The organism is Fodinibius salipaludis (assembly GCF_002287075.1).
GTDB lineage: Bacteria > Bacteroidota > Rhodothermia > Balneolales > Balneolaceae > Fodinibius > Fodinibius salipaludis.
Genome location: NZ_NSKE01000013.1, coordinates 1 through 57671 on the forward strand (window position 1 = coordinate 1; position 57671 = coordinate 57671).

The window sequence follows — 57671 nt, forward strand, 5'->3', positions numbered from 1 at the left end:
TCGGGGCTTGGGACCGTATGGGTGAGCGATATTACCTACCTGCCCAGTAGCGGGGGATGGTTATACCTTACCACGGTGATGGATTTGGGAGACCGACAAATTATAGGTTGGAATCTTAGCCGAACCCTTTCGGCCAAAGCCACCTCTGTTGCAGCCTTGACACAGGCGCTGGCAAGACGCCGACCGACGGATTCGCTGTTGTTCCACTCCGATCGTGGTATCCAGTATGCTTGTGGGGAGTTTACCAGGTTGCTGGCAACAAACCGGATGACCCAAAGCATGAGCCGCAAAGGTAACTGCTGGGATAACGCTCCCGCTGAAAGTTTCTTCAAGACGCTCAAAGCAGAGCTGCGAATGGATGGCACTTTTGCCAGTTACCGGGATGCCCGAAGTGCTATCTTTGGATTTATAGAGCTGTGGTATAACAGAAAACGCTTGCATTCGGCCCTGGGCTACCAGACACCAGCCCAGACCGAACAACTATTAACAAAAAACCAAGCTGCGTAAATGACTTAACTCACTGTCCACTTTTTTGTTGCAATTCCAGAATGATACTAACCAAAATAGAATTTTGGATTGGGGTGGTTTTCCAGGACGGTGGTGTAAGCTTCCCTGAAAGTTGACCGTTTGAAAGTAGAGAAAATTCACTACTTTCTATCATGAAAAAATCACGTTTTTGCGAATCCCAAATCATCTCGATCCTCAACAAACAAGAACAAGGGCTAAAAGTGGGAGCCATTTGCCGGGAGCATGGGATCAGTAGCGCCACCTTTTATAACTGGAAAGCCAAATATGGCGGTCTTAGCGTAAGTGAGTTGGCTCGAATTAAAGAACTGGAGACCGAAAACCTGCTCTTGGCTACGAACGCTTTTTCCGGCGTTTTCACAAGTTAGTAACTGAGGAAGGAGTTAGTTTGCCTCCTAGTAATTTCAAATCTTTTGTACTTATGGGCATGCTATTTGCGGATCACGAGCAGGAGATTCTCTCAGTAAAACCACCACAGTTTGTTATGAAAACATTGGCAACAGTAGGTAAAATACTGGGTTATCAACTTCCTGACTAAGTGTAACATATAACCCGCGCTATCAGCGGACAGGCCTCGCCATCTCCTTGCCTCCCTTACATTTATTAGATAACCTTTCATTTGTAAACAATTTCAACACTGTTGCGCCTGCCGGTTATGCGGAATGTCGTTATACCGCTAAGTTTAACTTTAATCATCCTAAAATCTTACATAAGCTCATTTTGATAACTTATGAGAGGCTTTATTCAATGAGATTGCCATCATATCAAGAGTAAATTTTAAAAATTACATCAATTAACTATGAAGAAACTAATTACACTTTCATCACTAATCCTCATCTTTTTAATTGGAAATTTTGCTTTTACATCAAGTGATGATCATTCTAATCGTTACACGATTATTACAGTAAACTCCTCTATAGAAGGTGAAAAGTTCATTTTGAAGGCAAATATTTTAATTGGGGCCTTAAACTCGATGAACAAATAGAACCTCAGACAACACCCTTTAAAATTAAAATTGAAGAAGATAATTTTAATGCTTTATTCAAAAAGATTGAAGGAGAAGGAGATTTAATAATTAATATACGGATGTATGAAAACGGAAAACTTACCTCATCAGGTAAATCATCAAAAGATGTCGGCATGTTTTTAAAATGTGGAAAAGAAATCATGGTCTCAGGATTATAACTGTGGCATAATTATCAATTGTTAATTCTCTCTTATTCAAAGCGTTAGCGGTATAATCCCTTTAAAAAGAGAAATGTCAAGCAGATAGTCCTCACCGAGCAGTTAAACCTGTAAGTCATTAATAATTCTGAGAACTATTGTATCAGAGTAATGTTAGTATTAACTTTGAAATAAAAAGTACTTTTCATGAAAGAAGAACAGGATTACATTCAAGATTTATCCGAGATACGTTCCATGATGGAGCGATCTTCCAAATTTTTGTCACTCTCAGGCTTGGCAGGCGTAATGGCCGGCACTTATGCCTTGACAGGAGCTTATATTGCTTATAGCATACTTGACTTTAACCCCGATAAAATCAGTTATAGTTCCCTTGATTCTTCAAGCTTGCCAATGATTATTTTGTTAGCTATTGCTGTACTGATAATAGCAATAGGTACAGCAATTTTTCTTTCCTGGAAAAAAGCTGATAAAAGGGATGAAAATATTTGGAATGTACCATCTCGACAAATGTTAACTAACATGGCAGTTCCCCTTACAACGGGTGGAATTTTTGTATTGATATTACTTTCACAAGATCTCATAGGATTAATTGCACCATCAACCCTCTTATTTTATGGACTTGCCCTATTTACTGCCAGTAAATTCACCTACGATGACCTGAAGTATTTAGGCCTAATTCAGATAGGATTAGGATTGATGGGGGCTTGGCTTGTTGAGTATGGGTTACTCCTCTGGGCTCTGGGATTCGGAGTTTCCCATATAGTCTATGGTATTTATATGCATTTGAAGTACGAAAGGTGAAGATATTCTGCTAATGAAAATATCAATCGATGATTTACATAAAGCATTTGAGAGCCGTGTCCGACTTGGAATTATGTCGGCATTAGCGGTTAATGATGGGCTCGATTTTACATCATTGAAAGATTTTTTAGATGTAACTGACGGAAATTTGGCAACGCATATTAAAAAGTTAGAAAAAGAAGGTTTCATAGAGGTAGAAAAATCCTTTATCAACAATAAACCCAACACTACATACTACATGACCACAGAGGGGAAAAAGGCGTTTGAGGAACATCTCAATGTCTTGGAAGAGATCATTAAATCACAGAAATAATAAATCTAAATGAAGATGGAAAAAGGTAATACTAAGAAACTGAAAATGCACTCCCTGCTATCTATACTGACCATTGTACTTGGGACAGTACTTTTAATATTCATGATAGTTGTAGAAGGTGAGCCGGGCGCCATTCCACTAATGCTACTTGTGGTCGGTATCGTATGGTACTTTATTACTCGATATAAACTTCATTTACAGCACAGATAGTTTATCTATAAAGAAAGAGTAAAAAAATTTACGCCTGAACTTTGTAATTGAAAGTACTTTTAAATAACAAATAAATAGAGACAATACCCATGAACACAAATCACAAATTTTACCAATCCATAACCTTGTTAGCACTTACAACAGGATTTTTATTAATGATACCACTGATAGCAATGCAATTCACCGACGAAGTAGTATGGACTCTCTCTGATTTTATTTTAGCAGGAACCCTTCTGTTTGGTACCGGACTCACATATAAATTGGCAACAAGAAATACCGGAGAAATTATCTACCGGATCGCTATCGGCTTTGCACTCTTCACAGGATTATTCCTCATCTGGGTAAACCTGGCCGTTGGTATCATTGGCTCGGAAGATAATCCCGTCAATTTATTATACTTTGGAGTATTTTTTCTTGGAATCATTGGTGCACTTATAGCCCGTTTTCAGTCACAGGGTATGGAACTAACAATGTTCGCAATGGCGCTTACTCAGGCTTTGGTGACTGTTATTGTGTTAATAGGTGGATTTTACCAGTCCCCTCCCAGCACAGTATTCCACATCATAAGCGTAAATGGATTTTTTATTACGCTATATATTCTATCGGCTCTACTCTTTCGATATGATGCAAAAGGTAATAAGTCAACTTCCACTATTTAAATAGAATATTAAAACAACAGTCCCCCCTATTTTTAGGCTTTTTAACAAGCATTTGACAAGACTAATCAATAAGGGTATCCCGCTGTTTACTCAGTTCGGCATAATAGGTATCACATCCAGCTAAAAGCCAAGATATCTTTGTAATCGGATGTAGATTTATCACCTATTGAAAGATGACAAATCTCCTCTAATTGCAGATTCAAACGAAATGTCGTATCTATATTAATAATATTAATAAAATAGATTGAGGGAGATATGCATATTTCAAGACTATTAAAACGCCCGGCAGCATTTACAATAATAATAGCTTTAGTGCTATCGGGTATCATATCAATAACAGCTTGTAATAAGACCAACACAGGGAATGAAGGTACAGTAAAGGTAACTGCTACTCACGACGCCGAGGACAATAAGCACGTATTTGAACTAAGCTCAAATGAAATCTCATCAGGTTGGACGACATTTCAGTTTAAAAACGCCTCAGGATATGACCACTTCTTCTTGATTTGGCAGATTCCTGAAGAAGGAATAAAATCTGCAAAATCCGCAGGTGAATCAATCCTTGACCATTGGTTCCGGGGGATTACTCAACCATTCCAGAAGGAATTTAATCCATATATAAATGGAGAACTGGAATTTAATGAATTTACAGATAGTTTAGTCGCTATCATTTCGGAAAAAGCTCCCTGGTTTTTTGAGCCGGGTGCCCAAACAATGGGTGGCCCCGGATTTACTGCGGCCGGAGCAACATCCATAACTACTGTTCATCTGGAACCGGGGGAATATATTGTGGAATGCTACGTGAAGAATGAAGAAGAGATATTCCATTCGTATATCGGTATGCTTGAACATATCAGCGTTAATAATGAAACCTCCGATACTGAAGAACCGAACTCTACAAAAACTTTGACGATTTCTTCCACTAATGGAATTGAGCTCAATCAACCGTTGACCGAAGGAAGTCATACCATTGAAATACTTTTTAAAGACCAGAAAACGTACGCTCACCTTCAAGGTCATAATGTGCAGTTAGTAAAATTAACCAATAAAGAAGATGAAGAACTGCTTGCCAATCTCTCAACCTGGATGGACTGGAGACAAGCCGGAAGCCTTGTAAACCGGGCTCCGGAAGATGCCACGTTTATGGGAGGTACGATGGAGATGACTGAGGGTGGAAAAGCCTATTTCCATGTTGATATAACCCCCGGAGATTATGCCTGGATTGCCGAAATACCTGATCCAGCTGAATATAATATGCTTAAAACGTTTACCATAACAGAAGAAAAAAGTAATCCTGAAAATTAAAATATCAGTACCGCTTATATAGATAAGGGTTGTCACAATCTAATATATGAGATCTTTCAAATTTGCAAGATGTGGCTCCTTAAATTTATAGATAGGGTTAAAATTCTTCACGAGGAATTTAAAATGTTATAGAAATAAAAAAGGCAGCCTGTAAAACAGGCCGCCTTTCTATATATAGAACTTTTAAACCACTCCCGATTCAACAAAAGAACCTTTAGTAGCTATAAGTTTTACTTCAAATCAAAACGATCCAGTTGCATTACTTTGATCCACGCATCAACGAAGTCCTTAACGAACTTCTCTTCTGCGTCATCAGCCGCATAGACTTCAGCTAAAGCACGCAACTCAGAATGGGAACCAAAGATTAAGTCAACCCGAGTAGCAATCCATTTAACATCTCCAGAGTCACGATCTCGAACTTCAAAAAGCATTTTGTCATCCGAAGTCGCCTCCGCAGTGTAATCCATATCAAGTAGATTCACGAAGAAATCGTTGGTCAACGTTTCCGGCTTATCAGTTAAAACTCCGTGATCGGAATCATCGTAATTGGCATTCAACGCACGCATACCGCCTACGAGCACCGTCATTTCAGGGGGAGTTAGCGAAAGCAACTGAGCTTTATCAATCAGCATTTCTTCAGGTTTCGCTTTACTCTCAGAACTATAATAATTACGGAAACCGTCAGCCGCAGGATTAAGCCATTCGAATGACTCCTCATCCGTCTGCTCTGCAGTGGCATCATTACGTCCCGGAGTAAAGGGTACTTCAATATCATGACCGGCATCTTTAGCTGCTTTTTCAATAGCAGCAGCACCACCGAGAACAATCAGGTCTGCAAGAGAGACCCGTTTATCACCCGATTGGGCACTATTAAATTCCTGCTGAATACCTTCAAGCACGTCAAGCGCCTTCGCTAATTGTTCAGGATTATTTACTTCCCAATCTTTCTGAGGAGCAAGGCGAACACGAGCACCGTTGGCACCCCCTCGCTTATCAGAATCGCGGAAAGTTGAAGCCGAAGCCCAAGCCGTTTTAACAAGCTCGGATACAGTCAGATCGGTATTCAGAACTTTTCCTTTCAGCTCTTCGATATCCTTATCATCGATTAACTCGTAATCAATTTCAGGAATAGGATCTTGCCATAGCAGGTCTTCTTCAGGTACTTCAGGTCCGAGATAGCGTTCTTTTGGTCCCATGTCACGGTGAATAAGCTTAAACCATGCACGTGCATAGGCATCCGCAAATTCATCGGGATTTTCATAAAATCGCTTTGAAATCTTTCGGTACTCAGGATCTACTTTCAGAGCGAGATCCGTAGTCAACATCATTGGAGGATTTTTCTTATCCGGATCGTGGGCATCGGGTACCGTACCGTCTCCTGCTCCGTCTTTTGGTTGCCATTGATAAGATCCGGCAGGACTCTTCGTTAACTCCCACTCATACTCAAAGAGATTTTCGAAGAAACCCATGTCCCATTGAGTAGGATTATTAGTCCATGCCCCTTCTTCACCATCGGTAATGGTATCTCCTGCTTTTCCTGATCCGTAGTCGCTGGTCCAACCGAAGCCTTGTTCTTCAATATCAGCAGCTTCAGGTTCTGGCCCTTTATGATCTAATGGTCCGGCCCCGTGAGTCTTACCAAATGTGTGTCCACCAGCAATAAGGGCAACTGTTTCTTCATCGTTCATGGCCATTCTTTTGAATGACTGTCGAATAAAGTGTGCTGATTTTTCCGGATTCGGTTCTCCATTTGGACCCTCTGGATTAACATAAATCAATCCCATGTGATCAGCGGCAAGTGGTCCTTTAAGGTTACCTTCTTCGTCATGACGTTCATCATCTAACCACTCTTCTTCGGAGCCCCAGTTGACAGAGGTATCGGGCTCCCAGTCATCTTCACGTCCACCTGCAAAACCAAAAGTTTCAAAACCCATAGATTCCATCGCAACATTACCGGCCAGCACTAATAAATCTGCCCATGACAACTTCCGGCCATACTTCTGCTTTATAGGCCAAAGCAAGCGACGAGCCTTGTCAAGATTGGCGTTGTCTGGCCAGCTATTGAGAGGTGCAAAACGTTGTTGCCCACCTGCCGTACCGCCACGACCATCAGCAACACGGTACGTACCTGCAGCATGCCAGGACATTCTGATAAAGAGACCACCGTAATGTCCCCAATCTGCAGGCCACCAGTCCTTCGAATCGGTCATCAGGTCATGAAGATCCTGTTTTACGGCCCCGAAATCGAGCTTTCGAAATTCTTCTGCATAATCAAAATCCTCATCCATTGGATTGCCCTTGGATGAATGCTTGCGTAACAGATCTACATTTAATCTTTCAGGCCACCATTTTTCGAGTTTTGTACCACCGGTAGCAGTTTCATTTGAATCCCCATTATGAAATGGGCACTTACTTATATCCTTTCCAGTATTTTTTTCGTTAGCCATAGAATATGATGATTTATTAATTTCATTTATCAGGCATTAAAGTAACTAATTCATCTGTTCATATAAATTCTTTTCCGATAGAAAAATACTATAACCGATATTAGGTATAGCTATAAGGTCTGCTTTTTAGTTGATACATAACCAACTTTTTATAGGGGATGCAAGCATAGTTAAAAATCAGGTAATTCCTCATTATTCAGAACTATTTTCCTTTTCCCTTCTCAAAATTCGATTCTTAGTCACCTCACCGTTCTATTCATAATTAATAACGAAGCCAAACAGCCTGGACAATTTACTGCTATACCCAAATTGTCGTAACCTGAAACCATAGGTCTGTATTCATTCTTTTGATCCACCGACACTAAGTGGCTTTTGGAACTTACTTCTCATACTAAAGAAGTACACCCGATTAAAATTTAAACACAAGGGAATTTCAAGCCGGATCATTCACCCTTTTGGCTAAAAGGATCCATTCTTGATGGTCTACAATAACAGGTTAACACTCTATATACGACCGTATTCAACTTTTCATCCTACCCGACCTCTTGTAAATAGTTTGTATTACGCTAATACAAACTATTTGGTGAAAATTTATTTAAGAATAATATAAAGCCCCCGATAACCCCTACTAAATAACTTTAGGTGAACAAATGGCTTTTGGGCGGACAAATATATTGGATAGATAAAAATTTCATCCAATAACCTCTCCCATGTACTAAATACTGTATAAACAGTAAAGCTGTTTGTCAGCTGAATAACCCTTAATTCATATTTCTCATGACAAACTTTAAGATACCAATCATCACATTACTACTGCTCTTTGTTGGTACCAATATTTCCTTTTCACAAAGCAGTTGGGAGCCACAAACAAATATAACCGGATATATATCAACCGAAATTAACTATTTCGACGAACTCGAAGGATATGATTTAAATTATTCTGCCGCAGTATCAGAGGCCGGAATTTTAATGTCTTATCAACCCAAATCTAATTTCAGAATAAAAGGGGTATTCGTTTATCGCCCTAAGTTCGATATTGATCAAATGCTAAATGAGGCTTTTGGCGAGCTCACTATATCAGAAGAAATCAATTTTAAAGCTGGTCGGTTTCTTTTGCCACTAAGTCCTACAAACACCTATTATTACGCCCCTGTAAATACCAGCGCAACACTTCCTATCTTGGTAACAAATCACGAGTTTTATCCCGTTACTATCGATGGAGGCTCTTTTAACGGATCAATTGGATCAGAATTTAAAGTCAATTATGACTTTTTTGCCGGTGGGTTTATGAACTCTACTTGGTTAAGAACCGGGGCCGTTAGATTCTTCGGAGATGAAGTTAACTACTTTAAAGATCAAATTGGTAGCAGCGCTACATTAGATCCATCCTATAGCAATACCTATAACTTTGGTTTTGGTGGTAGAGTAGGCTTTTCGTATAAATCAAATATTGATGTTGGTTTTAGTACTTTCAAGCCTAATGATCAGGATGTTCCATTACTTATTGACGTCCCTGCCGGAGCCCTTGGACCAAATTCCCCTGCTACTCAAATAGTTCAGGAAAGCCTGTTTGAGAAGTTCAGTTATGGGGTTAACGTAAAATTTCAGTATAACAACACTAAATTAGTAGGCGAATATTGGTACTCTGACCTCAAAATAGACGGCAGTGCTACCGACTTGGAAGGAGGGTTTGTAGAACTCAATCACCGTATCAATAAGGTTACTCCTTATGTTAGATATGAAGATCAAAAAACTGCTGATGTTGATTACAAACGCTATACCGCAGGTGTCAACTACAAACCAAGTTTTACAAAAACATTTAAGCTTGAGTACATGCGGTACGAGCACTCCAGTGGTGACATCAATGGCTTTGTTGGTACATTAATTTACTCATTCTAATATCTAAAGCTACAGAAAGATGAAAAATATTATAACAACATTATTGGCCATTATCTTGATTGCCTTTGCTACTGAAGCTACAGCACAGTCATTTGAAGTGATTGTAAATGAAGCAAATAAAACAGAAACAATTTCCAAAAAAGATTTATCTGAAATTTTTCTGAAAAATAAAACCAAATGGGACGATGGATCATCCATCACTCCCGTAGATTTGAAAGCTAGTTCTGAAACACGGAAAGCATTTTCAAATGAAATTCTTGAACGGAATGTTGGTGCCATAAGAAGTTATTGGCAACAAGCAGCTTTTTCTGGTGCCGGTACGGCCCCCGTAGAGCGCTCAAGTGAAGCTGAAGTCATCACTTTTGTAAAAAACAACCCCGGAGCTGTTGGTTATATATCTGAATCAACTGATGCTTCAGGTGTAAAAGTATTAACCATCAACTAAATTCTAACTTCGGAGTGTACGGATCACAAGCACAATTCATTTTATAATATGAATTTGTGCTGTGATCCACACTCTATTTATCATCGTAAGACAAAAGAAACGAAACAATTTGCCTGAAACAGGTTAAGGATACACCATAAAAGATTTTTTAAGCAACTTTAGGTCTATAGCACCATGAATATTTTCAACAGTATAAAACTCAGGTACAAAATTCTTGTCTTCCCCGCCATATTCATAATGGTAGTTGGAGTAATTTATTACACTACGCAATGGAGTAATGAATCTATTGGCAAAGAATTGAATACGGTACAGTACTCATACATTCCCTATAACGATCTGACCAATCGTATGGAGTCTACGCAATCCGAAATCCAGAAAAAATTTCAGGATGCAGTAGCTGCCCAAGATATAAGTATGATTGAAAGTACAGACGTATTAGAGGAAAAATTCCTGGAGCTGGCTGACAGTGCTAAAACAATAAAGGCCGATAATAATTATGTATTGCTGGATAGTACTATTCAGTCATTTAAGAAATACTACAGTACAGGTGCAAACGCATCTAAAATGATGATACAGCAGGATTACTCTGAAGAGGTTAGCAATAACGTCCAGGCGATGATCGATGAACAGAAAGTTCTTAAAGGCCTTTTAGGAAAGATTTCAAACCAAGAAGTAGATCAAGCGTTCGAAAACGCACGTGCCCAGTTGGCTGAGTTAAAAAAGACTATTAACCTCGTGTTATCCATTAGCCTCGGCTTGTTTATTGCCATATCCTTATTACTTTCACAAGCTATTTCTGGTGCTTTACGAAAAACAGTTAACAAGATTCGATCACTTTCAGAAGGTAATCTTGATATTGATATTCCTGAAAAATATCTGCGACGAAGAGATGAGATTGGTGATATCTCCCGAGCTTTAGAAAATCTTGTTTCTCAGTTCAGGGAGGTTATAATGGGGGTACAAAGAGAGTCGAATCAAATATCTGAAATCAGCCAAAATCTGGAAGCAACCTCAAATCAGATGGCCCAGGGTTCTAATGAACAGGCAGAATTTGTTGAGGAAATTTCAAGCACCATGGAACAGGTATCCGCAACTATCAACCAAAATGCTGAAAACGCCCAACAAACAAATAAAATTTCGCGAGAGGCCAATACCCGGCTAAATGAGGTAAGCGAAAAGTCAAGAGAAGTAATTGAAGCCAATAAAACCATCACCGATAGAATTAATCAAATCAATGAAATTGCATTGCAAACCAATATTCTTGCACTGAATGCAGCCATTGAAGCCGCTCGCGCGGGTGATGCGGGCAAAGGATTTGCGGTTGTTGCTACTGAGGTTCAAATGCTTGCTGAAAAAAGTAAAACGGTAGGTAACGAAATTGTAGAACTTACACAAAGCGCCTATAAAAGAGCCTCAAATGCAGGAGAAGTGATGTCTGAAACTATTCCCAAAATGGAAAAGACATCAAACTTGGTTAGTGAGATATCTATTTCCAGCGAGGAACAAAGCAAAGGCGCTAATCAGGTCAATGACTCTATTCAACAGCTGAATACACTGGCACAGCAAAGTGCGGCCTCAAGTGAAGAACTGGCTGCTTCGGCTACCGAACTGAAGAGTCAATCTGAGCGTTTAAAAAAATCAATCGCCTACTATAAACTGAATGACCATGATTCGGCTTCCAGCCCGGGGTCACAGGATTCTCAGCAAAACTCACGTCCATTCGATAAAAAAAGGAGAAATGGTAGTAGTCCAAAAAAAGGAATACTCTCTTCAGGAATGAATGGTACCGGTAAATAATGAGAGTTTAGAATGAAAAATTTTAAAGAGCGTAACTCAATCGAATAATCTATCCATTTTATCTCAGTTCAGGTGGATTCGGGGTGTTTCCTGCCATCCACGCATTCACCTGTTCAAGAGTTTCCCGATGAGGACGAACCGTCGGTCAATCCATTTTAGTTGGCTCAATATAAAGCTCCTTTTTCTGGTTACGTATCTCATTAAACGTCCTAATCAACTTTACTTTTTGTTGATCTGAATAAAATTCATTTGCTCTTATTTCAGCCACTTCTTCTGCATGCTCAGCTTGGCTCTCTTGCAAATCATCGGCAATATCCATAACAGACTGAATACGCTCTTTTACTTCGTCAAACCCTTCAATAGTCCAATCCAACGATTCCAACAATACTTTCCTCTCTTTAAAGAAGGCTTGGGCAACGTTATCATAGTCAGAAGCATTCGCCTTCATTTTCTTTTGTAACTTTGCAACTTCTATGCGGGTTCTAATCCAATCCTCAACCTTTTGATTAGTCAATTGAAGCGAATCAGATAAGGAAACTACATTTCCGAAATAAAATGAATGGTCTACAGAAATAGCAGATAAAAACTCCTCGTTATTGGCTTCAAAAGCATTTAAACCGGATGAAAATGCGAAACGATTTACTGCCAAGCAAAAATAAAGTCCCCATAAAACTCTTAAAACAGTGCTCTACATTCAGCATTGCGTATTTAATTTTCATGTTAGTTTTAATCAATGATCACTATAATAATCGGAACTTGCGTATAAGGATTTAAAGAGTAGAGTATAAACGATTTTTGTTGATAATCCCTTATAATAACTTTAAGACTTGTTATTGATACTGAATAAAATACAGAAATTTATATGAAGAAAATCGCTGGCTTACTGGTTTGGATTATAGTGTGTAGCTTAGCAGGGGTATTTGGGGCTCAGTTTGAACCCGGCACATGGTACGAATTATTACAAAAACCAAGATGGACACCCCCGAACTGGGTTTTTCCTGTCGTTTGGCCTATACTGTATATTATGATGGGCACTTCAGCCTGGCTCGTTTGGCGGATGGAATCGATCACCTTATCTGATTACGAATTCAAATGGTTTTTTGTGCAGTTGGGACTCAACGCAATATGGTCATGGCTATTTTTTGGAAAACATTATATTTCAACCGGCTTGGCTGAAATTCTACTCTTATGGGTTGCCATTGCCTTTACCCTTCTTCTATTCTGGAAGAAAAATTGGATAGCCGGACTGCTTCTCGTCCCCTATCTGCTTTGGATTAGCTATGCTTCGGCACTGAACTTTGCGATCTGGCAACTTAATTAACCATCATTTTTTATGCAGCAGTACGATTATATCATAGCAGGTGCCGGTGCATCGGGACTTTCCCTGGCCTGGAAAATGCTGCACTCCCCCCTATCAAAAAAAAAGGTTCTCATCCTCGATCAGTCTCTAAGCCCATCACATGATAAAACATGGTGTTTTTGGGATGCTGAAGCCCCTCCTTTTGCAGATCTGATTTATCGTAAATGGACAAAAGCAGAAATAAGTATTTTTGGAACTCGATCCATCGAACACCTAAACAATTATACCTACTACTGTCTGCGAAGCGTCGACTTTCAGAACCACATTCTAAATCAACTTACGGATCACTCTCATTTCGATCTGCTTGAAGCCCCTGTCAAGGAGCTATCATTTGACGGTAGTAATCCCACATTGCATACTGATACAAACACCTTTAAAGCAGACTATATTTTCCAGAGTTGCTTTAATCCCTGGGATAATACTAACAGTCAGCCTCGATATCCACTCTTGCAACACTTCTTGGGATGGGAGATTACCACATCAAAACCGGTTTTTGATGATAGTTTTTTCACCTTAATGGATTTTGATAAAACATTTGAAAGTGGAATAGCTTTCATCTACCTGCTTCCCTGGTCTAAAAATTCCGCCCTTATTGAATACACTATTTTTTCAAATACCCTACTTGAAAAAAAGAAATACGAGGAAAAAGTATCCCTATATTTAAGTAACCGATTTAAATTAAAGCCGGTTGATTATAGCATTAAACGGAAGGAGTTTGGCAAAATACCGATGGAAGATCGTCCCCATAAACCATGGTATAAACCCGGGATACTCAATCTCGGTACGGTTGGGGGAGTCACAAAACCATCTACCGGCTACACGTTCAAACGCATCCAAAAGCAGACCGATCAAATCGTAGAAAATTTACTTTCGGGGAGGGATTTACAACCGCAACCTCCATCTAAAAAACGATTTAAAGCATATGACCTTTGGCTGCTACATATTATAGATCGGCATCCCAAAGATGCCCTTCAAATTTTTAATCATCTTTTCAAAAATAACTCTCTGGATGATGTTTTTCGATTTCTTGCGGAGGAATCATCTATTCAAGATGATCTGAAAATTATGAGCAGCGTCCCCCATGCTCCCTTCCTGAGAGCCATTTGGAAGACGCGCAGCCGACTACGAGAGATCTAATCCCCTTCACTTTTTGCTGTTGATTCAGCGACTTGATACTCCGTACGATTTCCCAGCAGGTAACCGTATGGCTTAAGTCCGTCAACCTGATCAAATACACATTTCAAAATACCCAACAGAGGCACAAATAATATCATCCCCGAAATACCCCACATTTGACCACCAATTACCAGTGCAACTAATGCCATAAAAGGATTAATACTTACTTGTGATCCAATAACATTTGGAGTAATAAAGTTTCCTTCAAGAAATTGGACAATCGCAAATACGACAACCACACCAATGGGATTCAATAGTGAATCGGTAAACAAAAGTGCAAAAATGATTGCAGGCAGACTTCCAAGAATGATTCCTATGTAAGGAATAACCGCAAGGATAGCCGCAAATGCTGCAAAAAATAATACATGGTCAATACCAACAATCCATAAACCAATTGCATTTAAAACACCCAATATTGTAATGACCGTCATCATCCCCACAATATATTTCTGTGTCACCGTTTGCACACTGTCTATCACAGAATCAATGGCCTCATTTCTTCCATCCACGGCAGTATGCAAAAATGTGCGGTACATTTTTTTGTAATACATCATAAAAAACACGAAAAATGGTAGCAGCCCTAAGGTTGTAAAGACACTGGTTGTGGCTCCCAATACCGTACTTACATATTCCCCGCTTTTATTAATAGCCGTTTCAAGTCCCCGTTCTAAAAACTGCACTTGTCGGTCGGGAGAAAGATTAAATGTAGACTCAAAAAACTGTATCAGATCACTGCTCATCGTCTGGATCTTGGCGTTGGCCTCGGGCAGGCGATCTGCAAACTGGATAAACTGTATCGAAAGCAACGACATAATACCACCCAAGATTACAGCAATTAATATAATACTGGTCAAAATTGCCAGAATCCTGTTAAACTTATATCGTTGTAACCATGAGCTGATCGGATCCAGTAACATGGCGATAAGAGCAGCAAATGCAAGAGGCATTAAGATAAACTTCCCATACGATAAAATGATGAACAACAATATAGTCCCAAATAATATTATTGTTCCTTTCAACCAGATTGGAAAATCTTTTTTCATCAATTACTCTCTATTAATGATTAGATATTACGTATCTAATTGATCTCCTAAATCAGTCAACGCTGGATCAAAATCCTCCTGAAATATTTCAAATGGCACCCTATATCCTACCTCTTCCTTAACATTACTATCCTCGATCACCTCTTGATACGTTTCATAACAATCGAGTGCGGATAAGAATTTTTGATAGTCGTCTTCATTAGCTTCAATCCAACAGTCAATATCGCCTTGTTTAGATGAGCTCAGATTAAACTTTCCTTCTCCCTCCTTTTCGCTGTAGTGGGTAAAAAATGCCAGTCGTTTAGGGTAATCAATTCCTTCTCGTTTTAAATCACAATACACACTTTTAACCACCGCGTGACTTACCAGGTGATCCTCAAACCCACTGATACCATGAACGGCATAGGTTACTAATACATCCGGTTTTATGTACTGAACTTGTTCACGGATCACTTTTTCAATATCCGTGGGATCCATCTCCTTCAATCCGCTATCGGGAAGTTCCAATACCGTCATTCCATTCAAATCAAGGACTTTTTCGACGCACTGCATCTCTTTATAACGAATCTCCCCCATCTCCTTTTTATTGATTCCCAAGCGAAATCGCTGCTTGGTAGCCTCTCCTTTTGTAAGAGTAAGAAGATATACTTCATGACCTTTTCTGCGTTGGGCAGCTATTGCCGGTGCAGGACCGAATGATTCGTCATCGGGATGGGGAAAAACGTAAAGAATTTTCATGACACGGGGTTTTTAATTAAACCATTTACATGATGTTAATCATAATTTTACTATCAGAAAACCCGAATATCAGTCCAAAGAAATTATTCCAAAAGTCGAAGCAATGGAAACTTATGTAGTAGCTGCTTCTATTTGGATCTCCTCATTTTCTAAGACGGGATTCCCAACGTTCTCATCACTTTCAATTTTGCCGTCACGAAGGCGAATAATACGACGGGCATGCTCGGCAATTTCCGGCTCATGCGTAACAACAATAATCGTATTACCCGATCGGTACAGCTCCTCAAACAGCATCATAATCTCTTCCCCTGTTTGAGTATCGAGGTTACCTGTAGGTTCATCAGCCAATAAAATAGAGGGATTATTAACCAAAGCCCGAGCAATAGCTACACGTTGACGCTGTCCACCTGAAAGCTCGTTCGGTTTGTGATCAATACGATCTCCCAATCCAACCCGCTCTAACGTTCTCGCGGATCGCTCATGCCGTTCAGCTGTTTTTATTCCCGAATAGATTAGTGGCAGTTCCACATTTGAAAGGCAATCAGTCCGTGGCAACAAATTGAAGGTTTGAAATACAAATCCGATCTCCCGATTACGAACTTCAGCGAGATCAGCATCATCAAACTGACTGACATCCTCTCCGTTTAAAATATAGGAGCCCGAAGTGGGCGTATCCAAGCATCCAATAAGATTCATCAACGTAGACTTTCCCGATCCGGATGGACCCATAATTGCAATATACTCATTCTCCAATACATCAAAGGTAACACCATCAAGAGCACGCACCTCCTGGGTCCCCATCTGATAAATTTTCGTTAAGTCCGCTACCTGAATTATTGGTTTTGCCATTCTACTCTTAATTTGAAGCCATTCCGCTAAACTTGTTGTTATTTATCTCCACCTTATCGCCATCCGAGAGCTCCCGGGATAGCATTCGGTAACTGCCGGTAACGATCTGCTCACCGGCCTCAACCCCTGATAACACCTGAATGTGCGTATTATCACTGATGCCTGTTTTTACTTCCTTACGTCGTGCTTCGCCATCCTCTACAACAAACACCACTTTTCGCATATCTTCTTCAGGGATGATTAGATCTTCGTCAACATTGGTTGTATCACTTTCCGTAGTATCATTTTGTGCAGATCTGTTTTCATCCGCAAAATCACGCACCGTTACAGCTTGTATAGGTACCGAAACGACATTACGGACCGTCTGTGTTTGCACATCGACCGTGGCAGACATTCCCGGCTTAAACGATGGAATAAATTCATCCTCCGGCATCTCTTCGGAAGCTTGCTGAACCAATTGTTTATCCCCAACCATATCAAGGTTGTGAGGTGTTGCTACCCGAATTTTTACTTCATAGTTGGTAACCTGCTCGTTCGTTCCCTCTCCGCTAATTTCTGCAGAGTTGGCTATTTCTGTAACAACACCGTTAAATGATCGTTCAGGATAGGCATCGACCTCAATATTTGCAGTATCTCCAACCGAAACATTTACAATATCATTCTCATTAACCTGTACCTGAACTTCCATCTGATCCATATTGGCTATCCTAAGAAGTTCTGTTCCAATGGATTGGGTATTGCCCAATACACGTTCCCCAACCTCAACAGCTAATTTACTGATGGTCCCATCACGAGGTGATCGGATAATGGTTTTTTGCAACTCTTCTTTCGCCTGCTCAAGCTGGGCTTCACTGCTTTGTACCTGGTATTTTGCAGCATTAAAATTCGCCTTTTGAGCCTCATAATTTGTTTTCGATTGTACGTATTCTGTTTTCGAAATAGCTCCTTTTTCAAAAAGCTGCTTGTTCTGCTCATAAACCGATTCAGCTTCTAACAACGATGCACGGGCCTGTTCCATGCGCGCTTTTTGCGTGAGTAGCATGGCATTGGTTTCATCAATTCTGGCCTGATAAATATCAGGTTTTATTCGCACCAAAAGCTCTCCCTGCTTTACATAGTCTCCTTCCTTAATGGGGAGTTCTATAATCTCTCCGGATACTTCCGGACGTAAAATCACCTCTACTTCCGGCTGCATCTTTCCGGAAGCCGATACAATCTGTGTTATAGTTTTTAGTTTGGCTTCGGTAGCTTCAACATTCTTTGCTGCCGGTTCGCCCCCTATCCATCCCATCGTCTTACCTAATATAGCGCCTACTCCCAATAAAACGACGAGACTAATACCTACATACAATAGCTTTTTTGTAGCTGACTTTTTCTTTTTTGACATTTTTTTTAATTCTATTCTCTTAATTTAATGACATTTCTTTATCTAATTTACCTATATAATAATCCAAAAGCTTTTCTTGAAATATCAGATTATATAACGCCCGTGCATTATCTGACTGTGCCTGGATATAATTTGCATTAGCATCACTGAGTTCTATTAACGTACTTGCACCAACATTATAGCGCTCTTGCTGTGTTTCATATGTTCTTTCAGCAGCCCGCAATGCTTTTTTTGTTGACTCCAACTCTTTTTGATACGACAAATAATCATTATAGGCCTGTGTGACTTCCTGAATTATTTGTAATCTCGTATTTTCTAATCCCAGCTTAGCATTTTTCAAATTTATCTTTGCTGTCTGTATCTGGTTCATACGATTCCAATTGTTGAATATTGGAATATTTAACGATAACCCTATTGACGTTGTAAAATTTTGATCATAAAACTGATCACTGAAAGGAATTCCTCCGCCAAAATATTGATCGTTATATGAAGATGACAATCTCGCACTGGCACTTAAAGTAGGGAGTAGGTTATACCTTGCCTGTTTTAACTGAAGTTCAAGAGCCGTTAGATCTGCCATTTCACTTTTGAGATCAGAACGATTATCCAAGGCATTGGATATTAATTGGTCTACATTAAATTCTTGTCCTCCAACTTCAATGTTACTATCAGCTTCAAATTCGGGGCTTACAAATTCATAATTACCACGGGGATCAATCTGCAACTGCCGGACCAGCGCAAGCCTGCTCATCTTTAAATTGTTCTCGCGCTGTGTCAGAGTTAACTCATTACTGGCTACTGTTGACTCCTGATTATACAAATCTACCGTAGGTCGAGAACCGACTTCTACTTGTGCCTTTACCTGCTCCAACTGTTTTTGAGAAGCTTTAAGGTTTTCTTTGGCTATCTCCACCAGTTGCTCGTCCAAAAGGACCTGCAAAAAATTAGATGCCGCATTGAAAATCACATTTTCTTTGGCTCTTTGCAGACTCTCCTCAGAAGATAGCTTATCGGCCTTGCTTCTCCTCAGACTTAAAATATTTTCAAAACCATTAAATAAGGATACGTCAGCACTTAAGCTCCCGCTTAGTCCATTTGTTACATTATCTTCAAATACTTGTGTATCTCCCTGTCGAACCAACTGTTGTCCCCTTCTACTTGAGCCACTTAGATTCCCTGAAATTGAAGGGGCAAAATCAGCATATTCACTGAAAATTCCTTTTTCGGCAAGCTCTAAATTATTTGACGCCTGCTTAAGCTGATAATTATTTTCCAAAGCTATATCAATGGCCTCTTGCAACGAAATTTTTTGAGGCTGCGAATCCTGAGCATGGGTAACAACACTCAACATTAATACACTAAATAATAAACAGATACCTTTACGCATGTCGATAATTTGATTTTTTTAGGTTACAACTCGGGAGGTTACACGTTGAATGGTACAAATTGTTACAAATAGGAAAGGTTATTTTACGTTAAAAAATAAAACCCTTTTTTAACTATCCTTTTTGCCGTTGCTGGAAGAAAGATGCTCTTCGGCCTTGTCTTCAAGAATGTTCTCGACATATTCGGTAGCAAAATTTATAGCTTTACGGGTCGCAAGTCTCTTTAATTCAGATAAGAGTGCTCCGCTAAATTCTCCGACCTTTTCAGTTGATGATGTAGATGATTTTCTATTCTTATGCCCCAACAAAAATCCTAATAACGCCGAGGCTCCCACAATAGGCAGAGGATGTTTTCGGATGATATTTTTAGGATCCAAACTATTACTTACATCTTCTCGAACCCGGTCAATAGAATTATCCAGCTCTCCCTGAATGTTATTTAATTCTTCTTCCAGCTCCTGCTTCTTTTTCTCCAGTTCATCAACTTTTTTCTGTGCCATAATAATATTCTATCCTTCGTTGGATTTTGAATGTGCTTTTTCCTCAATCTTCAAAGACTCTTCTTCGGTCTTCCCATTCTGCTCAATTGATTTCATTAATTCGCTTTCAAATTGGTGCTGAATTTGCTTAAAAACGCTATCAGGTTTTAAGTACATAAACAATCCTCCAACCAGCAGTAATGGTATCGATACCACCACATATCCCAGGCTTTGGCTTTCCAACAGATCCCCAAGATAGATAGCCAGGGCAAATAACAGGAAACAGATCCCACCCAAAAGCAGAAAAATACCAATACCGCGCTGCACCGATGCAGCCATAATTCCGGATACAGCTTCTCCTATATTGAGCATAGTGAGCTCAATACGCTTTTCGAGATATGATTTTAAGTCAGAGGTAATAGCTCGCAACCGCTTTCCCAACTCATCTTTCTGTTTGTGGCTACTCATTACTTTAGTCTTCTGAACTGAACAACTTACCTATTACATAACCAATCAATAATCCACCTGCTACACTTTTAACAGGATGTTTCCGGATTAGCTTTTCGGCTCGCAATTTTAGCTCCTCAACACGTTCCGCCAGCTCTTCATCTTCCACCATTTGACGACCGCGATCGAGGGCACTATCCAACTCTTCATTTAAATTTTCTAAAATTTCTTCATCCATGGCTTTAGTAATCTTGTTAACGTAATAAGCTACTTCAGCTTAATTATAAGGAAATATGTGGACTTTAAATATTACATATTCTGATTTTTAGCCTCAATCCAGCGTCCCATATACTTTGTGCTTTCAGCGGTATGGTGCCTAAGCATTTGACCGATAAAGTTTTGGGTACGATGCTCTTGGAGGTTTTTCTGAAGTTTGTTGATTTCCTCAATTAACTGTTGATCGAAATCCGGTTCTACAAACTTATCCTTAAGGATTGAGAACCCATTTTCCTGTGCTTCATGCCACGCTTTTTCATCGGAATAAAGATTTCGTGCCGCAGCGGCAAATTCTTCTGGATGATCAGCAATGGTCCCGGCCCGATTATCTGTATCCCCAACCATGCCCTCTGCTCCCATGCTTGTTGTAACACTCGGCGTTCCGCACTGCATAGCTTCTACTAACTTCCCTTTAAGTCCCGCCCCAAACCGAAGAGGTGCTAACAACACTTTGGCACTGGCTACAACCTGTTTCGCATCCTCTGCCCTACCTTTCACTAAGAATCCTTCTTCGGGGTTGTGCATCTGTTCTGCTTCCTGCGTAATATATGATCCATATATATGCAAGCATGCATCAGGCAATTCCTTTCTAATCAACGGCCAAATCTTCTTTTTCAAATATCTGACCGCATCCATATTCGGAGAATGCCTGAAATTACCAATAGTTACAAAATCTTTTCGGTCACTGAAATCCGGCAATCCATTCTTTTCATTCTCGGTCATTGGATCAAGCAGAAAAGGAACATATTGCAGTAAACTTCTATCTACATCGAATACGTTTTGGAGAAGATCCATTTCGGCTTCAGAAATAATCAAGGACAAATCTGACCGAAAAATACTGGCTATCTCCCGTTTGGCATCTTTTGACGATAATAGATCTTTGTTGGTACAGGGTTGGTTTTCTTTATGTGCTTTTTTTCGTGCTCTTCGCAAAAAATGCAAGTCTTCGGTATCCAGAATTTGTAGGGCATCCGGGCACTGCTCAGCAACACGCCATCCGAACTGCTCTTCGATCACAAATCGATCAAAAAGAACAGTAGAGGGATTAAGTTCTCTGACAAATTGATCAAAAGTTGAGCTATTCATCTTGATAGAAACCTGATCGACACCGATATCCTCCAAGTCACTCATATGTTCTGTTTCAGCAGCAGAACTTGCAAACGTTACTTCCCATCCCTGATCTTTAAATAAATGGATCAACTCAAGCATACGTTTGCCTGCGGCCGAGGAGTTGGGCTCGGGCCATACAAAACCAATTATCAGAACATGCTGTTGATCAGCTTTCATTATACAATAAAGAAAATTATTCGTAGCGAAGGCTATCGATAGGATCTAAGCGGGCAGCTTTATAGGCAGGATATACTCCAAATAAAAGGGCAATGATAAACATACCAAAAAAGCCGGTCAATACCGCCCAGATCGGGATAACGGGTTCGGTTTCAATCCATATGGCCATACCATTACCGGCCAATATTCCAAGCACAATTCCAATTAATCCGCCCAGCTGACAAATAAAAATCGTTTCGGTAAGAAACTGTGATACAATTGCTTTTTTCGTTGCCCCTACTGCTTTACGAAGCCCAATTTCACGAGTACGTTCGCTTACAGATACGAGCATAATATTCATTACTCCGATGCCGGCTCCAAACAACGTAATACCTCCAATCACAAAACCGACGGCATACAATATAAATGTAAATTGATCGAAGGTACCCGAAAGTGAATCATTGGTTTCAATTTCAAAATCATTTTCAGCACCAGGAGCCACTTTTCGAATAACCCGCATTACTCCGGTAATTTCATCCATAGCCGTTTCTATAAAATCCATAGCCGGAGCCTTAACCTGAATATCAATGTTGCGATTACCACCATAAATCATAAGACCTGCGGTATAAGGAATCAGTAAAAACTCATCCTGCGACTGACCAAATACACTCCCCTTCTCATCTAAGGTCCCAATAATTCGGTATTGTTGTCCCGCTACTCGTATATTTTTACCAATTGGATTAACATTTTGAAACAGTTCCTGTTGGATATCATGGCCAATAATCGCTAATAATCTTCCATACTGTATGTCTTCAGAACTAAAATTACGACCATCACGCAGTTCATAAGCATTATTATCAAGGTAATACTGATTGCTCCCAACCACTCTCACTGTAGGATCGGTTTCTTCATCACCATAAATAACTTTTGTTCTGTCAAACGTCTCATCGGGACTCACATTCTCAGCCAACCGTAACATTTCTTGTAATCGTTCGGCTGTTTCAAACGTAATATCCTGGCGATTTCGCACATTATCTGCCCTACCTCCCATCTGAACAGACGGCGTTTTAGATACGTTAATCACATCCCCTCCCATCACGCTCATTGTATTCTGAAAAAAGTTGTCCAAAACCGCTACCGCTGTAGTAGAAACAATCACCGAAAATACTCCCACAACAAGAGCTAATAGGGTTAGCGATGACCGTAACTTATTGGCCCAAAGAGAATCAAAAGCCTGTTTAAAAACTTCTTTAATATTCATCTTATTCGTACCTCAATGATTCTATGGGATCTGATTTTGCCGCACGATAAGCCGGGATGAACCCAAAAACAAGGCCTACAATAGAACAGAGTACAATCGCTGCAATAACAACGCTGATATCAATGCTGGCCACAAATATCTGATTCAATAACATACTCAGTGGATAGGAAATCAAGAGTCCTATCAATCCACCTATGAGACACATGATTACTGCCTCAATTAAAAACTGGTATAATATCTCCCACGCTTTGGCCCCCACGGCCTTTCGGATTCCAATCTCTTTGGTGCGCTCTCGAACTGATACAAACATGATATTCATTACTCCAATACCACCAATAATTAATGATAGCGCCGTAAGACCTCCACCCACCATATAAAGACCGGCTTTAAATGAGGAAAGCTGGGCTTCAAAAGCTTGAGATTTATTCAATGCAAAATCATTATCCTCGGTGGCATCGAGACCGCGAAGCCGGCGCATTATGCCCTCTATCTCATACTCTCCCTCTTCCATAATCTCTTCATTCGGAAATTTTACGGCAATCTGGATATTGCCACGCAAACTAAAAAGTTGTCCATAGGCTTTAATCGGAGTTATAGCGCGCCGATCCATATCAGCCAATCCCAAAAACTTACCCTGTTTTTCTAATAACCCAATCACCCTAAACCGCTGTCCGCCAATACGAATCTCTTCATTTAACGGATTTTCACGATCGAATAAATTTTCCGCCAACGTCGCTCCCAATATCGTTACCTTCGCTCCCCGTTGGATTTCTTCGGGGGTAAAAGCACGTCCCATTTCGATGTCCAGTCCTGCCGTATCAAAATATTTATCCGTAACTCCCGAAATAAAAACACCATCTGCACTAACATCTTTGTATCGGATCGAGGTCCCCCGCGATGCCGATGCCGAAACAGCTGTTGCAAGACGACTCGACGCCCGGATATCCTCCACATAATCCAGCTTAATATCTCTGCGACTGCGATATTTCCACCATTCATAATTAGGGCCTCGATTCCACGGATGCTTTTCGACGTATACCACATCCTGCCCCATCATAGCCATGCTCTTATCAAATTCAGCATCCATACCATTACTCACAGCATTCATCAGCGTTACCATTACAATACCAATGATAATACATAACGTCGTCAGAAAGGACCGTGTTTTATTTATTCCCAAAGCACTTAAAGAAATCTTGAGCCCTTCCCAGCTGCTATTGATAAATCGACTTATCTTAGACATGCCCTAATATCAGGTTTATATTTATAACGTCTCTCTTACGAGCTAAAATTAAAATCGTTACAAGAAAATTAAGAATTTCATTTTTTTAGTGATCCCTCAAAATTCAGCTATATTATACGGTAAAATTGGAAGAAACTACATGATATGAAACTGGATATTTTGGCACTGTCTTCTCATCCCGATGATACTGAACTCTGCTGTGGAGGTACCTTGGCAGCACTCGCTAACAAGGGTAAAAAAGTAGGCGTTATTGATTTTACACAGGGAGAAATGGGCAGTCGTGGCACTCCCGAACAACGTTTGCAGGAAGCTCAAGATGCTTCCGATATTATTGGACTCAAAGTTCGAGAGAATTTAGGGTTGCCCGATACCAAGCTTAAAAGTACACGTGAATATCAGAAAGAAATAATCCAAAAAATTCGAAAGTACCGGCCGCATGTCTGTTTGGTGGGAGCTCCCTCCGATCGTCATCCCGATCACGGCAATGGAACCCAGCTGGCTTTAGATGCGATTTTCTTTAGCGGATTGACAAAAATTAAAACTTTTAACGATCAGGATGATCCACAAGAGCGTTGGCGCCCTTCGCATGTGCTTCATTTCATGCAGGATCGTCCCTTTGAACCAGATATCGTCTTTGATATTACTGATACCTTTAAAACCAAAAAAGAAGCTATTCTGGCTTTTGAATCACAATTTAACGTGCAAGATCCCGGCGACGAGCCTGAGACATATATCTCCAATGAGCAGTTTTTCGAGGGAATTGAAGCCCGTGCTCGACATTATGGTCATTTGATTGGAGCAACCTATGGGGAGCCGTTTAAATATCACAATGGACCGGTACCAATGGCATCCTTTGATGCTCTTTTTGAGACTGAACCAAGACGGTAAAAGCAAGGAGTGAAAAGCGAGAAGAAAACATAATTCACTTCTCGCTTCGTGCTTTTATCTCCCCCTCACCAAAGTAGTTCGCTATTTCATCTAACAGAAATGTATGTACAGCAGAATTTCCCGCTACAATTCGTTTACCAAAAAGCCAGTCATCGCCCCCCAACCAATCGGTGACTTCTCCGCCAGCTTCCTGAATAATTAAAGCTCCCGCTCCCACATCCCATGGATTAAGAGCATACTCATAAAATCCCTCAAAACGTCCACAAGCCACACAGCATAAATCATAGGATGCTGCCCCTGCACGACGAACACCCTGCGTGTTCGTCATCAGCATACGAAAAAACTGCAAATAATTATCCACAAGACTTAAATCGTTATAGGGAAATCCCGTACCCACCAGCGCGTTAGCAGGATTATCGAGCTTAGATACCGAGATCGGATTGCCATTCAAATAGGCTCCCTTATTCTTAATAGCGGTAAAACATTCATTCCCAGAAACTTCGAGCACCAATCCCATTTTAGGTTCGCGATTTTCCCAAAGTCCGATCGACACGCAGTAAACCGGAAAACCATGCGCAAAATTTGTAGTCCCGTCAATGGGATCAATCAGCCAGGTTCGTCCCTCAGGCATTGTCTGTTCTGTGGATGACTCTTCAGCAAGGATATGATCGTCTGGAAACTCCTTTTTGATCACAGAAATTATTTCTTCTTCCGCCCTTACATCAGCTTCGGTAACGAGATCATTCTTACCTTTAAAATCAACCGAGAAGTTACTCTCCTTCTGATATTTTTTAATAATCCGAGCTGCCGATTCCGCAGCTTTCTTAGCAACGTTTAATTCTATAGTAAAATCAGACATTCAGTAAAATTTAATCCGTATTTATCACTCCTCACGTTCGTGCTTCATTTTATATTCAAATACCTTCTCTGAGACCTTTTTGGCAGCATCAGAATCCGGATCGGGAAACAGTTCATCAATCGGGGATTCCTGCAGCAATGTACGCTGACGTCCCGCCTCTTTCATCGCCTTCATCACTTTCTTGCGTTCGTCCTCTTCTTCGGATGAATTATAACGCTCGTATAAATCAACCTGCAGGCGATCCAGGTAATGAATTTTAAGCGCCTTTAGAGCACCTTTAGCCGTCCGATATTGGTTCTTATCTTTCTTGTACTGTACACCAATTTTCTCGTGGTGACGCTCACTGACGGAATGCTCTTCGAGCACAATTTCTCCCACCAGCTCAGGATAGGGATGCTCGCGCTCTGCATAGGCCTCGACCGAAACTTCTTTTTCATCTTTATAACGCTCTATGATATCCCTATAAAACTCACGAAGCTGTTTATCCTCAAATTGCTGCTCGTTACATTGCGATCCGATATACCCAATCATATCCCGGTCATACATTAACATCAGGCGAATCAACTCCTTTTCATAATTGGGACGCTTCTTCGGTGGTTCGGGCTGGTTCTTTTTTTGAGGTTCGGTTGCAGGTTGGTCATTAAACCCAACCGAATGAGGTACCGGGGCCTGTGGCCGCTGGTCTCCGGCATCTTGTTGCTCCTCCTGCTGACGTCGCACTTCCCGCTCTTTTCTTCGTTTCTCGCGCTGACGAGCTTTCTTTCGTTCATCCTTCAGCTGTTTGCGGATTTTTCCCAGTTCATCAAAAAGCGCACGGTCACCAATTTTTGCTTTACTGTTCAAATGCTGCACATAGGTTTCGCGGGATACCTGATCGGGCATATGGGCAATACTTTCCAGGATCTCAGATATTACTTTCTTTTTCTCTGCCGGCGCCTCCCATCGTCCCTCATCTTTTGCTTTATGGATCTGATAGCTCAGAAAATCTTCTGACTCCTCGCGTTTCAATTCCAGGAATGAATCTTTCCCAAACTGACGCACAAACGAGTCCGGATCTTCCGCTTCGGGCAGATCCAGCAGTTTTACATCCATTCCCTCGCGCAGTGCTATATTGATGCCCCGTTTCATCGCACGCTGCCCGGCGGAGTCCGAATCATAAATCATCGTAATAGTATCACCGTAGCGGTGCAGCAACTTCATTTGATCGGGCGTAAGAGATGTACCGCTGGATGCCGCCACGTTATTGATGCCGTATTGCTGCAGTGAAATTACATCCGTATATCCCTCAACCAGAATGACCTCGTCAGTCTTGCGAATATCATTCTTCGCAAAATTAATGCCGTAGAGCACCTTACTTTTATTATAGACTTTGGTCTGCGGGGAGTTGATATACTTGGCCGTTTTCTCTTTCCCAAGTACACGTCCCGCATAGGCAATAACTTTACCCGACGGATTGAAAATCGGGAACATTAATCGACCGCGAAAAGCATCATAATATCCATCCCCTCTGTTACTTGGCTTTATAAGTCCAGCTTCGAGCAGATATTCTTCATTAAGCCCGGAATCAAGCGCTGTTTTATACAATTTCTCGCCATCCGAGGGCGCATAGCCAAGACCATACTTTTGAATAATTTTCCGATCATATCCCCGTTCCTGAAGGTAATCCCGAGCTTTTTGCGCCTCCTTCGTTTCCATCAAATGACGGTAGAAAAATACCCCGGCATATTTAAGTGCGTGATAAATTCCCTCGCGCAAATTGTGCTCTTCATCAAATTCTTCGGCATCCTCTTCGGGTAGCGAAACGCCGTACCGATCGGCAAGTGAACGCATCGCTTCCACAAAACCCACGCCTTCCATCTCCATCACAAAATTAAAGACATCGCCCGATTCCCCGCAGCCAAAACACTTATAGATTCCCAGATCGGGCGTGACGTGAAAGGAAGGTGTTTTCTCATCATGAAATGGACATAGACCTTTCCAGCTGCGTCCCGATCGCTTCAATTTCACATAGTCCTCCACCACCTCGACGATATCCGCCGCACCGCGTACCTCTTCTTTTTTTTCATCGGGAATCATGGTAGCCATAGCAGGGAAATAATAACAGAAATGCTGATGATAATCATCCTTTTTAATTAGAAATTTACAACTACGAATTAAGAATTAAAGTAATAAACATATTCAGGGATGATAGTCCATACTGCTTCTTGCCCGGTTAAAACTGGTAATTCCCAATTCTAAATTTCTAATTCTTAATTCCCCCTTAACTTTTGCCAAATCATGATGATGTCGGTATATTCCGAACGACTTAAGGAAATTATTTTAACTTAATTTAGGAAAGTTCATGAGCGTACTTGTAGGTAATGATACTCGATTAGTTGTACAAGGAATTACCGGCAGCGAAGGAAGCTTCCACGCCGAGCAGATGATTGAATACGGTACCAATCTGGTGGCAGGGGTCACACCTGGGAAGGGTGGACAAGAGCACCACGGGCTCCCCGTTTATAATACGGTGGCCGATGCGGTAGAAAAAGAAGATGCCAATACATCGGTTATCTTCGTACCCCCCGCTTTTGCTGGTGATGCGATTTCTGAAGCTGCTTTTGCAGGAATAGAAACCATTATCTGTATTACGGAAGGTATTCCGGTTAAGGATATGGTTACCGCCAAGCAGATTGTTAACAGTCATGGAGCAACGCTCATCGGACCCAATTGCCCTGGTGTGATTACCCCGGGTGAAGCCAAAATTGGAATTATGCCCGGCAATATTTTTACACCTGGTAAAGTGGGACTCATCTCCCGATCTGGAACACTCACGTACGAAGCTGTTGACCAGTTAACCAAGGCCGGTCTCGGCCAAAGCACGGCAATCGGTATTGGCGGCGACCCGGTTATCGGAACCACACACACCGATGCCGTAAAACTTTTTGAAGCTGATGATGATACTGAAGCTATCGTACTAATTGGAGAAATTGGCGGTACGGCCGAAGAGGAAGCGGCGGCTTATATCCAGGAAAATGTAGATAAACCGGTCGTAGCATTTATTGCAGGTAGCACAGCACCTCCGGGCCGACGCATGGGCCATGCCGGTGCCATTATTTCTGGCGGTGAAGGCGGCGCTGATGCCAAGAAAAAAGCGCTTCGTGATGCCGGTGTTACGGTTGTTGACAGTCCTGCTGAAATAGGCATTACCCTTAAAAATCTTTTAGAAACAGCCTAACGATCCAACTCGTCCGATCATAACATCTGGTCGGACGAGTTTTTCTTTATTACTATTTTCAGATTTATGACCTACTTTATTTTTGGATTCGCAGTTGGGGTATTTGTCAGCGGATTAATTGAAAAGTATCACAAAAATGAAGCAACAAACTGGATAAATTCGTCATACCTTTTCCTGCTAAGTGGTATTACTTTTGTGATTTATATATACCTGGATTGGTCTACCCTGCAAATAGTTTTTGAGAACCTATTCTCCTGATAAGTCCCTGCCTTTCAATATTTGCCCTGTTCTTTTTTTATTAAATTCTCCCTCTTTCCGAACGAGGGTCCCATTTACCATAATCCAGTTAAATCCCTCAGATAATTTATGAGGATTTTCAAATGTTGCCCGATCCTGAATTTCTTGGGGATTAAATATTAGCAAATCAGCTTTCATTCCTGTTTGTATCAACCCACGTTCTTCTAACCCAAGTGTTTTAGCAGGCAACCCGCTCATTTTATAAACAGCTTCTTCAAGGCTCAGCAATTCCTTTTCGTTTACATAGTACCGGATCATTTTAGCAAAACTCCCGTATCCGCGCGGATGACGCATCGTCGGACTCCCATCTGAGCTTACCATCACGCCTTCCCCCAACATCAGCCAATCCTGCAATCCTTGATCCATCACAAAATGAGCCGCGGAAGCTGCCTCGGGCCCCATCTCCATGAGCAAGTCAATCGCGGATTTGCTTTCTTGATCTGCAGCTTCTTTGAGTGTCAGTCCCGCAAATTTCCCGGACCCGAATAAAATAGCATCAGGGCCATTGCGCTGCTTTACTTTATTTTTCAAAAATTGACGAAGTACTTCGGGACGCTCCTGCAAAGCATTTTGCCACTCACTTTCGGTTTTTGCCCAATCGGGAAATACAATGCCAATTCCGGTAAAACTTGCCGAATATGGATATACATCAGCAGTCATAGTAATTCCCAGGTCACGAAAACTATCAATATGATCCAGAACTTCCTCAGCCCGACCTTTCCCTTCTCCGTACACAACCTTCAAATGTGAAGCATGAACCGAGGCATATTCCCCCTGTTCAGCCAGCTCGTTTAGTGAAGCTTCAATCTTTGAATCATCTTCACTACGCATGTGACTCATGATAATTCCATTCGCATCGCCAACAACTTTGGCAAGTTGTTCCAACTCATTCTCAGCAGCATACATACCCGGTACATACTCCAAGCCCGTACTCATTCCAAATGTCCCAGCATCCAAATCAGACTGCAATAGGTTTTGCATTCGTTTTAACTCCTTTTGTGTGGGATCTTGTTTACCGACATTAACCTTAGAACGAATGCTTCCATGTCCCGATAACAGTGCTATATTTACCGCTGGATTTACTCCCTCAACTTTTGCAAACCAACTATTCAGCGCTCCAACATCCGGAGAAGAACCATCCTGTCCCAATACAATACTGGTTACGCCCATCGCCAAAAAGTTATGAAACTCGGGTGTTTCCAACGGATCGCCATGCGCATGCGGATCAATAAAGCCAGGAGTAACAATTCTACCACTGGCATCAACCATATTTTCAGCTCGAATAGTATCCGCATTTACATCTCCGATATAGCCGATAGAATCACCGCGAACCAGTATATCAGCTTTGTAAGAGGGCTCTCCCGTACCATCCACAATAGTAGCCCCCGAAATATGCCAATCCCACTGCTGCTGTGCACAGACAGAATCAATTCCCAATACCCCAAATGCAAAAAGTAATACCGAAAGTTTTACGAATTTCTTCAAAATCATACAATACTCTTTACTGAGATTAGCTTTAATGAATAAAACAAAATTTTACAAATAGTATAAATACACAGCCTCAAAATGCTGATCTTTTTACGTACTTTTATTTGGTTCACACTCGTTATAATCATAATTTTTGCTTCTAATTATGATCAAACGTAGAATTAACATATCGACCGGGCTTTTGCTGATAATGCTTATGGGCATCAGCCTCTCATTTTCTACGTTACACTCCCACCACAACCTGGAGCTTCATAACTCTTCAGAATTTGCTGATACAGGGCATTGCATCACCTCTGATGATATCCTTTGTCCTATTTGTGCCAATATCATTGAGCCCGATCTCCCCTCAATAAACGAAGCGGGCACTACATTTTTCAATACTGGAGCACAAATAATACTTACTGATGATAACAAGCGATCAGGCTCTGTCACTACTACTCGTGGTCGCTCCCCTCCCGTTCTTGGTTAAAAATCAGTCTTATTGAAAACATGGTTGAAGCATGATACTCGTGTTATAACCATATCCAACTTTCAGATATAAAACCAAGAACAATGAATATATATACAAATTTTTCGACCAAACTGATTGCTATAACTTTTTCCGCTGTATTACTTTTTGCAGGATGTAGTAACCCCGCCAGCAATGACGACCACGAAGAACATTCCGAACCGCACAGTATCGAATTTGTCACGGATGGTAAAACCATCGTTACGTATGGTAGTGAGGTAAGTGGTCATTTTGATGTTGAGGAGCAAGATGATACCTCTTTAATTACTGCTAAATTCTTTGACGAAGATGGAAATGAAATCCATGGTGACGACCTTGACGATGAGTACTCTTTAGCATGGGAAATTGCCGATACCGACCATGCAGACATCGAACAGCATGACGATGATGGCCGCTGGAGTTTTCATATTGCAGGTAAAGCAGCTGGAGAAACGGTGGTACAATTCCTTTTACAACACGGAGATGATCATGCTGATTTTTATACCCCCGCTATTAACGAAAGTAACGCTATTAAAATTCACGTTGAAGAATCAAGCAATTAAGGGCAGATAATAAATTTAGGCCGGAGCATTTAAACCCTCCGGCCTTTCAGCTCATTTTCCTCACTTTTCTACAACGTTAAAGAATCTTATGACATCATCTAATAAATTATTCTGCCTATTATCGTTTTTAGGATTCTTACTGATTCTCCCCCCATTATCAAATGCATCCTATTCTCAAAATAGTACCATAGAAGGAGTTGTAATTGATAAAGAAACAGGTGATCCCATCAGCTATGCCTATTTATTTTTAGAAGGCATTAATCGCGGGCAAACCACACACAGCGATGGCACCTTTACGTTTAAAAATATTCCCAGCGGAACTTATACCATTAAAATGCAGCGGATCGGCTACAAAACCCAATCCCAGACCATTGAGGTTCCAGCGAGCGATACGCTTAAAATCACACTGGAAATGACACCTACTATCTTAGACAATGAGGGCGTTGAAGTTTTTGGGCAACATGATCGCGGCAGTAGTAATCACTTGGAAAATGCGACTCAGAATATATCTGGCCAAAATCTGCGACAAAATCTCTCGTCCACCCTGGCCAATACGCTTGAAGATATTCCCGGGTTAAGTACCCGATCGATGGGCACAGCCCCCGGACGTCCCGTTATGCGTGGGCTGGGTGGCGAACGCCTGATGATCCTGGAAGATGGCGAACGTACCGGCGATGTATCATCACAATCCTCGGATCATGCAGTATCGGTTGACCCTATGTCGGCCGAAGAAATTAAAATTGCCCGGGGGCCCTCTGCTTTAGAGTATGGCTCCAATGCCATTGGCGGAGTTATAAATGTCGTAAGAAATCAAGTTCCCTCAAGTATACCCGACCACCTCCATGGTACCGCAAGTCTACAGGGCGAAACCGTAAACACAGGATCAGCAGCAGGTATAGAATTTGGATTACCCCTGGGAAGTAATTTTTCTTTAAAAGCAGATGGTAATCTGCGATCTACCTTGGATACCAACACTCCTGCCGGTACGCTCGAAAACTCCGGGCTCTTCTCCTCGAATAATTCTATTGGCTTAGGATACATCAAACCCTGGGGACACGCAGGAATTTCTTCTAACATTTATTTGAATAACTACGGTATTCCACCTGATTCACTGGGCGGCCATCCCAATGGCGTGGATATTGAAATGGAGAAATTTCAGTTTAAAGGAACTTCCGAAATTATTTTAGATCGCCCCTTTTTACAAAAGCTGGAAGTCAACCTCTCGCACAAAAGCTACTTCCATCAGGAAATAGAATCCAGTGGTATAGTAGGAACAGAGTTTGGCGTTCTTACAACTAATGCTTCCATAAAAGCCGATCACAATACGTTCGCCTTCTTTGGTAAAGGCAAAATGGGTATTTGGGCTGAACAAAAAAACTACGCTGTGAATGGTACAAATACCCCTGATTCCGATTCGTACAGTTTATCGGCTTTCCTTATCGAAGAAAAAGATATCGGTCCCCTCCACCTTGAAGTTGGTGCTCGGTTAGATCACACCACTGCAATGCCAGACGAAACAGAACATGAGTCGATTCAAGGTCGTCAAATCCGAGATCGAAGCTTTACAGCCCTGGCCACTTCGGCCAATGCGGTATATGATTTTGGAGACGGATTTTTTACCGGAGCCAGCGTCATTCATTCCTTTCGTGCTCCCTCCCAGGAAGAACTCTTTTCGCAAGGACCACACTTGGCATCCTATTCGTATGAAGTGGGCAATCCCGATTTAGATCCCGAACGCGGGTTAGGTAAAGAAATCTATTTTCGGTACCGGAAGTCTAACGCTCGCGCAGAAATCACATTCTTCCACAATAGATTCTTGAATTATAACTATGCGACAAATACCGGAAAACGCCGGCCCGAATTTTTAGGAGGTTATCCCATTTACCAGTTTACCGGAACCGAAGCAGTACTTTCCGGGATTGAATTTAACTCACAGCTTAAGCTAACTAACCATTGGGCCCTGTCAGCTTCAGCAAGCTACACCCACGGCAAGCGTAAGCTTTTCGAAAATGAGCAAACTAATTCCAGCGAAGAATGGAAACCGTTACCTATGATTCCACCATTTAAAGGAAATGTTGAGTTGTCTTATACCTATGAGAAGTTGAAAGTAGGAACGAAAACTAAAATTGCCGCCGCCCAAAAACGTACCGGAGAATTTGAAACTCCCACGGACAGCTACGCTATTTTTAGCTTTTTCAGCCAGTATCGATTTGAAAAATGGGCCCTGCTCCATACCGTATCGTTAAACGCAAACAACATTTTTAATACTACTTATCGCGATCATCTCTCGCGCATAAAAGAGATTTATCCCCAGCCGGGACGTAATATCTCAATGCTTTACCGGGTGTATTTTTGATCTAAAGAATGACCATAGATCGACTTTTGTTGTTCAACTTCAAAATCAAGCAATTTCTGTTTCAGTATTTTTAAATACTCAACTACACTACGCCCAACCATAACGAACCGTCTATTCCTGCTTGTGGTTGGGCTATGTCTTATCGGGACTTCATTCCACCTTCATAATAATATTTCCGGTTTCTCTGAGCAACACCAGCTTGAACACCATATCAGTCTCGACCAGCCGGATTGCCTGGCTTGCCTTCACTTGATTCAAAGCCTTCCTTCTCAATCTCAAACAGGAAGCACCCTAAGCTTTCCAAGTCATACTTTTTTTTGACAGCCAGCGTTTTGCAACCAGCAATCAATATATTCGCACCTCGAATAAGTCGCCACCAACCAACACATAACAATTAATACGCCATTCATTTACCAACTTATTTGAAACCAAATAATTTGTTATGCTGCATCGATTTAAAACGAAGACTCTACTATTTTTAGCTTTTTTATTAGCTACAGGCTTATTTACCTCATCTCTGTACGCTCAAAACCAATCCAATAATTCGGCCATTATTACGGGTACTGTAACAGGCTCCGATAGTACGCCTCTACCCGGTGTTAATATCGCATTTGCAGAACTGGGAGAAGGAACGTCAACAAAAAAAGATGGAAATACCGGATAGAAAATCTCCCCTCCGGTATCTATTCTATTACTTTTTCTTTTGTGGGATACAATTCACAAATCCGGGAGGTTTCACTTCAGGATGGAGAAATCACTACCCTTAATGTCGCCCTTCAAAAACAAACCCTGCAATCAGAGACGATTACTGTAACCGGCACACCTATACGAGTCGGTTCCCCTTACAACACCCGCCGATGTGGATGTATTAACCGGCGGTACCAAATTTTCTCGTCAACAAACTTCGCTGGGAGCCTCACTCGAAGAACTGGCCGGGATTTCCACGATCTCAACAGGAAGCCAAACGGGCAAACCTGTTATTCGGGGACTCAGCGGTAGTCGTGTACGGGTCTTGGATGACGGAGCTGCCATGGACTACCAACAGTATGGTGTTCGCCACGGCCCCAATGTTGACCCATTCCCCTCGGAACGTATCGAAGTGGTACGCGGAGCCGCAAGCGTACAATATGGGTCGGACGCTCTGGGCGGAGCTGTCAATGTAATCCCCAACTCACTTCCAGACGCGGTCAATTCCGATCCCTTTCTGCAGGGGGAAACACTCGGTGAGTTTTCATCGAACAACAATGAGCTCGTCGGTGGATTGCACCTCAATGGGGCCACCGGACGCTGGGGCTTTACCGGCACCATCATCCGTCGCTCTGCCGGTAATATGAAAGCCCCCGACGTACCTACTTTCCAGGAAAGTAATGACACCTCCGCTCCCAAGTTTTCGGGAGAATTAGATCACACCGACTATGATCAACTGAATGGTAGCTTCGGAATCGGCTATAAAACGAACTTCGGGCAAATTTCCGGCGAAAATACTCGCTGGCAAAACAATCACAACTTTCTACTGCCCAACGGTCGTGGCCTTGGACAAAATTTAGAGAATATCTCCCTTCAAATTGAGAGAGACCTGGATCTCGGAAATTACTTTAAATTGAATCCCCAGTTTACTTATAGTCAAAACCTGCGTCAATCCAATCCTGGTGGGGCCAATGCTGAACCGCGAAACGAACTGCCTGATGAAGGTTTTGCAAACTTGGATATCTTGCTAAACAGCTATACTGCAAAAACGGACCTTCAACATCCTGCTGTAGGCCCCTTCTCCGGTACTGTTGGTATTGAATATAAATACAAGAATCAGGATACCCGAGGAGATGAACCGTTAGTGCCTTCGGCCACTATCCAAAATATGGCAGCCTTTGTTTTTGAACAGGCCGAAATTAATAATCTAACTTTCTCATTTGGCGCGCGCCTTGACGCACGCTCTCAAGAAGCTGAACCAAATGCTGATCTGAATCTGCCTGATGAAAATGCAGGGGAAACGAATGATGTACTCAGGCAATCTTATATGGAATTTAGCGGGTCGCTGGGTGCTACGTATCAATTTTTCGAAGAATTTACTATAGCCACAAACATTGGACGCGGATTTCGCGCGCCGAGTCTATTTAACCTGCACGTGGATGGCGTTCACGGTGGTATTGCCGCCTACCAAGTCGGGAACCCATATCTGGATTCCGAGCGATCATTCAACACAGACTTATCACTCCGCTGGCGCTCCAAAAACGTGCAGGCCAAAGCTACCGTCTATCGCAATGCCATCGATAATTACATGTTTTTAGTTAATACCGGTGAATTTGCCGGATCGAATAACGACGGTCCCCCTATTTTGGAATTTGTGCAGGGTAACGCCCGATTAGTCGGAGCCAATGCTGATATTACAGCACAAATACTACCCTGGCTGCAATTATCAGGAACTTTTGAAACCGTTAACGGTCAAAACGTGGACGAAGACATTTCCGAAGTTGATGATCTGCCACTTTTACCGCCCACCAAACTAAGTGGCAAAGTAAAAGTTATGCGCTCATCAATAGGTGAGTTTGAAAATGCTTTCGTTAGTATGGGCGTACAATATGCCTCCTCAAAAGAAGCAGCCGGACGCTACGAACCATTCTGGCAATTTGGCAATGCACCCCAATTTAGTGACTTTGGGGTCGCCTCTACCGATGCATACACTTTATTTAATGCTATGGTCGGCGCTGAAATATCTCTCTGGGATCGCCCCATAGCACTTCAATTATCCGGTAATAATTTATTTAACAACGCTTATCGTGATTTCTTGGACACCTACAAGGGATATGCGTTAAGTCCCGGTAGAAATATCAGCTTTCGGGTTAAAGTTCTGTTTAATATTCTTTGATAATTAAAATTGGGAGCATCAAATCTGAGGGTGCTCTCAATTTTTATCTCTACTTAAATTATCGACTGTTTCTTAACTACACTTTGTACTTCGTTACACCGATTCCTTAGATAAATATATCTACTTACTTCTTTACCATATTAATTAATAAAACAATAAAGCTTTCTGTCATGTTTTATCGGTTAAAATTAGCACTTCGAATTGTTTGTCCGTAATTTTTGGCTCACTACAAGCAGACAAAAGCTACAATGGACAAAATCCATCATTACGAAATAAAACGCGAACTGGGGGCGGGACAGCACGGTACAGTTTATTATGCTACTGATACCCGACTCAAGCGGCCCGTTGTTATAAAAATTGTACACCCCGAGCGGGCCAAAGAGAAACAGATTCGTGAGCAAATTCTGGAAGAAGCCCAAATTGCTTCGGCTATACAGCATCCCAATGTAAGTACTATTTACGAAGTCGGGGAATATGAAGAGCGTCCATATATTATTATGCAATATGTACCGGGACGTACCCTGGCCGAACTGCTCCAAGATGGCTCTTTGAACCTACAGTTTGCCTTGTCGATAAGTATCCAAATTGCTGAAGGACTGGCTGAAGCTCATAAACTGGGGATATTGCATCGGGATCTAAAACCCGCCAATATCATGGTTACTGATGGTGGACTTGTCAAAATTCTTGATTTTGGTCTTGCTAAACGTCGGGAAATTTCCGAGATAGAGTCTATTACTAACGAAGAACAAACCAGCAATCAAACAAAGAAGTCATCGCAATTTGGAACCACCGCCTATATGGCTCCCGAACAGTTTATAACGCTTCGTAGTAGCAACCAAAGCGATATCTTTTCGCTCGGCGTCATTCTTTATGAAATTGTCACGGGACAACATCCATTTCTTTTTGATAATAATTCGCATGAGACCGATCTTATCAGAATAATTCGATCGGTAACCCCTACGGCTCCCCACAAGCTGAGTGAAAACATTCCAAAGCCGCTTAGTGAGCTTATAGTGAAAGCGCTGGATAAACAACCGAGTAATCGCTTTGAGTCTGTAACAGAACTTCACGATGCATTAAAAACATTAATGAAAAGCATGGATTTTGAGAAGGGTATGATCCCGGGTGAACGTTCAGCCCTGTTACCCTCTCCCTCACCTTCTCAAACAAAAGATTCTGAAAAGAAAAATAATCGGAACAGTACGGGATTGATCTCAATGTTAACGGAATTTTTCCTGCAAAAAGATAGCCAGGATATCCCCGAAAATTCTATTGCCGTCCTTCCTTTTAAGCAAATTAGCGAAAATGGTAAAACCCAATATTTTGGATTAGCTATGGCCGACGCTATCGCTACCCGTCTATCCCAAAATGCCTCTGTAGTTATTCGTCCGCCGAGTACTTTCCTGTCCCTTTCCGATCAGTCGATTGATGATATCGAAGCGGGAAAAAAATTAGAAACAGAATATGTACTTACCGGATCATTTTTTAGCACGGATGAAGAATTTACCCTGAACTGGCAACTCATAAAAGTAACTAATAAAGAAATACAAGCCGGTAACACCGTTTCAATTCCATCCTTCGACCTGTTAAAAGTACAGAGTGAAATCACAGAGCAAGTTTTTGATACGCTTTTTAGTCTCGGCAAACTTGAACAGCGACATGAAAAAAGATCTTTTGATAACCTGCCTATTGACCTCTCAGAACAGTATCTGGAGGCACAAGCACTACTTTCCCGTTTTTTATGGGGCTCAAATAATCCTAAAGACCTTATTGAAGGTAGAGAAAAATTCGAAGAGGTATTGGAACAGGCTCCCGATTTTGCTGCTGCTCATGCGGGTTTGGGCCGCACGCATCTGAACTATGTTACCAACGGTTATGGTGGTCCCACTTATTTTATGAAAGCTCAGGGGCATTTGGGTAAAGCGCTCGAACTTGATCCCGACAATGTTGAGGCTAAACTACAGAGAGCCTATACTTTCCTTTGGCGGGGCGAAAAAGACCGCGCGCGTCGCGATATTCAGTATCTGCTAAAAAATGATGGCCGTAATACCGAGGTTTTACTTGGTGCTGGTATTATTGTACAACTTGACGGACTCCACCGTGAGGCTCTTCGCCTACTGGGCAAGGCATTGCAAAAAAATCCCGCTGCAGCAACTCAAATTTACAATCGCCGGGCACGGCTCAATCACTATCTGGGACAGTTGGATCTGGCATGGCTTGAAGTTGATAAAGGATTAACCCTTGAACCCAAACACTCACTGTTACGAACTACCAAAGGATACCTATTTTTTAGTGAAGAAGCTTATGAAAAGGCCGTGCCGGTCTTGGAATCGGTTATTGAAGAAGATCCTAATCGCCGAGTAACATATCCGACACTGGCAATGTGTTATGTGAAAAATGATCAGCCCGAAAAGGCACACGCATTAATTACCGATGAACTGCTAACCATTGCTGCAACAGATTGCGAAATGGCATTTCGTCTGGCCTCATATTTTGCCGTTGATGGCAACCATATCGAAGCCCTGCACTGGCTGCGCAAAGCTATTTATCTTGGGTATGAAAATTATCCCTGGATCAAAGAGAATCCCATCTGGAAGCCTCTCCGCAACAATGAAGAATTCAAAGAAATATTATCTGATCTGGAACGGGTTTTTACAACAAACCAAACCCGATGGATGAAATTTTTAAATGAATTCTGGGAAGAATAATGATTTTGTATTCGTAGAAAAAATGGCTGACAATAGCTCATAAATTATCTTTAGCAGCTATTAAGTAAATCCATTTAAAAACCTATATTAACATTTTAATTTCTGCCTCCGAAACATTTTCTTTACCACTACTAAATAAATAAAGAAATAATCAGGTTTAGCAGTCGTTGACGAACTGCTATACATCTAAAGCAAACACCAATTTTTTATAAATTTCACATGATTAATACCTTAAAATATCTTTCAGCTATTCTTTTGGCAGTCGCACTTATCGGATGCCAAAATGACTCAAACGAAGAAAACACACAGCAACAAGAAACTCAGCAGCAAGGACAGCTGGGACAAATGCAGCAAGAAGTTCCTGATGTTGATGTTTCTGATGAAGAAGCTGCCACCTTTGCAGATGCTGCAATGAGTGCACAACAGGTACAGATGCAGGCTCAGAAAAAAATGATGGGCATTATTCAGGAAGAGGGACTTGATGTTCAAACTTACCAGAAAATTGCACAGTCACAGCAAATGGGCCAGGGAGATTCTACCCAGTTTAGTGAAAGTGAAATGAAAAAGTTTGATGCAGCTACCTCATCAATGGAAAAACTGCAATCTGAAATCAGAGATAGTGTAACAAAGGCTGTTGAAGATGCGGGAATGGAAATGCAGCGTTTCCAGGATATTAGCCGGGCTGCACAACAAGATTCTGCACTGCAGATGCAAATTCAGAAGCAGATCCGAAATAAAATGGGTGGCCAAATGCAGCAACAGCAACCTCAGCAGCAGCAACCGCCACAAAACTAAGAAACAAGTCAGTTATAGGATCTAAAGTCCGCTGTAATTATTCAGCGGACTTTTTTATTTGGAACAGTTTTCATCAAGGCACTTTAACAAAAAAGGTTGATCCTTCGCCAACTTTACTTTCGACCTGGATATTACCGCCATGGGCTTCTACAATTTTCTTAGCAATAGCCAACCCCAGACCCGTACTTTTTTCTCCCGCAGTAGCCTCAACACTTATTTTTGCAAAGGGCACAAATAAATCATCGAGTTCCTCTTCGGGAATTCCCTGCCCTTCATCGTCAACATAAATAGTAATTGCTCCATCACTCTCCTCACAAATCCCCACTTCTATTTCTGTTTGAAGTTGTGAATATTTAATAGCGTTAGAGATTAAGTTGTCTAACACCTGCTGAAATTTATAGGCATCTATTGCTTTAACAACCGACTTATCAGGCAAGTTTGTAATAATAGAGATATTCTTTTTGGTGGCTGTCGGTCGGTTTAGTGATACAACTCGCTCGATAAACTCACCAATGTTCTCATCGTTTTTCTCCAAATTAATACTACCCGATTCTATAGCTGAAATATCCAGCATATCCTCAATAATCCGCACCATATATTCACTGGACTCTTTAATCTCCTTTACCAACTGAAACTGATCATCCGTAAACATATTTTTCTCCTCATGGTCTTCAATCAAAAAGTTGGAATAATTCTGAATCAGCGTTAGTGGATTCCGCAAATCATGAGCCGCCATCCCCAGCATTTGATTTTTCAGCTCATTCAACTTTTCAAGCTCGGCTGTCCTTTTTGTAAGCTTCCGTTGCATATTGGCCAACTCATTATTTAGTCCGCTCATTTCATCATACATCCCCCACTCATCCTCTTTAGATTCTCCGGGCTTCTCTTGTTGCTCCTTCATATAGGCCCGCAATCTATTTACCGACTCGTTATTCATTTCCATCAGACCATTTAGAAACTGCTCGGTATCATCCGGATTGTCTGTTCCAATTAACAAGTTTTCACCATCAATCCGTATGCCAGAAAAGCCAAATAAGATAGTTTCGTCATCATTTGTTACATGCAATCCCCAGTTATAAGCTACCTCATTTGTTTTAATTCGTTCAAGAAACTGATAGGCTTTAGAGATGCTGTCACTATCAAGGCCATCAACGAAAGTAGCCTGATCATCTATATTAAATGTAAATAGGTCATATGAATCATGAATCACCTTCTGCAGTATTCCATTATCATTTACAACAATAGCAATTCCTTTAGGAACGTTTTGGTTCTGTTTGATCAATTTGCGGTTAATTTATTTGCGGTTTCAATTGCATCATCTGCAGATTCTGCCCACCCATCAGCACCAATTTTTTTCCACAAGTCAGGTATCATTTTAAAAGGATATCCTCCTACGATGATTTTTACATTATCAAGCTCACTTTCGTCTCGCAATGTTTGAATCAGGTCTTTGGCTGCGCTGATGTGTAACGGTATAGTAACCGAAATCGCCAATACATCGGCATTTTTTTCCTTAACAGATCTTATTAAATGCTTATCAGGTATATTCGCCCCCAAATAATGGGTATCCCACCCTTCCATCTCAAAGAAATCAGTAACCATTCTGATACCGATTTCATGAAGCTCATCAGCTACTGAACATGCAACCAATCGTTTATCACTTTTTTCCATTGCAAATATTTTGGGATACAACTGCGACATAATCAGCTGTGTTGCAGCGGTGCAATAATGTTCTTGGGCCACCATAATTTGATTCCTCTGCCAAAGGGCTCCAATCTCATACTGCGTTTTTTGAAAAATATGCTCGTATATATCTTTTATCGATACTCCATCATCTACCAATTCCTCAATAAGAACTGCCGCTTTCTTACGCTTACCGGCCAGCAACAAATCCAGATAATTCCGGGCCTCATCAGTGAGAGGATCATCAGGATCAAAAAATGTTATCGGCTCTTCATCACTACTTTCTATAGAGGAGAGTCCATCATTAATAAACGTAACCAGAATTGCTGCTTCTTCTTCCGGCAACACCTTTTTTATTGCTTCCCGGATAATTACAATATTATCAACGAGATCACCACTGGGAATATCCCGTTCTCGCAGCATCGTCCGTGCCCAGCCCAAGTAAGTATTAAACAGTTCTTTGCTATCAACACAAACGGCCTGCTCTAAGTAATCGAGGTGGTAAATGGTATCCTCATAGCACTTTTCCCGCCCCTCTTCACCATAGCACTCATCCAGCTCCGGATGGCGTTCAAAATGCATTGCCGTTACTAACTCAGCCAGCTCCTGTTTATGAGCTTTCAGTTGTTGTACAACTTTACGTTCAGATCCTGGCATAGTTAGCTCTCTAAGAAGTTATATGATCAAAATAATTGAGCGTAAAACTACGTTTTACCATCTTTAACCCTTTGGGGATATTCTGATGCGATTCGCTGCGATGATTGTCGTGCCAATAGTGAAACGATTCCTCATCCTCCCAATGGGTAATCAGCCAAAACTCTGCGGGATTATCCTTTGGTGAAATAACATTAAGTGTCACAAAGCTATCGGCATCCTCCACCAGCTCAGGACGTTTCCGAAAGGCCTCTCGCACTTCATCTTCCATATTATTACGCCCTTCAAATCTACTAATAGCCGTAAAGCCCATAATATTTGCCAATAATTTTGCTGACTTTTCCTAAATGCTCCCTACCTAAAGACTAATCTCTTCTCAATCAATATAACATTAATAAAGTTTAATATTAAAACAGTGTGCCAACTATTCTATCTACAATCTTTTCGATAAAACACAATATACTATACTACAGAGTGTCCCTTAATAACCATTCTGGAATAGAATTATCCTCTCGCTCGTTATTCCAGATTATATTAATAATCCACCAGCGATTCTGATCATACACCAATTGAACACTATTTACTCCGCGTCGTGTTACTTCTCCATCTTCAGCCGACCTAATTTTATAAGCTGTCTGAACCGTAGCCATCTCTCCAAATTGAAATACCTCGCGTCCAATCTCCTCTTCCCAGAATCCATTCTCCTTAAAGTATTCATCATTGCGGTCGATATACTGATCAGGTGTCAATGATACATATCGCAAAGAGCCATCCTCAGCCTTACTTATCGTCCCCATATTTGCTCCCTCTTTATATAGCGAAGAAAACCGATCCCAGTCACGCTGGCCAGCCGGACCGGAAATCACATCGTACAGAGCCGTAATTATTCCATCAATACTGCCAACATCTTCTTCATTAGCCTGTTGTCCGTAAGTAACACTGCTTAAAGTTAGTAGGAAACTTAAAATTGAACCGTAAAAAACTTTCATAATAGTATGAGCTATTTGTTTTTGGATGGTAATGAAATTTCCCAGAGAGGTAACAAGCAAGGTACATCTAAATTCAATTTTATCGGAACGTTATTTTCACTCATTTTATTTACAATCCATGCACTAAAACGTTAATCAACATAGCAAAACAATCTCTACCAAAAAGAAGCAACCTCTTCTAAAAGACCTTAACCTCTATGTAATCTTTGGCATCACGCTTTCAGCGGTAATGGGCGTTTCCAGTATTGCCCCCGCCCTGCCAAAAATGGCGAACGTCCTGGAAGTCTCGAACGAACGTATCGGACTGCTTATCACCGCATTTACCATTCCCGGCATGTTTTTAACGCCCTTTTTAGGGGTATTTGCCGACCGCATCGGACGTAAAGTCATTCTGGTGCCCTCATTGTTTATTTTCGGAATCGCCGGAACGGCCTGCGCTTTTGCCACAGATTTTACCTGGCTCCTTATCCTCCGATTCATTCAGGGAATTGGCGGCGCTTCGCTCGGAGCGTTGAATGTCACCCTGATTGGAGATCTTTATGAAGGCAACCGTCGGGCAACGGCAATGGGATATAACGGCAGCATACTCAGCGTGGGTACCGCAGCATATCCGGCCATCGGTGGTGGACTGGCACTGTTGGGATGGTTTTATCCCTTCTTTCTAACGCTGATAGCTATTCCAGTAGGTTTATTCGTATTAGCCAAACTGGATAATCCCGAACCCGATAATCACCAAAACATTAAGTCGTACCTCGGTGATATCCTCAACGCACTCAAATCAAAAACAGTCATCGGACTCTTTGCCGCAAACTTTCTTACGTTCATTATCCTGTACGGAGGTTACCTGACATACTTCCCGATATTACTCGACGAACAGTTCAGCAAATCATCACTGGTTATTGGGATTATGTTATCCGGCTCATCACTTATTACAGCCTTCGCCTCTTCACAGCTGGGCAATTTAACCAGGCGATTTGCTGAATCCACGCTTATTATTACAGCAGCTTTTCTCTATTTCGGTGTATTTTTAAGCATCCCCTTTATCGAAAATATCTGGCTTTTTACTCTGCCTATTATCGTATTTGGATTTGCGCAGGGTATTAATATCCCCAGTATATTAAACCTGCTTACCCATCAGGCGCCCAAAGAATATCGGGCAGCATTCTTATCGGTCAACTGGACCATTATCAGAAGTGGTCAGGCGGTCGGACCCTTTCTTTTGGGATTAGTGTATGGAGCTTTTGGTCTTAATGGCACATTTTGGATATCAAGCACTGCAGCACTCTGTTTTATCGCGGTAGGCTTTCTGATGATTCGCCCCTGAGCAGTAAAATAATCCTCAATAAAAAAGAACCCCGAGAGTATCCGTCCCGGGGCTCTGTGCTTTAGGTTTCAGCATTTAGGAGTGAATAGAGTATCTAGTTGGCTAACTAGATGATCTAAAGAGACAATAATAGTGCGTTCTGTTTTCAAGAGTATGGCAAACCCCTTTTGTTACAAAAAAATTATCTTACCATATTACCTGTACACTCAGGCTTAAGGAACAAATAATTCTGTCTGCGATATCAGTTATCACAACAATTCATCAATAACCTTAACTCGGCCGCCAAGAATGACCTTTCCAAAGTATATATCTGTGATTCTATTAACGTGTGCACTCTTTTTACTGGATGGATGTGCGGCCCTTGAAGATTTATCCAATTCTATTCAAAAACCAAAACTTTCGGTAGAGAATGTCCGCGTCAGTGATTTCAATTTTGAAGAGATGGAACTCACCTATGATATAAAAGTTGATAATCCGAATGCGCTATCGGTAAAAATGCTGGCCTACGACTATAATCTTGATATCAATGAAAATACCCTTGTAAACGGGAATCAGAAGAAAGAGCTTGCTATCGAGGCTTCGGGAGCCAGTACGTTCCAGGTTCCAATGCGGCTTAATTTTGCTGATGTATATCAAAGCGTACAAAATCTGAGAGATTCAGATGAAGCAACCTACAGCTTTTTGAGTAACCTAACCTTTGATCTGCCTGCCCTCGGAAAAACCAACGTACCCGTAAGCAAGAAAGGGCAAATTCCACTGTTGAAAACACCTGAAATAAGTCTTGAAGATTTTGAAGTTACGGGAGTTAATTTCAGCAGTGCCGATATCAACCTGCAACTGAGTTTTGATAATCCCAACAGTTTTGGGATTGACGTTAATGCTCTTAATTACGATTTGATAATTAATGGAGATCAATGGGCCGACGGCACGGCACTTAGGGGCACAACTATCGAGGAAAAAGGTGTCACCATGCTCAACATCCCAATCTCGCTGAATATTTCCCAGATGGGGATATCAGCCTACCGGCTGTTGACCGGCGGCGAAACCTTTGATTACCACATAAAAGGTAATTTTGATCTCAATGCCCGGCACGAGCTACTCGGCCAAACCACCTTCGACTTTCTACGCTCCGGCAATTTATCACTGCCGCCAAACTAAATCCTAATCTGAAGCAGAATCTCACATCATTGTCAAAAGATTATACTACATACGCACCATCCCCTTTAGGTACTCTTCAAATAACAGCTGAGGAGAACGGACTTACTGCCATCAACTATACCGATAATCCCGCGACGGAATCTTCGAATAAGCACCAACATCCTGTGCTTACAAAAACGGTTGACCAATTGAATGCATACTTTGACGAACAAAGAAAAGCATTTGACCTCCCATTAGTTTTAAAAGGAACTGATTTTCAGCAAAAAGTCTGGAAACAACTTCAACAGATTCCCTACGGACAAACGATAACCTACAGCGAGTTAGCCAATCGGCTCGGGGATCCCCAAAAAGCGCGGGCTGTGGCCGGTGCCAATGGAATGAATCCCCTCCCAATAATCATTCCCTGCCATCGTGTTATCGGTGCTGATAACAAACTGACGGGCTACAGCGGTGGCATTCAGCGAAAGGAATTTCTCCTAAAGCTTGAGGGGGCACTTCTTCTTTAATTTTGACGACCTATATTTCCAGTTCAGGACAAGTTACAATATCAAGCGTCTACATTTAATGCTGAACTAATATGTCACCCTGAACTCGTTTCAGGATCTAAATACATACCTTTTAAAAAGATGCTTAAACCCCGAATAGTCGGGACGCATCAAACCAAAAGGGATCCCCCAATCTCTTTTACTGTCAAAAAATGTACCCATAGGCATATTTTATTTATCATCATTTAAAATCTTTTACTGTCATCCCCTGCATCTGATTATTACATTCCATTAAATATTAATTATTGATACAAGACTCATGACCAAATACGCAGCTCCGATAGCATCACTTCTCTTAATATTTATGATTGGTGTTGGTATCACCAACGCCCAGATACAGGAAGCTCCTGATCGAACTGTGGGTGAAGGGCCCTATGATCGCATGATCATCCGTGGAGTAACCCTTGTTGACGGTACCGGCTCACCACCGCGCGGTCCGGTTGACGTGGTCATCGAAGGTAATCGAATTACATCCATACAATCGGTAGGATACCCCGGCGTACCTATTAATGAAGATCAACGTCCACAAGCCGACGAGGATACCAAAATCATTGACGCAGAAGGCATGTACCTGCTGCCAGGTTTTATTGATATGCACGCACACACCGGCGGAGAAGCTCAGGGAACGCCTGCCGAATATGTATACAAACTCTGGATGGCACACGGCATTACCACCGTTCGGGAACCGGGCTCTTTTAACGGGATAGACTGGACACTGCGCCAACGCGATCGGAGTGCCGAAAACAAAATAACGGCCCCACGTATTTTTCCCTATATCGGTTTTGGGATGGGACATGAGGGTGAAATAACATCCCCGGAGGAGGCCCGTGACTGGGTACAAATGATTGCCGATAAAGGAGCAGAGGGTATTAAGTTTTTTGGGGCTGCTCGTCCTGTGTATAAAGCTGCAATTGAAGAAGCGAACAAACTGGGGCTCGGCACCATGACTCACCACGCCCAAACGCGCGTTGTATACAATAATGCGCTTGAATCTGCTCGACTGGGACTCACAAGCATCACCCACTGGTACGGCATCCCCGAAGCGCTGTTTACCGATCAACAGATCCAAGACTATCCCGCCGATTACAATTACAATAATGAGCAGCACCGGTTTGAAGAAGCTGGCAAACTTTGGAAGCAGGCCGCCGAACCATATAGCGACAAATGGAACAGCGTGATGAATGAGATGCTGGAGCTGGATATTACATTGAATCCAACCTTTACGATTTATGAAGCCAGTCGCGATTTAAGTGCTCAACGTCGCGCCGAGTGGCACGAAAAATATACGCTGCCCTCACTCTGGGAGTTTTATAAACCCAATAGAATATCTCACGGATCCTATTGGATAAACTGGGGAACAGAACAGGAAATTGCATGGAAAGAGAACTTTGACCTTTGGTTTGAGTTTGTCAACGAGTTCAAAAATCGTGGTGGCCGCGTTACGCTGGGCTCTGATGCTGGTTATATCTATAAATTGTACGGTTTTGGATATATCCAAGAAATGGAAATGCTGCGAGAGGCCGGCTTTCATCCACTGGAAATATTTCAGTCGGCTTCCCTAAAAGCAGCTGAAGTACTCAATATGGATGATCAGCTTGGAACCATCGAAGTGGGAAAACAAGCCGATATGGTACTGGTGGATGCTAATCCCCTTGAAAACTTGAAAACGCTTTACGGCACCGGGGCCGTACATGTCAACGAAAATAATCAGCCAGAACGAATTGGAGGCATTGAATATACCATCAAAGACGGTATTATTTATGATGCCAAAAAGCTGCTTGAAGATGTAGAAGAGATGGTTAAAAAGTCGAAGGAAGAAAAAAATTACGAAATAACACAGCCTGGACTGGATTATTAATTACTTTTATGATGTAGCGTTGTTAAAAAATAAGATTCAAATTTATATTTGAGGTAACAAAATCCTTACTATTCATAATCCAATTAAATTGCTAAAGGTCTTTACTATTATGAAAAAATCGTTACTTGCGTTTTTATTTTGTGGATTATTATTGGTATCGGTTGAAACTGTTCATGCTCAAAATTCAGACCTTGGTGTAGGTGCAGTAATAAACAACCCTTCAGGACTCAGCGCTAAATACTGGCTCAATGATGATATTGCCGTAGATGCAGCTTTTTCGTTCGCGATAGCTGAGAACTTTTCGGAAGTATATCTCCATACTGATGTCCTAAAACATACTGATACGATTAACTCCGAAGCGTTAGAACTCTACTACGGGATGGGGATGCGACTTTTATGGAGCGACATCAATAATGACTTAAATACAGGACTTCGCTGGCCGGTCGGTACAGAATATTCTATTGCAGACTCTAATGTGAAGAGCTTTATTGAACTTGTGCCCACTTTAGATTTTTCACCTGACGCCAGTTTTTTCTTCGGAGGAGCTGTTGGCGTACGCTTGTATTTGAATTAACCACTGTCCTATCATCATACTTATTAGATATTTATGAGTAAAAGGGTTAAAAAGAAAGCAGAAGAACTCCATGTTGATAAAATAAAGCGACATATTTTTATCTGTGCCGACCAAACCAACCCTAAATGTTGCAAAAAAGAGATAGGTCTTAAAGCATGGGACTTTCTTAAGAAAAGGCTACGCGAACTCGGACTGGATGGCGCCGGCGGCATCTATCGCACTAAAGCAAACTGCCTGCGCATCTGCAAAAAAGGCCCCGTTGCAGTTGTTTATCCGGAGGGAACTTGGTATCACTCCTGCAAACCCGACGTATTGGAACAGATTATTCAAAAGCATCTCATTCAGGGCAATCCTGTTCAGGAGTATATGTTTGCTGAGCAGCCGTTAACCCCATCTGCAGAAGATTAACAGAAGTTTATTTTTAATAATTTTTATTGATCCCTGGCTTGAGTAATTTGAGTTCTATTTGCACATACTTTGTTTGGGGTTAAATAACTTAATTTTTGCCAAATCCTATGCAACGCTATCAAAAAGTTTTGATTGGCGTACTTGTCACTGTTTTAATACTCATTGGCGGTATCCAAGTTTATTTAAGCTTTTATCTCGATAAGCAGTTAAAAAAGACCACCGTTGAACGTTTTCATAAAGCAACCGATGGTTCATACGATCTCGAAATTGGTGACCTTGATCTTCAACTTCTGAGTCGAAAAATTTCACTGTCAGATATTACCCTTACAACAAAAAAGGAATCAGAAACCAATGTCCGAGTAGTATTAGAACACTTCGATATATCTGGTATTGGATTGTTCAAGCTTCTGTTTTGGAATGAACTCAGGCTTCAAGAAGTTGATCTCATAAATCCCGAAGTACATGTAACGACCTCTGGAACAGATACCTCTGCCCAAGATCAAGAATGGAGTAGCCCTTCCCGAAAAGCTTCTGAAAGTGTCCTAAAAGTGTTGAATCAGCTTTCCATTCCTAAGTTTAGTATCACCGGACTTTCTCTACAGTACAGCCGCGCCAATCTACCTTTTAATCCCCTGCTCTCAATTCCTAATAGTGATATCACCTTATCAAATATTACAATCGACTCAACATCACTAAAGGACCATCGCATAATTCCCGCTGAGAATATCGAAGTAGCCTTTCAAGATCTACGGTTGCAATCACCTAACGAGCTGTATGAAATTTCGGCCTCCCAATTAGAATTTTCATCTTCTAATTCGGTGATGGTAGTAAATGAACTTTCCGTAATACCGAAACTTGAAAAAGTAGCCTTCTCTGAAAAAGTCGGCCATGAAATTGATCGTATTGATCTTGGTATCCAACAAATAAAATGGGAGAAAATTGATATAAATCGGGCAAACAGCGCTGAAGGCATTGCCGCAGGACTTATCAATATCACAAATGCGGATTTAGACATTTATCACGATAAACGTCCCCCTGAACCGGCAAAGAGTAACAAACCTCTACCCCAGGAAATTATTCGGGGTATCCCTTTTCCAATTGCTCTTGATAGCATCCGTATTGTTGACAGTAATATTCGTTATTCCGAGCGGCAACCCAAAACAGAAAAAGAGGGATATATTGAATTTTCCAATCTATCCGCAACTTTAACCAACCTTACCAATATCGAAACCCGCTGGGATGACGGTAAGATACCTACTTTGCATGCTAAAACTGATGTTATGGAGCATGCCCAACTTGATGTGAAATTTACTTTTCCTATAGCTAACGGGGAAAACCGTCAGGAAATTAAGGGAACTCTGCAGCCAATGGATATGCAGCCGCTAAATAACGCCTTGGAACCTCTTGCATTTGTACGGATTGATGAGGGACGTATTCTCGATCTTGAGTTCGATATGAATCTCTCGGAAAAGCAGGCCGGTGGCACCCTTAACTTACAATACCAAGATCTTAAGATCTCACTTCTTGATAAGGAAGGCTCTGAAGAGAATTTTGGTGATAAAGCGAAATCACTTCTGGCGAATACTTTCAAAATTAAATCAAATAATAAGGGAGAAGATCTACGGATAGCAAAAGTTGATTTTGAACGGATCGAGCATAAATCCGTTTTCAATTATTGGTGGAAAAGCTTACTCTCAGGTCTTAAAGAAAGTATTGGTCTTTAACTCTGTTTTTGAATTAAATCAGAAAGTATGTCAGAAATACCCACATTTAAACAAATTCAGAAAGCATATCTTAAAATACGTGACAAGGTTCATCGCACAGCAGTGTTAAAGAGTCAAAAGGTAAATAAACGAGCAGGTGGAGAGCTTTTTTTCAAATGCGAAAACTTTCAAAAAGTAGGCGCTTTTAAATTTCGCGGTGCAACCCATGCGGTGGGAGAACTACCTGAAGAAAAAGCACAAAACGGCGTTGCCACACACTCCTCCGGCAACCATGCCCAGGCTGTTGCACTTGCCGCCAAACAGCGTGGTATCCCGGCTCATATTGTGATGCCCGAAAATGCCCCAAAGGTAAAAGTACATGCCGTTCGAGATTACGGAGCTGATATCACGTTTAGCAAATCCACCCAAGAGGCCCGGGAATCGACATTGGAAACGGTAATTGATGATACTGGTGCTGCATTTATACATCCCTATAACGATCCGAACATTATTATGGGTCAGGGAAGCGCCGCTATCGAGCTACTGGAAGACCAGCCGGATCTGGATATCATACTGGGCCCTGTTGGAGGGGGAGGATTGATCAGCGGTACGGCCATTGCTGCTTCGGGGTTTTCACCCGATACCAAAGTCATCGGCGTTGAGCCTGAAGTAGCGAATGACGCCTATCTCTCATTCAAAACGGGAGAACGTCACCCGATTCAAAGCACTGACACCGTGGCCGACGGACTACGTACATCACTCAGCGAGCTGACATTTAGCTGTATACAAGAACACGTGGATGATATTGTAACCGTTTCCGAGCATGAAATTATTGACTCGATGCGGTTTATTTGGGAACGGATGAAAATTATTATTGAACCATCAAGTGCTGTTCCGGCTGCTGCGGCTTTTAACGACAAAGTTAATATTGAGAACAGAAAAGTCGGAATTATCATCAGCGGTGGCAATATGGATTTGGATACGCTGCCCTGGCAGAATTTTGAGAATTAGGAATTGAGAATTAGGAGTTGAGAATTAGGAATGGCTGATAAAATTATTGTCATCGGAGCCGGTGTTTCCGGAATCACAACTGCACTTACACTACAACTTCTGGGATATAACACAGAAATTGTTACCGATAAAACAGTTTCTGATATATCCCACAAAAACAAATATCCCGAATTTGCGAGCCTGTTTCCTTCGGCTTCGGTTATCCCCCACTCTGTTTATTCCAACCGGCTTGAAGAGCTATTTAAACAGTCGCAAGCCTTTTTTTATGAGCTACGCAAGCGGACCTTTCCAGGACTGACAACCCATAAACATTTTGAGGTTTTTGAGTTCGAGGCCGACCGCCCCGGTTACTGCGATTGGATGCTAAACTTTTCTCCTATTGTCGATTTGACCGAAACTGAAGTGCCCCAAAGATCTGATAATCAACCGCTCTATGGTTGGGTTTTTGACTGCATCTTTGCGGATTGGTCGCTCTATTTTCCTGCTCTTACTGCACTATATCGACAAAGCGGAGGAACCATCACAAAACAAAAACTGGAGCAAGAAGATATTTCTAAATTACCCTCTGAAGTTATTATCAACTGCAGTGGTACCGGCGGACCTCTACTGTTTGATGATCCCAGTGAAGATCAGCTGATTATGCGTGGTCACCTGTTGCATAAATCCGAGGCTCCATTAATTACAAACAATACCGGTGAAATCATTTCATACAATTACATGCCTCAACCTGATGTGTATTCCGACGTTGATGGAAATGCCTGCGATGTGTATTGCTATCCCCGAAAAGATGGATGGATACTCGGAGGCAGCCGGCAGGCTGGTAAATTGGGTCAACAGCAGTGGAATACAAGTAGCGATGGGGATTACTATGAAATTGACGACATCAAATTTCCGAAGCAGATCATCGACCTAAATAATGAGATCCTCGATAACACTTATGGATTATCGCTTGAATACTCTCAACAACTTACTCCAACGGTAGGCGTTCGATATATCCGGAGTACCGACCAAGGTTTACGACTGGATCAAGAAACAATTTCGGGCAAAACGGTCTATCATAATTATGGGCATGGAGGAGCAGGTGTTACGCTGTCATGGGGCACCGCCCTACATATTGCCCAACAGTTAACGTCCCGATCGTCCTCAGAATTACAGGATTTGTTACAACAACAGATAGCAAAATCGGGCTCATAATGTAATATCTAACACGCTATGGAAGCATATCCTCTGGCCTTACGATACCTGATTCGGTTGCTACTTTTTTTTGCAGTCATTGGTACCTTAATTATTACCAAACAGCTGCTGGTACCACTGGCCCTTGCAATCCTATTTTCCTATTTATTATACCCCTCTGCTGAAAAACTCGAACAAAAAAACATTCCCCGAATTGCTACAAACTTCATACTAATTATCGGCTCTATTGCTATTGTAACGGGGGCGGCTTATGGAATCATCTTATTAGTTGCCACTTTTACAGATAATCTGCCTGCTATTAAAGACCAGATAGATAATAATATTACTCAATTCCGATGGGCATTGGGACGTACATTTGGCGTGACCGCCGAACAGCTCGATTCCATTGTAGAAAGCATAAAAGGATCGGGGCAATATATTGCACAATTTTTTACCGGGACTGCCAATACCATTCTCACCGTTGGTTTGATTCCCGTTTATACGTTTCTACTACTATTCTATCGGGATAAATTTCGCACCTTTATTAAAATGTTGGTACCCGAAAGCGAGAAAAACATAGCACAAAGTATTATTGACCAAGCAGCTGAAGTGGTACCCCGATATCTAAAAGGACTCTTTATCGTATTCTTAATTTTAATCGTTATTAATAGCCTTGGATTTTACCTTATCGGGATTGAATATGCACTGCTGGTGGGTTTAATTGCTGCTATTTTCAACCTCATCCCCTACTTGGGTACCGTTATTGGCTACGGTATTGCTTTTCTGTTTGTCTTGGCTACGCAATCTCCGACACTGGCCTTAGGCGTATTTGCCCAATTTTTTGTTGTTCAGTTCATCGAGAATAATATTCTAACACCCAATATCACCGGATCATACGTCCAAATTAATCCACTGGTAACCATACTTGCTCTAATTGCCGGCGGTATGATCTGGGGACTACCCGGTATGTTTATGGTGATTCCCTATTTAGCCATCCTTAAAATTGTCTGCGAAAATATTGAAAGCCTAAAACCTGTAGGATACCTGCTTAGCACAAAGGGAACCGAAAAACATTCTCTGACTCTAAGAGAAGTGAAAGATAAGCTCAGCTGGTAGCACTCTCCTTAAAAGAAGGGTTTACAATCCCATCCGACCGCTGAATTTACCTGTCTAATATCCCCATCAGATGGCAAACTCAGCCATCCAATGGGTTTTGCAAAGGGTTCTTAAAATTAATTATACACCTGTTTTTCAGCACAATCCGGGCAATCCAACCAGTTTTCTGATGGCATCTGCGGCAGTGCTTTGGGGCTGCTCCCCTTCTCAAAAACTGGGCGATACAGCACATCACCTTTTTCATGAGACTCCCCACAACTGTGGCAGCTTTCCTCACCATCGAGTTCTTTAGGGGTATAGCCTGCTATAACCCAACCCTCGTGACCGGCATGAACGGCAAGACTTTCCAGTGCCGCACGGACTGTTTGTGACTTGTTACCACTGTAAAATTTACCGGCTAATTCCTCCAGTAATTTTACCGTATCGTCATCGAGTGTAAAGTTTAACCGTTTCATACTTCGCAACCTACTTTGTGTTTATTTTGATGGAATCTATAATTAAACCAGTGTCCGGTTACCAGCAATGCACTCCCCGCCATCGTTACCAGAGACTCTCCCCATAATCCTAACCATTCATGAAAAATCCAGGCCAGTGCTACTATGACCAATCCCGAATACAACAAAACCGGGATACGCCGAGCCAAATTGTTGGTTCGTAATGCAAAAATTACAGTCGGAACGATAAGCAAAAATAAAAGCGGATGGGTCCAAAAGTGAACTGATTCAGCTACCGGCCAAAGGGGCAATAGTGCTATTGCAACCGGAAAGAATAAGCAGTGTATAGCACATAAACCTGAAAGGGTAATACCTATCTCATCCCAAAAAGATTTTGAAAACAAAAGATGTATAATTGGTTAGATTCTTAATGTGTATTAAGATACACACTTACTGCTTTTTTTACAAATTTTTGATACAAACGACTGACAAAAAAATTATTTGCAAAAAAATTCACAACACGGTTTCATAAGTTCTACAAAATTCTATTTTAAGAGTAATTAATCTTTAATAAACAGTATCAAAATGTTAGCCAGTAAAAGAATTTTTATCCTATTGGGCGTTGTTCTATTAACGCTGTACTTAACAGTTCCCTCCTTTGCCCAGGAGAACAACTTTTCCAGCAAAGATTACGAAAAATCACAGTTTGATATTGAAATGCGTGATGGCATCAAATTACATGCTGTCGTGTATGCCCCTAAAGACACTACGCAGGACTATCCCATTCTGATGAAACGAACGCCCTATAGCTGCCGTCCCTATGAAGAAGGAAAAGTTCCGGAACGCATCATGCATAATCCACACCTGCAGAAAGAGGGGTTTATCTTTGTATGTCAAGACGTTCGCGGACGTTGGATGTCGGAAGGAGATTATACGACAATGACACCAAACCGTGAAGATCCTGATAAAATTGACGAAAGTTCTGATACCTACGACACCGTAGAATGGCTCATCAATAACATCCCCAATAATAATGGGAAAGTAGGACAATGGGGTATCTCCTATCCCGGATTTTATACTACGGCCGGATTACCTGATGCACATCCCGCTATGGCCGCATCTTCACCACAGGCCCCCATCTCAGATTTCTTTTTTGATGACTTTCACCATCACGGAGCCTACCTCATGAGTTACTGGTACGTAACCCCTCTATTTGGGATACAGCACGAAGGCCCCACCGATACCGCTTGGTACAATTTTACCGATACCGGTACACAGGATGGCTACTATTTTTATGAGAGTATAACACCTCTTTCTAAGGCAGATAAATATTACTCTGAGGAAAACTTCTTCTGGCAGGAGCTAAAAACCCATCCCAACTATGATGAGTTCTGGCAAAGCAGAAATATTCTTCCGCACCTTAAGGATATTGATCACCCGGTAATGACGGTTGGTGGCTGGTTTGATGCCGAAGATCTGTATGGGCCGCTTAATACTTATCGATCAATCGAAGAGAAAAATCCGGATACAGAAAACACTATTGTTATGGGACCCTGGAGCCACGGCCAATGGGCCAGCGGTAATTCTCATCAATCAGTGGGGGAAATTTATTTTGGAGAGGGCATCTCTGCGTTCTATCAAAAAGAGATTGAATACCCATTCTTTATGAAACATTTGAAAGGCACTGATACCAAAGAGCTCCCCGAAGCCTATATGTTTGATACCGGCAAAAAGTCATGGAGTACATTTGACCATTGGCCGCCCAAAAGAGTGCAACAGGAATCATGGTATATTCACAGTGATGGCGATTTAAACAGTAAAAAACCAAATAATACCAACCAAAAATATACCGAGTATAAAAGCGATATTGATAATCCGGTGCCCTATAAAGAAGAAAGCGAACTCGTTTTTATTCCCCAAGATTATATGACCGACGATCAGCGGTTTGCCTCCCGACGTCCCGATGTAGTTACTTTTGAAACTGAAGTATTGGAAGAAGATGTGACCCTTGCCGGTGATATCCT

At 41.6% G+C, this 57671-nt stretch carries 53 protein-coding genes and 3 pseudogenes (1 of these 56 running past the window's edge); 34 read left to right on the plus strand and 22 right to left on the minus strand.

Annotation, left to right across the window (positions count from 1 at the left end):
• The 7 genes and pseudogenes from CK503_RS14780 to CK503_RS14825 form a co-directional block, all read left to right on the plus strand.
• Nucleotides 1–507, plus strand: a 507-nt coding sequence (locus CK503_RS14780; RefSeq protein ID WP_141239949.1) for an IS3 family transposase, incomplete at its 5' end; no start/stop codon positions are given.
• A 152-nt stretch (nucleotides 508–659) separates the two neighbouring features.
• Nucleotides 660–857, plus strand: a pseudogene (locus CK503_RS14785) (transposase); the annotation flags it as partial.
• A 467-nt stretch (nucleotides 858–1324) separates the two neighbouring features.
• Complete coding sequence (locus tag CK503_RS16300; RefSeq protein WP_095607611.1) at nucleotides 1325–1510, plus strand: hypothetical protein; 186 nt, start codon at nucleotides 1325–1327, stop codon at nucleotides 1508–1510.
• A gap of 386 nt (nucleotides 1511–1896) precedes the next feature.
• Nucleotides 1897–2511 carry a hypothetical protein gene (locus CK503_RS14800; protein ID WP_095607613.1) on the plus strand — a complete coding sequence of 205 codons (615 nt, stop codon included), beginning with the start codon at nucleotides 1897–1899 and terminating at the stop codon, nucleotides 2509–2511.
• Between the two features lie 13 nt (nucleotides 2512–2524).
• Nucleotides 2525–2824 (plus strand): winged helix-turn-helix domain-containing protein, encoded by a 300-nt coding sequence (locus tag CK503_RS14805; protein ID WP_095607614.1) that lies wholly within the window; start codon nucleotides 2525–2527, stop codon nucleotides 2822–2824.
• Between the two features lie 299 nt (nucleotides 2825–3123).
• Nucleotides 3124–3693 (plus strand): hypothetical protein, encoded by a 570-nt coding sequence (locus CK503_RS14815; protein ID WP_217988428.1) that lies wholly within the window; start codon nucleotides 3124–3126, stop codon nucleotides 3691–3693.
• A 255-nt stretch (nucleotides 3694–3948) separates the two neighbouring features.
• On the plus strand, nucleotides 3949–4998 hold the full coding sequence (locus CK503_RS14825; RefSeq protein ID WP_141239950.1) for a hypothetical protein: 1050 nt from the start codon (nucleotides 3949–3951) through the stop codon (nucleotides 4996–4998).
• A gap of 230 nt (nucleotides 4999–5228) precedes the next feature.
• Here CK503_RS14825 and katG read toward each other — a convergent pair whose 3' ends face one another.
• A complete protein-coding gene (gene katG, locus CK503_RS14830) occupies nucleotides 5229–7445 on the minus strand; it encodes a catalase/peroxidase HPI (RefSeq protein ID WP_095607618.1) in 2217 nt (738 codons plus the stop codon).
• A gap of 777 nt (nucleotides 7446–8222) precedes the next feature.
• Between katG and CK503_RS14835 the strand changes: the two genes are divergently transcribed.
• The 3 genes from CK503_RS14835 to CK503_RS14845 all read left to right on the plus strand — a co-directional run bounded on the left by CK503_RS14835 (nucleotide 8223) and on the right by CK503_RS14845 (nucleotide 11586).
• A complete protein-coding gene (locus CK503_RS14835; protein ID WP_095607619.1) occupies nucleotides 8223–9344 on the plus strand; it encodes a hypothetical protein in 1122 nt (373 codons plus the stop codon).
• Nucleotides 9345–9363: 19 nt separating this feature from the next.
• Entirely contained in the window at nucleotides 9364–9789 is a 426-nt protein-coding gene (locus tag CK503_RS14840; protein WP_095607620.1) for a substrate-binding domain-containing protein, read from the plus strand.
• 174 nt (nucleotides 9790–9963) lie between these two features.
• Nucleotides 9964–11586 carry a methyl-accepting chemotaxis protein gene (locus CK503_RS14845; RefSeq protein ID WP_095607621.1) on the plus strand — a complete coding sequence of 541 codons (1623 nt, stop codon included), beginning with the start codon at nucleotides 9964–9966 and terminating at the stop codon, nucleotides 11584–11586.
• 145 nt (nucleotides 11587–11731) lie between these two features.
• Here CK503_RS14845 and CK503_RS14850 read toward each other — a convergent pair whose 3' ends face one another.
• Nucleotides 11732–12235 (minus strand): hypothetical protein, encoded by a 504-nt coding sequence (locus CK503_RS14850; protein WP_095607622.1) that lies wholly within the window; start codon nucleotides 12233–12235, stop codon nucleotides 11732–11734.
• 213 nt (nucleotides 12236–12448) lie between these two features.
• Between CK503_RS14850 and CK503_RS14855 the strand changes: the two genes are divergently transcribed.
• Both CK503_RS14855 and CK503_RS14860 read left to right on the plus strand, forming a co-directional pair.
• Nucleotides 12449–12907 (plus strand): TspO/MBR family protein, encoded by a 459-nt coding sequence (locus CK503_RS14855; RefSeq protein WP_095607623.1) that lies wholly within the window; start codon nucleotides 12449–12451, stop codon nucleotides 12905–12907.
• A gap of 12 nt (nucleotides 12908–12919) precedes the next feature.
• Nucleotides 12920–14083: a lycopene cyclase family protein gene (locus CK503_RS14860; RefSeq protein ID WP_095607624.1), complete on the plus strand. Its 1164-nt coding sequence runs from the start codon at nucleotides 12920–12922 to the stop codon at nucleotides 14081–14083.
• Here the strand turns inward: CK503_RS14860 and CK503_RS14865 are convergent.
• The 11 genes from CK503_RS14865 to CK503_RS14915 all read right to left on the minus strand — a co-directional run bounded on the left by CK503_RS14865 (nucleotide 14080) and on the right by CK503_RS14915 (nucleotide 24496).
• Entirely contained in the window at nucleotides 14080–15165 is a 1086-nt protein-coding gene (locus tag CK503_RS14865) for an AI-2E family transporter (protein ID WP_095607625.1), read from the minus strand. The two genes, CK503_RS14860 and CK503_RS14865, sit on opposite strands and share 4 nt — an antisense overlap.
• A gap of 27 nt (nucleotides 15166–15192) precedes the next feature.
• Nucleotides 15193–15903: a PIG-L deacetylase family protein gene (locus CK503_RS14870; protein WP_095607626.1), complete on the minus strand. Its 711-nt coding sequence runs from the start codon at nucleotides 15901–15903 to the stop codon at nucleotides 15193–15195.
• A gap of 111 nt (nucleotides 15904–16014) precedes the next feature.
• Nucleotides 16015–16752, minus strand: a complete 738-nt coding sequence (locus CK503_RS14875; RefSeq protein ID WP_095607627.1) for an ABC transporter ATP-binding protein — start codon at nucleotides 16750–16752, stop codon at nucleotides 16015–16017.
• Between the two features lie 7 nt (nucleotides 16753–16759).
• Nucleotides 16760–18139: an efflux RND transporter periplasmic adaptor subunit gene (locus tag CK503_RS14880; RefSeq protein WP_095607628.1), complete on the minus strand. Its 1380-nt coding sequence runs from the start codon at nucleotides 18137–18139 to the stop codon at nucleotides 16760–16762.
• 19 nt (nucleotides 18140–18158) lie between these two features.
• Nucleotides 18159–19526 carry a TolC family protein gene (locus tag CK503_RS14885; protein WP_095607629.1) on the minus strand — a complete coding sequence of 456 codons (1368 nt, stop codon included), beginning with the start codon at nucleotides 19524–19526 and terminating at the stop codon, nucleotides 18159–18161.
• A gap of 108 nt (nucleotides 19527–19634) precedes the next feature.
• The gene (locus CK503_RS14890) at nucleotides 19635–20024 is read right to left on the minus strand and encodes a 6TM ABC transporter family protein (RefSeq protein WP_095607630.1); all 390 of its coding nucleotides are present in this window, start codon (nucleotides 20022–20024) and stop codon (nucleotides 19635–19637) included.
• Nucleotides 20025–20033: 9 nt separating this feature from the next.
• Nucleotides 20034–20471, minus strand: a complete 438-nt coding sequence (locus CK503_RS14895; RefSeq protein ID WP_095607631.1) for a phage holin family protein — start codon at nucleotides 20469–20471, stop codon at nucleotides 20034–20036.
• A 4-nt stretch (nucleotides 20472–20475) separates the two neighbouring features.
• The gene (locus CK503_RS14900; protein WP_095607632.1) at nucleotides 20476–20688 is read right to left on the minus strand and encodes a hypothetical protein; all 213 of its coding nucleotides are present in this window, start codon (nucleotides 20686–20688) and stop codon (nucleotides 20476–20478) included.
• A gap of 71 nt (nucleotides 20689–20759) precedes the next feature.
• Nucleotides 20760–22013 carry a glycosyltransferase gene (locus CK503_RS14905; RefSeq protein WP_176466327.1) on the minus strand — a complete coding sequence of 418 codons (1254 nt, stop codon included), beginning with the start codon at nucleotides 22011–22013 and terminating at the stop codon, nucleotides 20760–20762.
• Between the two features lie 16 nt (nucleotides 22014–22029).
• A complete protein-coding gene (locus tag CK503_RS14910; RefSeq protein ID WP_095607634.1) occupies nucleotides 22030–23253 on the minus strand; it encodes an ABC transporter permease in 1224 nt (407 codons plus the stop codon).
• Nucleotide 23254: 1 nt separating this feature from the next.
• Nucleotides 23255–24496: an ABC transporter permease gene (locus CK503_RS14915; protein ID WP_095607635.1), complete on the minus strand. Its 1242-nt coding sequence runs from the start codon at nucleotides 24494–24496 to the stop codon at nucleotides 23255–23257.
• A gap of 144 nt (nucleotides 24497–24640) precedes the next feature.
• Between CK503_RS14915 and bshB1 the strand changes: the two genes are divergently transcribed.
• Nucleotides 24641–25384, plus strand: a complete 744-nt coding sequence (bshB1, locus tag CK503_RS14920) for a bacillithiol biosynthesis deacetylase BshB1 (RefSeq protein ID WP_095607636.1) — start codon at nucleotides 24641–24643, stop codon at nucleotides 25382–25384.
• 34 nt (nucleotides 25385–25418) lie between these two features.
• Here the strand turns inward: bshB1 and CK503_RS14925 are convergent, their stop codons facing one another.
• Both CK503_RS14925 and dnaG read right to left on the minus strand, forming a co-directional pair.
• Nucleotides 25419–26243 carry an inositol monophosphatase family protein gene (locus tag CK503_RS14925; RefSeq protein ID WP_095607637.1) on the minus strand — a complete coding sequence of 275 codons (825 nt, stop codon included), beginning with the start codon at nucleotides 26241–26243 and terminating at the stop codon, nucleotides 25419–25421.
• Between the two features lie 24 nt (nucleotides 26244–26267).
• Nucleotides 26268–28328, minus strand: a complete 2061-nt coding sequence (dnaG, locus tag CK503_RS14930; protein WP_255233441.1) for a DNA primase — start codon at nucleotides 28326–28328, stop codon at nucleotides 26268–26270.
• 256 nt (nucleotides 28329–28584) lie between these two features.
• On the opposite strand from dnaG, the gene sucD reads away from it, so the two are divergent.
• A complete protein-coding gene (sucD, locus tag CK503_RS14935) occupies nucleotides 28585–29460 on the plus strand; it encodes a succinate--CoA ligase subunit alpha (RefSeq protein ID WP_095607638.1) in 876 nt (291 codons plus the stop codon).
• A gap of 246 nt (nucleotides 29461–29706) precedes the next feature.
• Here the strand turns inward: sucD and CK503_RS14945 are convergent, their stop codons facing one another.
• On the minus strand, nucleotides 29707–31248 hold the full coding sequence (locus tag CK503_RS14945; RefSeq protein WP_095607640.1) for an N-acyl-D-amino-acid deacylase family protein: 1542 nt from the start codon (nucleotides 31246–31248) through the stop codon (nucleotides 29707–29709).
• Nucleotides 31249–31390: 142 nt separating this feature from the next.
• Between CK503_RS14945 and CK503_RS16015 the strand changes: the two genes are divergently transcribed.
• The 9 genes and pseudogenes from CK503_RS16015 (at nucleotide 31391) to CK503_RS14975 (ending at nucleotide 41017) form a co-directional block, all read left to right on the plus strand.
• Nucleotides 31391–31714 carry a hypothetical protein gene (locus CK503_RS16015; protein WP_141239951.1) on the plus strand — a complete coding sequence of 108 codons (324 nt, stop codon included), beginning with the start codon at nucleotides 31391–31393 and terminating at the stop codon, nucleotides 31712–31714.
• Between the two features lie 83 nt (nucleotides 31715–31797).
• Nucleotides 31798–32295, plus strand: a complete 498-nt coding sequence (locus CK503_RS14950) for a YgdI/YgdR family lipoprotein (protein WP_095607641.1) — start codon at nucleotides 31798–31800, stop codon at nucleotides 32293–32295.
• A gap of 88 nt (nucleotides 32296–32383) precedes the next feature.
• Nucleotides 32384–34651 carry a TonB-dependent receptor gene (locus CK503_RS14955; RefSeq protein WP_095607642.1) on the plus strand — a complete coding sequence of 756 codons (2268 nt, stop codon included), beginning with the start codon at nucleotides 32384–32386 and terminating at the stop codon, nucleotides 34649–34651.
• Nucleotides 34652–35093: 442 nt separating this feature from the next.
• Complete coding sequence (locus CK503_RS14960) at nucleotides 35094–35315, plus strand: peptidase associated/transthyretin-like domain-containing protein (RefSeq protein WP_095607643.1); 222 nt, start codon at nucleotides 35094–35096, stop codon at nucleotides 35313–35315.
• Between the two features lie 41 nt (nucleotides 35316–35356).
• A pseudogene (locus tag CK503_RS16495) lies at nucleotides 35357–35404 on the plus strand (hypothetical protein); the annotation flags it as partial.
• A gap of 103 nt (nucleotides 35405–35507) precedes the next feature.
• A pseudogene (locus tag CK503_RS16360) lies at nucleotides 35508–35792 on the plus strand (TonB-dependent receptor plug domain-containing protein); the annotation flags it as partial.
• 189 nt (nucleotides 35793–35981) lie between these two features.
• Nucleotides 35982–37514 carry a TonB-dependent receptor gene (locus tag CK503_RS14965; RefSeq protein ID WP_255233443.1) on the plus strand — a complete coding sequence of 511 codons (1533 nt, stop codon included), beginning with the start codon at nucleotides 35982–35984 and terminating at the stop codon, nucleotides 37512–37514.
• 248 nt (nucleotides 37515–37762) lie between these two features.
• Nucleotides 37763–40222: a serine/threonine-protein kinase gene (locus CK503_RS14970; protein WP_095607645.1), complete on the plus strand. Its 2460-nt coding sequence runs from the start codon at nucleotides 37763–37765 to the stop codon at nucleotides 40220–40222.
• 219 nt (nucleotides 40223–40441) lie between these two features.
• Nucleotides 40442–41017 (plus strand): DUF4168 domain-containing protein, encoded by a 576-nt coding sequence (locus tag CK503_RS14975; RefSeq protein ID WP_095607646.1) that lies wholly within the window; start codon nucleotides 40442–40444, stop codon nucleotides 41015–41017.
• Nucleotides 41018–41090: 73 nt separating this feature from the next.
• Here CK503_RS14975 and CK503_RS14980 read toward each other — a convergent pair whose 3' ends face one another.
• From CK503_RS14980 to CK503_RS14995, 4 genes are all read right to left on the minus strand, one after another.
• Nucleotides 41091–42299: a sensor histidine kinase gene (locus tag CK503_RS14980; protein ID WP_095607647.1), complete on the minus strand. Its 1209-nt coding sequence runs from the start codon at nucleotides 42297–42299 to the stop codon at nucleotides 41091–41093.
• Nucleotides 42296–43357: a cobalamin-dependent protein gene (locus tag CK503_RS14985; protein ID WP_095607648.1), complete on the minus strand. Its 1062-nt coding sequence runs from the start codon at nucleotides 43355–43357 to the stop codon at nucleotides 42296–42298. The genes CK503_RS14980 and CK503_RS14985 overlap by 4 nt, the downstream gene beginning before the upstream one ends.
• Nucleotides 43358–43367: 10 nt before the next feature.
• Nucleotides 43368–43679, minus strand: coding sequence for an antibiotic biosynthesis monooxygenase family protein (locus CK503_RS14990; protein WP_141239952.1), 312 nt, complete (start codon nucleotides 43677–43679; stop codon nucleotides 43368–43370).
• A gap of 142 nt (nucleotides 43680–43821) precedes the next feature.
• Nucleotides 43822–44343, minus strand: a complete 522-nt coding sequence (locus CK503_RS14995) for a hypothetical protein (protein ID WP_095607650.1) — start codon at nucleotides 44341–44343, stop codon at nucleotides 43822–43824.
• 211 nt (nucleotides 44344–44554) lie between these two features.
• Between CK503_RS14995 and CK503_RS15000 the strand changes: the two genes are divergently transcribed.
• The 10 genes from CK503_RS15000 (at nucleotide 44555) to CK503_RS15045 (ending at nucleotide 55213) form a co-directional block, all read left to right on the plus strand.
• Nucleotides 44555–45667: an MFS transporter gene (locus tag CK503_RS15000; protein ID WP_255233444.1), complete on the plus strand. Its 1113-nt coding sequence runs from the start codon at nucleotides 44555–44557 to the stop codon at nucleotides 45665–45667.
• 312 nt (nucleotides 45668–45979) lie between these two features.
• Entirely contained in the window at nucleotides 45980–46825 is an 846-nt protein-coding gene (locus tag CK503_RS15005) for an LEA/WHy family protein (protein WP_176466328.1), read from the plus strand.
• Between the two features lie 29 nt (nucleotides 46826–46854).
• Nucleotides 46855–47331: a methylated-DNA--[protein]-cysteine S-methyltransferase gene (locus CK503_RS15010; RefSeq protein ID WP_095607653.1), complete on the plus strand. Its 477-nt coding sequence runs from the start codon at nucleotides 46855–46857 to the stop codon at nucleotides 47329–47331.
• A gap of 298 nt (nucleotides 47332–47629) precedes the next feature.
• Nucleotides 47630–49228 carry an amidohydrolase family protein gene (locus CK503_RS15015; RefSeq protein WP_095607654.1) on the plus strand — a complete coding sequence of 533 codons (1599 nt, stop codon included), beginning with the start codon at nucleotides 47630–47632 and terminating at the stop codon, nucleotides 49226–49228.
• Nucleotides 49229–49337: 109 nt separating this feature from the next.
• Nucleotides 49338–49802: a hypothetical protein gene (locus CK503_RS15020; protein ID WP_095607655.1), complete on the plus strand. Its 465-nt coding sequence runs from the start codon at nucleotides 49338–49340 to the stop codon at nucleotides 49800–49802.
• 33 nt (nucleotides 49803–49835) lie between these two features.
• Nucleotides 49836–50210, plus strand: coding sequence for a (2Fe-2S) ferredoxin domain-containing protein (locus CK503_RS15025; protein WP_095607656.1), 375 nt, complete (start codon nucleotides 49836–49838; stop codon nucleotides 50208–50210).
• A gap of 107 nt (nucleotides 50211–50317) precedes the next feature.
• A complete protein-coding gene (locus CK503_RS15030; protein WP_095607657.1) occupies nucleotides 50318–51934 on the plus strand; it encodes an AsmA family protein in 1617 nt (538 codons plus the stop codon).
• 27 nt (nucleotides 51935–51961) lie between these two features.
• Nucleotides 51962–52924 (plus strand): pyridoxal-phosphate dependent enzyme, encoded by a 963-nt coding sequence (locus tag CK503_RS15035; protein WP_095607658.1) that lies wholly within the window; start codon nucleotides 51962–51964, stop codon nucleotides 52922–52924.
• A 30-nt stretch (nucleotides 52925–52954) separates the two neighbouring features.
• The gene (locus CK503_RS15040; RefSeq protein WP_095607659.1) at nucleotides 52955–54118 is read left to right on the plus strand and encodes an FAD-dependent oxidoreductase; all 1164 of its coding nucleotides are present in this window, start codon (nucleotides 52955–52957) and stop codon (nucleotides 54116–54118) included.
• Nucleotides 54119–54136: 18 nt separating this feature from the next.
• Nucleotides 54137–55213, plus strand: a complete 1077-nt coding sequence (locus CK503_RS15045) for an AI-2E family transporter (RefSeq protein WP_095607660.1) — start codon at nucleotides 54137–54139, stop codon at nucleotides 55211–55213.
• A 116-nt stretch (nucleotides 55214–55329) separates the two neighbouring features.
• Here the strand turns inward: CK503_RS15045 and CK503_RS15050 are convergent, their stop codons facing one another.
• On the minus strand, nucleotides 55330–55668 hold the full coding sequence (locus CK503_RS15050; protein WP_095607661.1) for a ribbon-helix-helix domain-containing protein: 339 nt from the start codon (nucleotides 55666–55668) through the stop codon (nucleotides 55330–55332).
• Entirely contained in the window at nucleotides 55665–56051 is a 387-nt protein-coding gene (locus CK503_RS15055) for a MerC domain-containing protein (RefSeq protein ID WP_176466329.1), read from the minus strand. The genes CK503_RS15050 and CK503_RS15055 overlap by 4 nt, the downstream gene beginning before the upstream one ends.
• Nucleotides 56052–56232: 181 nt before the next feature.
• Between CK503_RS15055 and CK503_RS15060 the strand changes: the two genes are divergently transcribed.
• Nucleotides 56233–57671, plus strand: partial view of a CocE/NonD family hydrolase gene (locus CK503_RS15060; protein WP_095607663.1) — the 5' portion only. It continues 439 nt past the right edge of the window; the window shows 1439 of its 1878 coding nt (coding positions 1–1439); the start codon lies at nucleotides 56233–56235; the stop codon falls past the right edge of the window.

Excerpts from the sequence above, each read along its gene's own strand:
- CK503_RS16300 (WP_095607611.1), top strand. The coding sequence starts at position 1,325 with ATGAAGAAACTAATTACACTTTCATCACTAATCCTCATCTTTTTAATT.
- CK503_RS14800 (WP_095607613.1), top strand. The coding sequence starts at position 1,897 with ATGAAAGAAGAACAGGATTACATTCAAGATTTATCCGAGATACGTTCC.
- CK503_RS14805 (WP_095607614.1), top strand. The coding sequence starts at position 2,525 with ATGAAAATATCAATCGATGATTTACATAAAGCATTTGAGAGCCGTGTC.
- CK503_RS14815 (WP_217988428.1), top strand. The coding sequence starts at position 3,124 with ATGAACACAAATCACAAATTTTACCAATCCATAACCTTGTTAGCACTT.
- CK503_RS14825 (WP_141239950.1), top strand. The coding sequence starts at position 3,949 with ATGCATATTTCAAGACTATTAAAACGCCCGGCAGCATTTACAATAATA.
- katG (WP_095607618.1), bottom strand. The coding sequence starts at position 7,445 with ATGGCTAACGAAAAAAATACTGGAAAGGATATAAGTAAGTGCCCATTT.
- CK503_RS14835 (WP_095607619.1), top strand. The coding sequence starts at position 8,223 with ATGACAAACTTTAAGATACCAATCATCACATTACTACTGCTCTTTGTT.
- CK503_RS14840 (WP_095607620.1), top strand. The coding sequence starts at position 9,364 with ATGAAAAATATTATAACAACATTATTGGCCATTATCTTGATTGCCTTT.
- CK503_RS14845 (WP_095607621.1), top strand. The coding sequence starts at position 9,964 with ATGAATATTTTCAACAGTATAAAACTCAGGTACAAAATTCTTGTCTTC.
- CK503_RS14855 (WP_095607623.1), top strand. The coding sequence starts at position 12,449 with ATGAAGAAAATCGCTGGCTTACTGGTTTGGATTATAGTGTGTAGCTTA.
- CK503_RS14860 (WP_095607624.1), top strand. The coding sequence starts at position 12,920 with ATGCAGCAGTACGATTATATCATAGCAGGTGCCGGTGCATCGGGACTT.
- CK503_RS14865 (WP_095607625.1), bottom strand. The coding sequence starts at position 15,165 with ATGAAAAAAGATTTTCCAATCTGGTTGAAAGGAACAATAATATTATTT.
- CK503_RS14870 (WP_095607626.1), bottom strand. The coding sequence starts at position 15,903 with ATGAAAATTCTTTACGTTTTTCCCCATCCCGATGACGAATCATTCGGT.
- CK503_RS14875 (WP_095607627.1), bottom strand. The coding sequence starts at position 16,752 with ATGGCAAAACCAATAATTCAGGTAGCGGACTTAACGAAAATTTATCAG.
- CK503_RS14880 (WP_095607628.1), bottom strand. The coding sequence starts at position 18,139 with ATGTCAAAAAAGAAAAAGTCAGCTACAAAAAAGCTATTGTATGTAGGT.
- CK503_RS14885 (WP_095607629.1), bottom strand. The coding sequence starts at position 19,526 with ATGCGTAAAGGTATCTGTTTATTATTTAGTGTATTAATGTTGAGTGTT.
- CK503_RS14890 (WP_095607630.1), bottom strand. The coding sequence starts at position 20,024 with ATGGCACAGAAAAAAGTTGATGAACTGGAGAAAAAGAAGCAGGAGCTG.
- CK503_RS14895 (WP_095607631.1), bottom strand. The coding sequence starts at position 20,471 with ATGAGTAGCCACAAACAGAAAGATGAGTTGGGAAAGCGGTTGCGAGCT.
- CK503_RS14900 (WP_095607632.1), bottom strand. The coding sequence starts at position 20,688 with ATGGATGAAGAAATTTTAGAAAATTTAAATGAAGAGTTGGATAGTGCC.
- CK503_RS14905 (WP_176466327.1), bottom strand. The coding sequence starts at position 22,013 with ATGAAAGCTGATCAACAGCATGTTCTGATAATTGGTTTTGTATGGCCC.
- CK503_RS14910 (WP_095607634.1), bottom strand. The coding sequence starts at position 23,253 with ATGAATATTAAAGAAGTTTTTAAACAGGCTTTTGATTCTCTTTGGGCC.
- CK503_RS14915 (WP_095607635.1), bottom strand. The coding sequence starts at position 24,496 with ATGTCTAAGATAAGTCGATTTATCAATAGCAGCTGGGAAGGGCTCAAG.
- bshB1 (WP_095607636.1), top strand. The coding sequence starts at position 24,641 with ATGAAACTGGATATTTTGGCACTGTCTTCTCATCCCGATGATACTGAA.
- CK503_RS14925 (WP_095607637.1), bottom strand. The coding sequence starts at position 26,243 with ATGTCTGATTTTACTATAGAATTAAACGTTGCTAAGAAAGCTGCGGAA.
- dnaG (WP_255233441.1), bottom strand. The coding sequence starts at position 28,328 with ATGGCTACCATGATTCCCGATGAAAAAAAAGAAGAGGTACGCGGTGCG.
- sucD (WP_095607638.1), top strand. The coding sequence starts at position 28,585 with ATGAGCGTACTTGTAGGTAATGATACTCGATTAGTTGTACAAGGAATT.
- CK503_RS14945 (WP_095607640.1), bottom strand. The coding sequence starts at position 31,248 with ATGATTTTGAAGAAATTCGTAAAACTTTCGGTATTACTTTTTGCATTT.
- CK503_RS16015 (WP_141239951.1), top strand. The coding sequence starts at position 31,391 with ATGATCAAACGTAGAATTAACATATCGACCGGGCTTTTGCTGATAATG.
- CK503_RS14950 (WP_095607641.1), top strand. The coding sequence starts at position 31,798 with ATGAATATATATACAAATTTTTCGACCAAACTGATTGCTATAACTTTT.
- CK503_RS14955 (WP_095607642.1), top strand. The coding sequence starts at position 32,384 with ATGACATCATCTAATAAATTATTCTGCCTATTATCGTTTTTAGGATTC.
- CK503_RS14960 (WP_095607643.1), top strand. The coding sequence starts at position 35,094 with ATGCTGCATCGATTTAAAACGAAGACTCTACTATTTTTAGCTTTTTTA.
- CK503_RS14965 (WP_255233443.1), top strand. The coding sequence starts at position 35,982 with ATGAAAGCCCCCGACGTACCTACTTTCCAGGAAAGTAATGACACCTCC.
- CK503_RS14970 (WP_095607645.1), top strand. The coding sequence starts at position 37,763 with ATGGACAAAATCCATCATTACGAAATAAAACGCGAACTGGGGGCGGGA.
- CK503_RS14975 (WP_095607646.1), top strand. The coding sequence starts at position 40,442 with ATGATTAATACCTTAAAATATCTTTCAGCTATTCTTTTGGCAGTCGCA.
- CK503_RS14985 (WP_095607648.1), bottom strand. The coding sequence starts at position 43,357 with ATGCCAGGATCTGAACGTAAAGTTGTACAACAACTGAAAGCTCATAAA.
- CK503_RS14995 (WP_095607650.1), bottom strand. The coding sequence starts at position 44,343 with ATGAAAGTTTTTTACGGTTCAATTTTAAGTTTCCTACTAACTTTAAGC.
- CK503_RS15015 (WP_095607654.1), top strand. The coding sequence starts at position 47,630 with ATGACCAAATACGCAGCTCCGATAGCATCACTTCTCTTAATATTTATG.
- CK503_RS15020 (WP_095607655.1), top strand. The coding sequence starts at position 49,338 with ATGAAAAAATCGTTACTTGCGTTTTTATTTTGTGGATTATTATTGGTA.
- CK503_RS15025 (WP_095607656.1), top strand. The coding sequence starts at position 49,836 with ATGAGTAAAAGGGTTAAAAAGAAAGCAGAAGAACTCCATGTTGATAAA.
- CK503_RS15030 (WP_095607657.1), top strand. The coding sequence starts at position 50,318 with ATGCAACGCTATCAAAAAGTTTTGATTGGCGTACTTGTCACTGTTTTA.
- CK503_RS15035 (WP_095607658.1), top strand. The coding sequence starts at position 51,962 with ATGTCAGAAATACCCACATTTAAACAAATTCAGAAAGCATATCTTAAA.
- CK503_RS15040 (WP_095607659.1), top strand. The coding sequence starts at position 52,955 with ATGGCTGATAAAATTATTGTCATCGGAGCCGGTGTTTCCGGAATCACA.
- CK503_RS15045 (WP_095607660.1), top strand. The coding sequence starts at position 54,137 with ATGGAAGCATATCCTCTGGCCTTACGATACCTGATTCGGTTGCTACTT.
- CK503_RS15050 (WP_095607661.1), bottom strand. The coding sequence starts at position 55,668 with ATGAAACGGTTAAACTTTACACTCGATGACGATACGGTAAAATTACTG.